At 70.5% G+C, this 56,046-nt stretch carries 48 protein-coding genes and 4 pseudogenes; 30 read left to right on the top strand and 22 right to left on the bottom strand.

All coding sequences use genetic code 11. The annotated features are described in order from the left end of the window. The first annotated feature begins 19 nt into the window (after positions 1-19). Positions 20-1,561, top strand: coding sequence for a cytochrome c (locus VQ02_RS16720; RefSeq protein ID WP_048445328.1), 1,542 nt, complete (start codon positions 20-22; stop codon positions 1,559-1,561). Between the two features lie 462 nt (positions 1,562-2,023). Here the strand turns inward: VQ02_RS16720 and VQ02_RS38250 are convergent, their stop codons facing one another. From VQ02_RS38250 to VQ02_RS16660, 13 genes are all read right to left on the bottom strand, one after another. Then, positions 2,024-2,200, bottom strand: coding sequence for a hypothetical protein (locus tag VQ02_RS38250; RefSeq protein WP_245239759.1), 177 nt, complete (start codon positions 2,198-2,200; stop codon positions 2,024-2,026). A 302-nt stretch (positions 2,201-2,502) separates the two neighbouring features. Next, complete coding sequence (pufC, locus tag VQ02_RS16715; RefSeq protein ID WP_048445327.1) at positions 2,503-3,546, bottom strand: photosynthetic reaction center cytochrome PufC; 1,044 nt, start codon at positions 3,544-3,546, stop codon at positions 2,503-2,505. After that, positions 3,543-4,538: a photosynthetic reaction center subunit M gene (gene pufM, locus VQ02_RS16710; RefSeq protein ID WP_048445326.1), complete on the bottom strand. Its 996-nt coding sequence runs from the start codon at positions 4,536-4,538 to the stop codon at positions 3,543-3,545. Before pufM ends, pufC begins: the two co-directional genes overlap by 4 nt. A gap of 46 nt (positions 4,539-4,584) precedes the next feature. Then, positions 4,585-5,409 carry a photosynthetic reaction center subunit L gene (gene pufL, locus VQ02_RS16705; RefSeq protein WP_048445325.1) on the bottom strand — a complete coding sequence of 275 codons (825 nt, stop codon included), beginning with the start codon at positions 5,407-5,409 and terminating at the stop codon, positions 4,585-4,587. Between the two features lie 116 nt (positions 5,410-5,525). After that, positions 5,526-5,705, bottom strand: coding sequence for a light-harvesting antenna LH1, alpha subunit (pufA, locus tag VQ02_RS16700; protein WP_048445324.1), 180 nt, complete (start codon positions 5,703-5,705; stop codon positions 5,526-5,528). A gap of 16 nt (positions 5,706-5,721) precedes the next feature. Further along, the gene (gene pufB, locus VQ02_RS16695; protein WP_048445323.1) at positions 5,722-5,952 is read right to left on the bottom strand and encodes a light-harvesting antenna LH1, beta subunit; all 231 of its coding nucleotides are present in this window, start codon (positions 5,950-5,952) and stop codon (positions 5,722-5,724) included. A 183-nt stretch (positions 5,953-6,135) separates the two neighbouring features. Further along, complete coding sequence (locus VQ02_RS16690) at positions 6,136-6,351, bottom strand: hypothetical protein (protein WP_048445322.1); 216 nt, start codon at positions 6,349-6,351, stop codon at positions 6,136-6,138. 91 nt (positions 6,352-6,442) lie between these two features. Next, a complete protein-coding gene (gene bchZ, locus VQ02_RS16685) occupies positions 6,443-7,906 on the bottom strand; it encodes a chlorophyllide a reductase subunit Z (protein ID WP_048445321.1) in 1,464 nt (487 codons plus the stop codon). Further along, positions 7,906-9,441 carry a chlorophyllide a reductase subunit Y gene (bchY, locus tag VQ02_RS16680; RefSeq protein WP_048445320.1) on the bottom strand — a complete coding sequence of 512 codons (1,536 nt, stop codon included), beginning with the start codon at positions 9,439-9,441 and terminating at the stop codon, positions 7,906-7,908. Before bchY ends, bchZ begins: the two co-directional genes overlap by 1 nt. A gap of 2 nt (positions 9,442-9,443) precedes the next feature. Next, entirely contained in the window at positions 9,444-10,448 is a 1,005-nt protein-coding gene (locus tag VQ02_RS16675) for a chlorophyllide a reductase iron protein subunit X (protein WP_048445319.1), read from the bottom strand. Then, positions 10,445-11,380: a chlorophyll synthesis pathway protein BchC gene (bchC, locus tag VQ02_RS16670; protein WP_048445318.1), complete on the bottom strand. Its 936-nt coding sequence runs from the start codon at positions 11,378-11,380 to the stop codon at positions 10,445-10,447. The genes VQ02_RS16675 and bchC overlap by 4 nt, the downstream gene beginning before the upstream one ends. 132 nt (positions 11,381-11,512) lie before the next feature. Beyond that, a complete protein-coding gene (locus tag VQ02_RS16665) occupies positions 11,513-12,697 on the bottom strand; it encodes a methyltransferase (RefSeq protein WP_048445317.1) in 1,185 nt (394 codons plus the stop codon). A gap of 236 nt (positions 12,698-12,933) precedes the next feature. Beyond that, positions 12,934-13,806, bottom strand: coding sequence for a polyprenyl synthetase family protein (locus VQ02_RS16660; protein ID WP_048445316.1), 873 nt, complete (start codon positions 13,804-13,806; stop codon positions 12,934-12,936). An 84-nt stretch (positions 13,807-13,890) separates the two neighbouring features. Here VQ02_RS16660 and crtD point away from each other — a divergent pair, with 84 nt between their 5' ends. The 5 genes and pseudogenes from crtD to VQ02_RS35725 all read left to right on the top strand — a co-directional run. Further along, positions 13,891-15,408, top strand: a complete 1,518-nt coding sequence (crtD, locus tag VQ02_RS16655) for a 1-hydroxycarotenoid 3,4-desaturase CrtD (protein ID WP_048445339.1) — start codon at positions 13,891-13,893, stop codon at positions 15,406-15,408. After that, positions 15,405-16,304 (top strand): carotenoid 1,2-hydratase, encoded by a 900-nt coding sequence (locus VQ02_RS16650; RefSeq protein WP_048445338.1) that lies wholly within the window; start codon positions 15,405-15,407, stop codon positions 16,302-16,304. The genes crtD and VQ02_RS16650 overlap by 4 nt, the downstream gene beginning before the upstream one ends. Before the next feature lie 61 nt (positions 16,305-16,365). Continuing rightward, on the top strand, positions 16,366-16,896 hold the full coding sequence (locus VQ02_RS16645; RefSeq protein ID WP_048445315.1) for a phosphate-starvation-inducible PsiE family protein: 531 nt from the start codon (positions 16,366-16,368) through the stop codon (positions 16,894-16,896). Between the two features lie 247 nt (positions 16,897-17,143). Beyond that, the gene (locus tag VQ02_RS16640) at positions 17,144-17,623 is read left to right on the top strand and encodes a hypothetical protein (protein WP_048445314.1); all 480 of its coding nucleotides are present in this window, start codon (positions 17,144-17,146) and stop codon (positions 17,621-17,623) included. Positions 17,624-17,674: 51 nt separating this feature from the next. Beyond that, positions 17,675-18,179: pseudogene (locus tag VQ02_RS35725) on the top strand (LysR family transcriptional regulator); the annotation flags it as partial. 10 nt (positions 18,180-18,189) lie between these two features. On the opposite strand, the gene VQ02_RS16635 reads toward VQ02_RS35725, so the two are convergent. From VQ02_RS16635 to VQ02_RS16625, 3 genes are all read right to left on the bottom strand, one after another. After that, complete coding sequence (locus VQ02_RS16635) at positions 18,190-19,137, bottom strand: sulfonate ABC transporter substrate-binding protein (RefSeq protein WP_048445313.1); 948 nt, start codon at positions 19,135-19,137, stop codon at positions 18,190-18,192. Between the two features lie 318 nt (positions 19,138-19,455). Then, positions 19,456-19,668: a dodecin gene (locus VQ02_RS16630; protein ID WP_048445312.1), complete on the bottom strand. Its 213-nt coding sequence runs from the start codon at positions 19,666-19,668 to the stop codon at positions 19,456-19,458. Positions 19,669-19,714: 46 nt separating this feature from the next. Then, positions 19,715-19,900 (bottom strand): hypothetical protein, encoded by a 186-nt coding sequence (locus VQ02_RS16625; RefSeq protein ID WP_048445311.1) that lies wholly within the window; start codon positions 19,898-19,900, stop codon positions 19,715-19,717. Between the two features lie 428 nt (positions 19,901-20,328). On the opposite strand from VQ02_RS16625, the gene VQ02_RS16620 reads away from it, so the two are divergent. From VQ02_RS16620 to VQ02_RS16595, 6 genes are read left to right on the top strand one after another with little or no spacing between them, the layout of a single operon-like run. After that, positions 20,329-21,432, top strand: coding sequence for an LLM class flavin-dependent oxidoreductase (locus tag VQ02_RS16620; RefSeq protein ID WP_048445337.1), 1,104 nt, complete (start codon positions 20,329-20,331; stop codon positions 21,430-21,432). Continuing rightward, positions 21,425-22,684, top strand: a complete 1,260-nt coding sequence (locus tag VQ02_RS16615) for an acyl-CoA dehydrogenase family protein (protein ID WP_063838488.1) — start codon at positions 21,425-21,427, stop codon at positions 22,682-22,684. Before VQ02_RS16620 ends, VQ02_RS16615 begins: the two co-directional genes overlap by 8 nt. A 16-nt stretch (positions 22,685-22,700) precedes the next feature. Beyond that, entirely contained in the window at positions 22,701-24,332 is a 1,632-nt protein-coding gene (locus VQ02_RS16610; protein WP_048445310.1) for an ABC transporter substrate-binding protein, read from the top strand. A gap of 51 nt (positions 24,333-24,383) precedes the next feature. After that, entirely contained in the window at positions 24,384-25,394 is a 1,011-nt protein-coding gene (locus VQ02_RS16605) for an ABC transporter permease (protein ID WP_048445335.1), read from the top strand. Beyond that, entirely contained in the window at positions 25,391-26,251 is an 861-nt protein-coding gene (locus tag VQ02_RS16600) for an ABC transporter permease (RefSeq protein ID WP_048445309.1), read from the top strand. The genes VQ02_RS16605 and VQ02_RS16600 overlap by 4 nt, the downstream gene beginning before the upstream one ends. Continuing rightward, on the top strand, positions 26,230-27,951 hold the full coding sequence (locus tag VQ02_RS16595) for a dipeptide ABC transporter ATP-binding protein (protein ID WP_048445308.1): 1,722 nt from the start codon (positions 26,230-26,232) through the stop codon (positions 27,949-27,951). Before VQ02_RS16600 ends, VQ02_RS16595 begins: the two co-directional genes overlap by 22 nt. A 34-nt stretch (positions 27,952-27,985) precedes the next feature. Here VQ02_RS16595 and VQ02_RS16590 read toward each other — a convergent pair whose 3' ends face one another. Next, positions 27,986-29,404, bottom strand: a complete 1,419-nt coding sequence (locus tag VQ02_RS16590; RefSeq protein ID WP_048445307.1) for a phosphatase PAP2 family protein — start codon at positions 29,402-29,404, stop codon at positions 27,986-27,988. A 211-nt stretch (positions 29,405-29,615) separates the two neighbouring features. Here VQ02_RS16590 and nikA point away from each other — a divergent pair, with 211 nt between their 5' ends. The 6 genes from nikA to nikR are packed head-to-tail and all read left to right on the top strand — an operon-like array spanning position 29,616 to position 35,049. After that, entirely contained in the window at positions 29,616-31,196 is a 1,581-nt protein-coding gene (gene nikA, locus VQ02_RS16585) for a nickel ABC transporter substrate-binding protein (protein WP_048445306.1), read from the top strand. Next, positions 31,196-32,137: a nickel ABC transporter permease subunit NikB gene (gene nikB / locus VQ02_RS16580; RefSeq protein ID WP_048445305.1), complete on the top strand. Its 942-nt coding sequence runs from the start codon at positions 31,196-31,198 to the stop codon at positions 32,135-32,137. Before nikA ends, nikB begins: the two co-directional genes overlap by 1 nt. Further along, positions 32,134-32,973 (top strand): nickel ABC transporter permease subunit NikC, encoded by an 840-nt coding sequence (nikC, locus tag VQ02_RS16575; protein ID WP_048445304.1) that lies wholly within the window; start codon positions 32,134-32,136, stop codon positions 32,971-32,973. Before nikB ends, nikC begins: the two co-directional genes overlap by 4 nt. Further along, positions 32,970-33,761, top strand: coding sequence for an ATP-binding cassette domain-containing protein (locus tag VQ02_RS16570; RefSeq protein WP_083469267.1), 792 nt, complete (start codon positions 32,970-32,972; stop codon positions 33,759-33,761). Before nikC ends, VQ02_RS16570 begins: the two co-directional genes overlap by 4 nt. Further along, complete coding sequence (locus VQ02_RS16565; RefSeq protein WP_048445303.1) at positions 33,761-34,588, top strand: ATP-binding cassette domain-containing protein; 828 nt, start codon at positions 33,761-33,763, stop codon at positions 34,586-34,588. Before VQ02_RS16570 ends, VQ02_RS16565 begins: the two co-directional genes overlap by 1 nt. Then, positions 34,588-35,049 carry a nickel-responsive transcriptional regulator NikR gene (nikR, locus tag VQ02_RS16560; protein ID WP_048445302.1) on the top strand — a complete coding sequence of 154 codons (462 nt, stop codon included), beginning with the start codon at positions 34,588-34,590 and terminating at the stop codon, positions 35,047-35,049. The genes VQ02_RS16565 and nikR overlap by 1 nt, the downstream gene beginning before the upstream one ends. Positions 35,050-35,404: 355 nt before the next feature. Here nikR and VQ02_RS16555 read toward each other — a convergent pair whose 3' ends face one another. After that, on the bottom strand, positions 35,405-36,130 hold the full coding sequence (locus VQ02_RS16555; protein WP_048445301.1) for a GntR family transcriptional regulator: 726 nt from the start codon (positions 36,128-36,130) through the stop codon (positions 35,405-35,407). 155 nt (positions 36,131-36,285) lie between these two features. On the opposite strand from VQ02_RS16555, the gene VQ02_RS16550 reads away from it, so the two are divergent. From VQ02_RS16550 to VQ02_RS40170, 3 genes are all read left to right on the top strand, one after another. Then, the gene (locus VQ02_RS16550; RefSeq protein ID WP_048445300.1) at positions 36,286-37,584 is read left to right on the top strand and encodes an MFS transporter; all 1,299 of its coding nucleotides are present in this window, start codon (positions 36,286-36,288) and stop codon (positions 37,582-37,584) included. A 42-nt stretch (positions 37,585-37,626) separates the two neighbouring features. Continuing rightward, the gene (locus VQ02_RS16545) at positions 37,627-38,706 is read left to right on the top strand and encodes a tartrate dehydrogenase (protein ID WP_048445299.1); all 1,080 of its coding nucleotides are present in this window, start codon (positions 37,627-37,629) and stop codon (positions 38,704-38,706) included. Positions 38,707-38,861: 155 nt separating this feature from the next. Next, a complete protein-coding gene (locus VQ02_RS40170; protein ID WP_167350762.1) occupies positions 38,862-39,353 on the top strand; it encodes a calcium-binding protein in 492 nt (163 codons plus the stop codon). Here the strand turns inward: VQ02_RS40170 and VQ02_RS16540 are convergent. Then, positions 39,239-39,803, bottom strand: a pseudogene (locus VQ02_RS16540) (IS66 family transposase); the annotation flags it as partial. The gene VQ02_RS40170 and the pseudogene VQ02_RS16540 overlap by 115 nt on opposite strands. Before the next feature lie 54 nt (positions 39,804-39,857). On the opposite strand from VQ02_RS16540, the pseudogene VQ02_RS16535 reads away from it, so the two are divergent. Then, positions 39,858-40,861, top strand: a pseudogene (locus VQ02_RS16535) (IS481 family transposase). 12 nt (positions 40,862-40,873) lie between these two features. On the opposite strand, the gene aspT reads toward VQ02_RS16535, so the two are convergent. Both aspT and VQ02_RS16525 read right to left on the bottom strand, forming a co-directional pair. Continuing rightward, positions 40,874-42,565, bottom strand: coding sequence for an aspartate-alanine antiporter (aspT, locus tag VQ02_RS16530; RefSeq protein ID WP_048445298.1), 1,692 nt, complete (start codon positions 42,563-42,565; stop codon positions 40,874-40,876). A 154-nt stretch (positions 42,566-42,719) separates the two neighbouring features. Next, positions 42,720-45,431 carry a decarboxylase gene (locus VQ02_RS16525; protein ID WP_167350761.1) on the bottom strand — a complete coding sequence of 904 codons (2,712 nt, stop codon included), beginning with the start codon at positions 45,429-45,431 and terminating at the stop codon, positions 42,720-42,722. 598 nt (positions 45,432-46,029) lie between these two features. Here VQ02_RS16525 and VQ02_RS16520 point away from each other — a divergent pair. From VQ02_RS16520 to VQ02_RS16495, 6 genes are all read left to right on the top strand, one after another. Further along, positions 46,030-47,688 carry a SulP family inorganic anion transporter gene (locus VQ02_RS16520; protein ID WP_048445296.1) on the top strand — a complete coding sequence of 553 codons (1,659 nt, stop codon included), beginning with the start codon at positions 46,030-46,032 and terminating at the stop codon, positions 47,686-47,688. Positions 47,689-48,010: 322 nt separating this feature from the next. Next, positions 48,011-48,382 carry a hypothetical protein gene (locus VQ02_RS16515; RefSeq protein ID WP_048445295.1) on the top strand — a complete coding sequence of 124 codons (372 nt, stop codon included), beginning with the start codon at positions 48,011-48,013 and terminating at the stop codon, positions 48,380-48,382. A gap of 402 nt (positions 48,383-48,784) precedes the next feature. Further along, positions 48,785-49,888 carry an AraC family transcriptional regulator gene (locus tag VQ02_RS16510; protein WP_083469266.1) on the top strand — a complete coding sequence of 368 codons (1,104 nt, stop codon included), beginning with the start codon at positions 48,785-48,787 and terminating at the stop codon, positions 49,886-49,888. Positions 49,889-49,940: 52 nt separating this feature from the next. Further along, positions 49,941-50,348 carry a hypothetical protein gene (locus tag VQ02_RS16505; protein ID WP_048445332.1) on the top strand — a complete coding sequence of 136 codons (408 nt, stop codon included), beginning with the start codon at positions 49,941-49,943 and terminating at the stop codon, positions 50,346-50,348. A 235-nt stretch (positions 50,349-50,583) separates the two neighbouring features. Further along, complete coding sequence (locus VQ02_RS16500) at positions 50,584-51,009, top strand: phospholipase A2 family protein (RefSeq protein WP_048445294.1); 426 nt, start codon at positions 50,584-50,586, stop codon at positions 51,007-51,009. 62 nt (positions 51,010-51,071) lie between these two features. Continuing rightward, positions 51,072-51,254, top strand: a complete 183-nt coding sequence (locus tag VQ02_RS16495; RefSeq protein WP_048445293.1) for a hypothetical protein — start codon at positions 51,072-51,074, stop codon at positions 51,252-51,254. A 97-nt stretch (positions 51,255-51,351) separates the two neighbouring features. Here the strand turns inward: VQ02_RS16495 and VQ02_RS16490 are convergent, their stop codons facing one another. Beyond that, a complete protein-coding gene (locus tag VQ02_RS16490) occupies positions 51,352-52,161 on the bottom strand; it encodes a DUF4344 domain-containing metallopeptidase (protein ID WP_053080409.1) in 810 nt (269 codons plus the stop codon). Between the two features lie 853 nt (positions 52,162-53,014). Here VQ02_RS16490 and VQ02_RS16480 point away from each other — a divergent pair. Further along, entirely contained in the window at positions 53,015-54,667 is a 1,653-nt protein-coding gene (locus VQ02_RS16480; RefSeq protein ID WP_048445291.1) for a bifunctional aspartate transaminase/aspartate 4-decarboxylase, read from the top strand. A 97-nt stretch (positions 54,668-54,764) separates the two neighbouring features. After that, a pseudogene (locus tag VQ02_RS16475) lies at positions 54,765-56,046 on the top strand (hypothetical protein); the annotation flags it as partial.

Below are 56,046 nucleotides of genomic sequence, written 5' to 3'. Positions count from 1 at the left end.
CCACAACCGGAGGAACCCCATGCGTCGTCAGCTCACGGCCCTGGTTCTCGGCTCCAGCGCGCTCGCCGGCAGCGCGGCGCTGGCGCAGCAGCCGGCGCCCTCCGACCTTGTCGAGAAGGGCCGCTACCTCGCCACGGCGGGCGACTGCGTCGCCTGCCACACGGCGCCGGGCGGCAAGCCTTTCGCGGGCGGCCTGTACATCAACTTCCCGGGGGGCATCGGCAAGCTCTCGACGCCGAACATCACCCCCGACAGGGAGACCGGCATCGGCACCTGGAGCGACGACGACTTCAAGCGCGCCATGCACGAGGGCATCACGAAGAACGGCAGCTACCTGTACCCCGCCTTCCCGTTCCCCTGGTACACGCGCATCACCGACGAGGACGTGCGGGCGATCAAGGCCTACCTGTTCTCGCTCGAGCCGGTGAACGCGCCGCGCAAGCCCGCCGACATCGCCTTCCCGTTCAGCATCCGCGACGGGCTGCTGGCCTGGCGGCTGGCGTTCTTCACCAACGGCCGCTTCCAGCCCGATCCGAAGGCGAGCGAGCAGGTCAATCGCGGCGCCTACCTGGTCGAGGGCCTCGGCCATTGCGGCGCCTGCCACAACGGCAGCAAGCTCGTCGGCGCCTCGCAGTGGAGCGGCTACCTCGAGGGTGGCACGATCGACGGCTGGTACGCCCCGAACCTGTCGGGCGACGACAAGGAAGGCCTCGGCCTCTGGAGCGAGGATCAGCTCTTCACCTACCTCAAGACCGGCGCCGCTCCGGGGCGCGCCGGCGTCGTCGCCGGGCCGATGCGGCAGGTGATCGAGGAGAGCCTGAGCAAGATGAGCGACGGCGACGTGCGCGCCATCGCGGCCTACCTCAAGACGCTGGCGCCGAAGCCGACCTACACGCCCGACGTGAAGTCCGACTTCAAGTCCGCCTCGACGGCGCCCGGCGCCGACACCTACCTGAACCGCTGCGTTGCCTGCCACCGGCCGGACGGCCAGGGCCAGCCGGGGGCGATCCCGGCGCTCGCCGGCAACGGCGCGGTGCTGGCGAAGGGGCCGGAGACGGTCATCCGGGTGATCCTCGGCGGGCTCGACGCCAAGGGCGAGTACGCCGCCATGCCGGCGGTGGGCGTCGGCATGACCGACGCCGAGATCGCCGACGTGACGAACTACGTCCGCCAGACCTTCGGCAACCAGGCCCCACCGACGGCCGAGCCCGGCCAGGTGGCGACCTTGCGCGCCGAGACGCAGACGATGCTCGCCGGCAACGCCCCCTGCGCGACCGTGGCCGATCCCGCCCTGGCCGAAGCCCTGAGCCGGGCCGATGCCGCCGGCCAGCTCAAGGACGTCAAGGCCGAGCAGATCCTGCCCCGCGTCGCCACCCTGCTGCCCGCGGTACGCCAGGCCGCCCCGCAGGCGGGCTCGGCCGAGTTGGTGAACGGCCTCACCGCCACCTTCTGCCAGGCGGCCGACCGGGCCGCGATCGGGCTCGACTGGCCGACGGCGCTCGGCACCTTCGCGGGCGTGGTCTACGGGCAGCTCAAGAACCCGAGCCGGGTGGAGAAGTAGGCGCGGAGCGTCGATCCGGTTCCGATCCGGACCTGCCCTGGCAGGCTTGCCTCGAACCCTTCCCCGTCGCGGGGGAGGGTTCAAACGCGCGATCCGAAATGTAACGGCCTGTCCGACCTGAACAGCAGAATTTAAACCCTCCTGGTCATTCCGGGGCCGCGCAGCGGAACCTGGAATCCAGAGCCGCAGGATGTTCAGGATAGAGCGGAACGCAAGTCGCCTTGCCCGACACCACCTGAGTTTCTGGATTCCGGGCTCCGCTTTCGCGGCCCCGGAATGACCAGGAGGGTGTCAAGACTGTTGGATACAGTCAGGCACACTCTTTCCGAGACAAGGGCTGATCTGCCGACAGCGCCGGGTCCTCGCGGGCAGGCGGCCAATCCGTCCTGAGTTCCTCCGCCCGCTCCGGGCCAGGAAAGGGCGGAGGCGGTCGAGATCGTCCGATCCCGCCCACCCAATCCCCTAGCGCGGATCCACCCCCTGCTGCGGCCGCGGCGGGCCGCCGTGATGGTCGGTGAAGCTCGAGCGCTCGCCGGTCTCCTTCGCGCGCTGGACCCTCATCCGCTGCCAGATGAGGAACAGGATGACCAGCGCGAAGGTCGTGAAGGCAAGCATGTAGATCAGGCCGGAATCGCCCATGGCTGTTTCCTCCGGAGGCGCCCTCGAGGGTGCGGGTTCCCAGGGGTGCAGGTTGTGGAACGGCGGGCGCTCCGCGGCCGGGCCGCTACCGCACGTGACAGTCCAACTCCCGTGACCCCTTAATCCGCTGATGCGGCAAATTGTCGTGAGAAAAGACGCGACGAACCAGCAATTCAGGCGGGGCGATCCGATATGCATTGCAAGCAATCGATCGTCCCTCTTCGCTCTCTCAGATGCGGAACGGCCCCGGCTCCTTTCGGAGACGGGGCCGCATCGCAGCGGGAGCCGCGGCCAATGCCCCGCTACTGCGCGGCCTTCGGCGTGCCGGCGAGCTCGGGATAATCCTTGAGCATGGCGGCGCCGTTGAGCGGCTTGACGAGGCCCTGGTGGCAGGTGGTGCAGTTCGTCTTCGGCGGGTCGCCCTCCGGCCCGAGCCGGGCTTCCGGCAGCACCGGCGTCAGCGGCGTGATGTAGTTGCCGTTGATGTCGCGCACCATCCGGATGCCGTGCCAGGCGGAGACGCGCTTGGGCGTGCTCTCCTCCCAGGAGGAGAAGGCGCGGCTGTTGTGGCAGTAGGTGCAGTTCACGCCGAGCCCTTCGGACATGTGGATCATCAGGGCGTAGGTCCGCTCCGTGGTCTGGAGGGGCTTCGACGGGGCGGTGGGCAGGGCGGTGGTCGCCGCGACGCGCACGGCGTTCTGGTCGACGTCCTTGTCGCCGAGCAGCTCCTTGAAGGGATCGTAGTTCAGCGAGGTGAGGCCGGCCTCCGGGCTCGGATGGTTCTGGCCGCCGTCCCGGGCCGCGAAGCCCTGGGCGTGGGGCGGGCCGGGATTGTCGTGCCAGACGGCCTGCGGCACCGGGTTGCCGCGGTGGCAGGTGTAGCAGGTCACGCCGGTCTGCCCGACGTGGCTCTTCCAGTCCGCGTTGATGTGGCGGACCATGCGGAGCATCGAGCGGGCCACGGTCTTCGCGTAGACGCTGTCGTCGGCCATGTTCTCGACGTTGTGGCAGTAGGCGCAGCCCTGCTCGGGCGACACCCACTCGGTGATCGAGGCCATCACGCGGTTGAACTGGTCGGTCGTGAGGTCGGTCAGCACCTGCACGTTCTGGTAGGTCTGCGTCGCCGGCTCGCCGCCGGGAGGAGCGGGGTCCTGGGCCGGGGGCGCGGCGTTCGCCTCGATCTGCGCTGCCAGGGTGCGGGGATTCTGCACCTGGACCATGCCGGTGCCGCGAAACCCCGTCTGCTCGGAGCGAACCGGCGGGCGCGTCCAGCCCGCGGTGCCGAACATCGCGCCGGTGAGCAGCACCGCCACCACGACGCCGAGGATCTGCAGGGCGAGCTTCATGGCGTGCCTCCCGGATTGGCCAGGGGTGAGGTGGCGAGGGGATCGACCACCGGCCCGTAGATCAGCGGGTAGTGCGGGGCGACGCCGTGCTTGACCGCCCAGAGATACCAGTTGTCGACGACCGTGCCGGTGAGCAGGATGCCGATGCCGCCGGTCAGCGTGGTCAGGAACGCGAACCACCACAGCCAGCGGTGGACCGACTCCATGGTGGCGTTGAAGCCCATGGTCCAGCGCCAGAACAGGGCGGCGCGCTCGGTCGCGGTGCCACGATCCACGATCTGCTCGATCTCACGCTCGCCACCGTAGCGGCTCACCGCCAGGATGGTGGCGCCGTGCATGGCAAAGAGCAGCGTCGACCCGTACAGGAAGACGATCGAGAGCATGTGGAACGGGTTGTAGAACAGGTTGCCGTAGCGCAGCGAGAACGCCGCCGTCCAGTCGAGGTGCGGAAAGATCCCGAACGGCACCGCCTCGCTCCAGCTCCCCATCAGGATCGGCCGGATGAAGCCGAGTACGAGGTAGAGCCAGATCGCCGAGGCGAAGGCCCAGGGCACGTGGTAGCCCAAGCCCAGCGCGCGGGCGCGGCGGAAGAGCCGGACCCACCAGAGCAGGATCGACACCGTCAGGAAGAAGCCGGCCAGCAGCCACCAGCCGCCCTCGGCCAGCGGCGGCAGGATCTTGAGCCCGTGCTCCGGTCGGGGCGGCTCGAGGGCGAGCCAGGGGAGTTGCCGGATGAACTGGACCGGATCCCAGTTCACCGAGGCCCACATGTTGAGGCCGATGATCTCGAAGGCGATGAACCCGCTCACCAGCGACAGCGTGCCGAGGGTGCCGAGATAGATCGGCCCGACCTGGGCGTTGCCGACGAGGCCGGCGAGGTAGCTGAAGCCTCCCTTGCCGACGCGCTTCTCGATCTCCGGGATCGTGACGCCGGCTTCCGGGTGGAGCGGATGGACCTGCACCTGCGTGTAGATGTTCTGGTAATACCCCATGGCGGCGGCTGCCTTCTGCCGGGTTGCGTCGCGGAATCGGTGGTCCTCAGCGCCAGACCGGCAGGTTCAGCCACCAGCCCCACCATTCGGGCCAGCCGCGGGTCCAGAAGGGGCCGCTGATGACGATGCAGACCGCGCTCCAGAATCCGGCCGAGAGGGCGAGGAACAGGCCGAGGCGGTGGATGCCGAGCGTGCCGATCGAGTAGCCGATCGTGTCCCGGAAGTAGGTGTCCTCGTGCTCGGGCGTCTTCACCACCTCGCCCTTGCCGGGATTAGTCGATGACAGGATCAGCGAGCCGTGCAGCGACAGCGCGAAGGTCGTCGTGAAGAAAAACGTCACGGCGAGCATGTGCGCAGGATTGTAATGGAAGTGGAGGTACTGGTAGCCGACGTTCGACACCCAGTCGAGGTGACTCAGGATCCCATAGGGAAAGCCGTGGCCCCAGGCGCCCATCAGCAGCGGGCGGACCACCACCAGCGTCACGTAGGCGAGGATCGCCACCGCGAAGGCGACCGGCACGTGGTAGCCGATGCCGAGCTTGCGGCAGATCTCGACCTCGCGCAGGGCCCACGAGCCGAAGGCCCCGATGGCGCAGAAGGTGATGATCTGCCACAGGCCGCCCTCGCGCAGCGGCGCCAGGGCCAGCCCGTACTTCAGGTCGGGCGGCGCGATGTTGATCTGCCAGACGTTCCAGGTGGGCCCGAGCGCCGCGCCCCAGACGATCAGGCCGGTGCCGAGCAGGCTGAAGAACAGGGTCGTGACCCCGAAGAAGCCGACGTAGAACGGTCCGACCCAGAAGTCGAACAGGTCGCCGCCGAGCAGCGTGCCGCCGCGGACCCGGTATTTCCGCTCGAAATTCAGCATGGCCATGGCGCGGCCCTCCCCGTCCGCGAAGAATCCGTGGGATCCGCGGACGGGCTCCAGGGAGCCCGTCCGCGGCGTGGGGCGCCCGCGCGGCGGGCGCCCGGATCCGATCGAGCCGGCCGTCAGGTCGGCAGGACGAGGCTGTGGGCGATCTCGGCCTTCTTCACCGCGGGCCCTTCCAGCCAGTTGAACCGGCTGGTGCTGAGCAGGATGAAGTGGATCAGCAGGGCGAGGACGAAGAGGAAGGTGAAGAGCGCCACCAGCGTGCGGCGCGGGTCGAAGAGAAGCCAGACCTTGTGCATGGCGGTCGTTCCTTCCTCACGAGACGAAGGGCAGGAGGCTGCTGGCGGCGACCTTCACGCCGCTCTCCAGCGCGGAGTAGCCGTTCGGCCCCGGCAGCCAGGGCCGCCACAGCCAGACGAGGAAGTGCGCGACGACCGCGATCGCCGTGAAGATGATGAAGCTCGTGACGAAGATGCCGTGGAACTCCTTCGCCTCGTCTTCGGTAAGACCGGATAGTACACTGGGTTTGTCGGTGCCGTTGGCCATTGCCGAACCTCCGGATGCGGATCCGCGCGGGGGGCCCCGCGCGGGTTTGCCCGGCCCTGAGGGACGGGCGGTCTCTCCGCCGTCGGCGACGACGGCGGAAACTCGGCCCGAGACGGTCAGGCCAGAGGGTTCAGCCCGATGGACTCATCCCGAAACGCTCATCCCGGACGATCCTCCATTCGGTCATCCCATGAAGGCGAAGGGGATGGCCGAGAGGGCCATCGCCCGGGCCTCGCCGAACACGGAGCGCCGGGGACCGGGGGGCACGGCGTCGCGGCCCGGGCGGAGGCGTTGCAGGACGGCGGCGACCAGGAAGACCGGGTAGGTCGCCGCCAGGATGGTCCGGAACTGGACCTGCTCCGAACGGGACCGCGAAACCGTGACGAACGGACGGGACATGACGTCGGATCTCCTCCTCCTCGCGGCCTGAACGGCGCGCGGGCCTTCTCGAAGGACCGGCGCGGCAGGGGCCGCGCCGGTCGCGCGGCGGTCAGGCCGCCGCTGCGAGCGCGACGCGGGCGCGCTCGACGCAGAGCTCGGTCACGCGCTCGGACCCGGCCCGGCGGGCCTCGCGCTCGGCGGCGTCGCGCAGGCGCTTGGCGAAGGAGATCCGCACCAGCACCGGGCTCGCCGCCACCGAGGCGTCGAGGCGCAGCCGCGCGTCGTCGTCCCAGGGCAGTTCCCGGTGCGCCCGCGCGGGGGTCGCCTCGACGGCGTCGAGGTCGCGGGCGAGGGGCAGGATGTGGAAGAGCGCGTCGAACAGCGCGTTGCAGACCTCCTGCACCAGGTAGGTCGCGCCCGAGTAGCCCATGAACGGCGTGCCGGTATGCCGCCGCACCACCGCGCCCGGGAACGAGGCCGGCACGAAGACCGCCCTCCCCCCGCTCTCGGCGAGGTACATGCGCTCGTTGTAGGAGCCGAACAGCACCAGCGGCGGCGTCTCGCGGATCGCGCGGGCCACCGCGGCGTTGTCGGGCTTCGTCCCGGCCGTGCGCGCGAAGCTGAACCGGCAGGGCAGGCCCATCTCTTCCTCGAGGAAATGGCGCAGGCCCCTCGCGTAGGTCTCGGTCGCCACCACCCCGAAGCTCGCCGAGGCGAAGAAGTCCTGCGTCACCGAGCGCCAGAGGTCCCAAAGGGGTTTGAGCGTGGTGTGCTTCTCGCGCGCGATGAACGGCTCGGGATCGAGACCGAGGATCTCGCTCAGCGCGCGGAGGAACTTCGTGGTGCTGTGCACGCCGATCGGCGCCTGGAGGTAGGGCCGGTCGAGGGATTCGCAGAGGAGCCGCCCGAACTCGCGGTAGAGGCAGACATTGGCGTCGGCCTCGACGAGGCGCGGGATGTCGGCGAGATGGGTGCCGAGGGGGAAGACGAGGTTCACCTCCGCGCCGATGCCCTCGACGAGGCGCCGGATCTCGGCGAGGTCGGAGGGCATGTTGAAGGTGCCGTAGGCCGGGCCGATCAGGTTCACCCGGGGCTTCACCCCCGGTGCGCGCTCCGGCCGGGACGGGATCACGCCCTTCCTGGCCGCCTTCTTCGCCCCGTACTCGTTCCAGAGCCAGGACAGGGCGCGGTCGGCGGCCTGCCACTGGTCCTCGTCGATGGTACGGGGCAGGAAGCGCTGGAGGTTGGTGCCCTCCGGCGTGACGCCGCCGCCGATCATCTCGGCGATCGAGCCGGTGACGACGACGCTCGGCTGGGCCGGATCGAGGGTCGCATGGGCGCGCCGCATCGCGCCCTCGGTGCCGTGGCGGCCCAACTCCTCCTCGGCGAGGCCCGTGACGACGATCGGCAATTCGTGCGGGGGCAGCGCGTCGGTGTAGTGCAGCACCGAGGTCACCGGCAGGTTCTCGCAGCCGACGGGACCGTCGATGACGACCTGGAGACCCTTCACCGCGGTGAAGACGTAGACGGCGCCCCAGTAGCCGCCGGCGCGGTCGTGATCGAGGACGAGCATCAGGCCGTCTCCCCGATCGGTGTCGCGGCCGGCATCCGCTTCGGCGCCGCGCGCTTCTGCGGCACCTCCTCCCAGATGCCGGCGGCGTGGGCCTCGCCGATTCCGGCGAAGAAGTCGCGCATGGCGGCGAAGCGCGCGGCTTGCGCCATCGCCCCATTGACGACCTGCGCGAGCGAGCCGGCGCCCGCCACGCTCATCAGCGGGCGCGCCGAGATCAGGTTGGTGAAGTAGAGGGCGGGGATCGCCCGCTCCTTGGCCTTCTGCACCACCGGGGTGGTGCCGATCGCGAGGTCGGGCCGGACGTCCTCGACCGCCGCGAGGTCCTGCTCGAGGGAGGCGCGGAACTGCACCCGGCAGCCCCGGGCCTCGAGCCAGTCCCGGTCGACCTCCGAGAACCGGGTCCGCGGGCAGGCGGTGCCGACATAGGGCACCTCGGCCCCGCTCTCGACGAGGAGTCGCGCCACGAGGAGTTCCGAGCCCTCGTAGCCGGTGAGCGTGATGCGGCCGCGGATCGGGTTCGCGGCGAGCGCGCCACGGATCGCCGGCAGGAACCGGTTCTTGGCCGCCTCGACGGCGGGGCGGGCGACGGCGCAGGCCTCGCCCACCGCGTCGAGCCAGGCCGCCGTGCCATCGAAGCCGACGGGTGCCGAGGCGACGGCCGGGCGGCCCGCCGCCTCGAACTCGCGCAAGGACGCGGTGTAGAACGGGTGGATCGCCGCCACCGCCGCACTGTCGAGCGCGGCGTAGAGCTCGCGCCACTCCCGCGTCGGCACGACGGGCCCTGCCGCCAGGCCCAGCGGCTCGAGGAGCGCGCCGATCTGGATCGGGTCGGCGGGGAACATCTCGCCGAGAAGCGAGACGGTCGGGCGCCCGTCACGGCCCTGTCGGGGCGCCGCGACGGGGCCCTGCTCCGCCTCGCTGCGCGCGACCCTCAGCATCGCGCCGGCGAGCACGTCCTTGGCCTCGGCGTGGGTCGGCACGCCGAAGCCCGGCACGTCGATGCCGATGATCCGCACCCCGTCGATCTCGCGCGGCAGGAGCCGCAGCGGCACGCCCGACGCGGTCGGCACGCACAGGTTGATGACCACCACGGCGTCGTGGAGCGCCGGATCGGCGGTGGCGCGCACCGCGTCGCGGATGTCCTCGAACAGCTTGCCGGTGACCAGCGTCTCGGAGTTGAACGGCACGTAGCCGACCGTCCGCCGCGCGCCGTAGAAGTGCGAGGTGAAGGTGAGGCCGTAGACGCAGCAGGCCGAGCCCGACAGGATCGTGGCGGTGCGCCGCATGCGCAGGCCGACCCTGAGCGCGCCGAAGGCCGGGCACATGCTCTGCGGCTGGTCGTGCGGGCCGGCCGGATAGTCGCGCTTCAGGGCGTCGAGGGTCTCGCCCATGCCGGCCGCCGCGGCGGCTCGGGCCATCGTCTCCTTGCCGGAATGGCAGCCGAGCCCGTCCTGGCGGGTCGCCGCGAGGTTCACCGGGGCGTCGACGGGCTCCGTCCGGGCGCGCAACGCCGCGAGGTCGAGGGAGGCGCCCATGGTCAGACCGCCTCGTAGACGACTTCGAGGGAGGGCCGGCGCTCGACCGGGCGGCCGCGCATGTCCGCGTCGCTCGCCGGATCCAGCACCACCCCGCGCCCGACCGCCTCGCCCTTGAACAGGCCGAGGAGCGCATCCTGGCTCAGGGGCTTGGGCTGATGCGGCAGGGCCGTCGCGACGTTGTCGGCGAGGCCGGCGAAGAGCGGGCCCCAGCGCCCGTCCGGGCGCCCGATGATCTCGTAGTTCGCGCTCTTCCTGCGGATGTCGTCGTCGGCCGGGATCGAGGCGAGGACCGGGATGCCGGCGGCCTCCGCGAAGGCCTGCGCCTCGCCGGTGCCGTCGTCCTTGTTGATGACGAGGCCGCCGACCCCGACATTGCCGCCGAGCTTGCGGAAGTACTCCACCGCCGAGCAGACGTTGTTGGCGACGTAGAGCGACTGCAGGTCGTTCGAGCCGACGACGATGACCTTCTGGCACATGTCGCGGGCGATCGGCAGGCCGAAGCCGCCGCAGACCACGTCGCCGAGGAAGTCGAGCAGGACATAGTCGAAGCCCCACTCGTGGAAGCCGAGCTTCTCGAGCAGCTCGAAGCCGTGGATGATGCCGCGCCCGCCGCAGCCGCGCCCGACCTCCGGCCCGCCGAGCTCCATCGCGAACACGCCGTCGCGCTTGAAGCAGACATCGCCGACCGCCACCGCCTCGCCGGCGAGCTTGCGCCTCGTCGAGGTCTCGATGATGGTCGGGCAGGCCCGGCCGCCGAAGAGCAGCGAGGTCGTGTCGCTCTTCGGGTCGCAGCCGATCAGCAGCACCCGCTTGCCCTGCTGGGCCAGCATGTAGGACAGGTTGGCGAGGGTGAAGCTCTTGCCGATGCCGCCCTTGCCGTAGATGGCGATCACCTGCGTCTCGCGGGTCGCCGGGCCCGGCTGCACGGGCGGGACGGGCATCGCGGCCTCCTGGCGCAGCAGCGTGGACTGGCGGAGGGCGGCTCCGTGGGGCGCGGCGTTCATGGGCGTGCTCTCCAGTCGAGGACCATCTTGAGGCAGTCGGGATCGCCGAAGGCCGTGCGGTAGGCGTCCGGCGCGTCCCCGGCCGGGCGTCGGTGGGTGACGAGGCCGTCGAGGGACAGGGTGCCGGCCCCGGCGAGCGCCGCCACCGCGTCGAGGTCGCCGGGCTGCCACTGCGCCGAGACCCGGATGCGCGCCTCGCGCAGGAAGGCGGGCGGGAAGGCGAAGGACAGCGGCGCCTCGTAGAAGCCCGCCAGCACCACCTCGCCGCCGGGCCTCAGCCGGGCGATCAGCGCGTCGAGGAGGCCGGCACCGCCGCTCGCGTCGATGATGCGGGCGTAAGCCGTCTCGTCCTGCGCCGGATCGACGACCGGGTAGCCGCAGGTGCCGCCGCGGCGGGCGGGCTCGCGCTCCCACACCACCGGATCGAGGCCGGAGAGCAGCGCCAGGCGCGCGAGCAGCCGCCCGAGCACGCCGTGCCCGACGACGAGCGTGCGCCCGCCCGGCTCGCCTCCCGCCAGGGCGTGGTGGGCGGTGGCCGCGAGCGCGAGGAGGATGCCGCGCTCGGAGAGCGATGCGGGGATCGGGCGCAGGCGGGCGCCCGCGGCGACGAGGTGCGAGGCCGCGCCGCCGAACAGCCCGCGGACCGGGCCGAAGCAGCGGGCGCCGGGCACGAACACCGTCTCGCCGACGCGCCGGCCCGAATCCGGCCCGGCCTCGACCACCCGCCCGACCGACTCGTAGCCCGGCACCAGCGGGTAGCCCATGCCGGGGAAGTCCGGCATCCGGCCCGACCAGAGCAGGCGCTCGGTGCCGGTGCTGATGCCGCTCCAGGCGACCTCGACGGTCGCGTCGGAGGGACCGGGCGCGTCGAGCACCAATCGTTCGAGACCGAGCCGTTCGGGACGGTCGAGGATCACGGCCTGCGCGTGCATGCGGTACGGCCCCCCGCCGGGTGCGGATGAGTGCCGCTCGAAGCGGCATTCGTCATCTTAGATGGACATATAAATGCGTCAAGTTGACTTTACAGTTGAGCCGGGCAAGCGGTCGGCGTTCCGGGGTGTTGGTCACGCGCGCGTGCCCGGCGCGGGTCCGGGCGCCGCCGTCGCGGAGAGCAGGCGCACCAGCATCGGGCGCCGCGTCGGGTGCTCGCGCACGCTCCCGAAACCCGCCTCGGCGAGCATTCCGGAGAGCTCGGCGGCGGTGCGGGGCCGCCCGCTGCCCATGGCGAGGAGGTAGAGGCCGAAATACGCGTCCCCCACCGGCTCGGCCCCCGGCGTCCCGGCCATCGGCTCGGCGAGGAGCAGCGTGCCGCCGGGGGGAAGGGCCTCGCGGGCGCTCCTCAGCAGGGCGAGGGCGGGCGCGTCGTTGTGGTCGTGCACGACCCGGACCAGCGACACCACGTCGGCCCCGCGCGGCAGGCCCGCGTGAAAGCTGCCGCCGAGCGCCGCCGCGCGCCCCGCCAGCCCCTCGTCCGCGAAGCGCCGGCCGGCCCGGGCCGCCACCGGCGGCAGGTCGAACAGGGTGATGCGCAGGTCCGGGGCGCTGCGCGCCGCCTCGACCGCGAAGGCGCCCTCCCCGCCGCCGACGTCGAGGAGATGGGTGTGGCGGCGCAGCGGATAGGCGTCGAGGATGTCGCGGGCGACGAGGGCCTGCGAGGCGCCCATGAGGGCGCCGTAGGGCGCCACCGCCGCCTCGCCGACGCCGGCCGGATCGTCGGCGCCCGCATAGGCCCAGTAGGCCGAGAGCCGCGTCGGTCCCCCGGTCCCGCGCAGCAGGGCCTCGGGATCGCGCAGGTCGTCGTAGAGCATCGCGTGGTGGGCGACCATCGCGGCGACGGACGGGTTGCCCAGCAGGGCGGCACCGAGGTCGCCGAGGGCGAAGCGTCCGTCGCGCAGGGCGGTGAGGAGCCCGAGCGAGGCGGCGGCCCGCAGCAGGCACAAGGCCCGGTCCGGCGGCAGGTCGAGGCGGCTGGCGATCGCCTCCGGCGCCATCGGCCCGTCGGCGAGCAGACGGAACAGGTCGAGGCGCAACGCGGCGGCGAGCACCTGCGCGTAGACGAAGCCGGCGCAGAGATCGAACAGCGCCCGCGCGTTGCGCCGCGCGATCGGCCGGGTCGGCGGGAAGGCGGCGGCGAGGCGCTGGAAGCGCGGGCTGGCGATGAGGCAGTGGCGCCAGGCGAGGAGGCGGTCGCGCCAGCCCGGGGGCGGGGCGACGGGAGTCGCGGGGAGGACGCGCGGGCCGGGCCTCATGACCCTCCCCCCTCTGCGTGGGAGGGTGGCGAGCGTAAGCGAGCGCAGCGGGACGCAGTCCCGCCGAGGGGGGAAGGCGCTTCGGGAGAGGCCGCGGCAACCGTGAAGGACGCCACATCCTGAACCGTCGCGCTGCCCCTCTCCCGCCCCACTGCGTGGGGCACCCTCCCCCGCAGAGGGGAGAGGGTTCGGCGGCGTGCGGCCCTGCGGGCGGGAGTGCCTCCGGCCATCGCGCCCTACGCCGCCAGCCCCTGCGCCAGCCGCGCCGGCAGGAACAGGCGGGTCTGGGCCAGGATCTCGTCGCGCAAGTCGTCGATGCCGGGGCAAGCGGGGATCACCTCCATCGCCTCGTGGGCGAGGTCGGAGAGGCGGCGCAGGGCCCCGTCCATGCCCAGCAGCGCCGCGGCGTTGGGCCGTCCGAGGGTGACGTCGCGCCCGACCGGCTTGCCGACCTCCTCCTGGCGGCAGGCGACGTCGCGCAGGTCGTCGGCGACCTGGTAGGCCTCGCCGAGATACTCGCCGAGGAGCCGCCAGGCCATCGGCTCGGACCCCGCCGCGGCGGCGCCCGTGACGGTGGCAGCGGCGAAGAGCGCGCCGGTCTTCGCCTGCTGGTAGACCGAGAGCCCGACGGTCGGCTCCGATTCCCAGGCCTGACCGGCCACGATGCCGGCGGGCGAGCCTACCGCGCGTGCCACCAGCCCGACGAGGGCGGCGAGGCGCGAGGGCGTCCGTGCGGCGCCGCGGGCGAGCGTCTCGAAGGCGAGCACGATCAGCGCGTCGCCGGTGAGGAGCGCCACCGGCTCGCCGTAGGCGACGTGGACCGAGGGCTTCTGGCGCCGCATCGCCGCGTCGTCGAAGCAGGGCAGGTCGTCGTGGACGAGCGAGGCGCAGTGCAGGAGCTCGATCGCCGCCGCCGCGGCGTCCGACGCCGCCGGGTCGTCGTCGCCGCAGGCCCGGGCCACCGCGAGGCAGAGCCGCGGCCGAATGCGGTGCCCGCCCGGGAAGACCGCGTAGCGGATCGCCTCCGCGAGGAGCGGGGGCGCCCCCGGCGCCTCCGCGTGGGACACGGCCACGTCCAGGGCCCGCTCGATGCGCCGACCGTCGTCCATGCGTCTCTCCCGTGCGTGTCAAATCGTTTGAACATTTCTTACTGTCAACTATGATTGACACTAATGCGGCGGGAGATCAACGGCATGCCGGACGAGCGGGTGGTGGTGATCGGGGCGGGGATCGGCGGGCTCGTCGCCGCGCTGAAGCTCGCTGCCTCCGGCGTGCCGGTGACGCTGGTCGAGAAGGAGGCCGCCCCGGGCGGCAAGATGCGCCGGGTGGCGGCCGGGCCCCGCCGCGTCGAGGCCGGCCCGACGGTCTTCACCATGCGCTGGGTCTTCGAGGAGGTCTTCTCCGAATGCGGGGCGGATCTCGCCTCCCGCGTGTCCCTGAGGCCCGCCGCACTGCTCGCCCGCCACGCCTGGAGCGCGAGCGAGCGCCTCGACCTCTTCGCCGATCCCGCCCGCTCCGAGGCCGCCATCGCGGCCTTCGCCGGGGCGCGGGAGGCGGAGGGCTTCCGCCGCTTCCGCGCCCGGGCCGGCGAGATCTACCGCACCCTCGAGGGGCCGTTCATCCGCGGCCAGCGACCGACGCCCATGGACCTCGCCCTGCGGGTCGGTCCATGGGGCATGGGCGACCTGTGGCGGATCCAGCCCTTCACCACCCTGTGGACCGCGCTCTGCGAGCATTTTCGCGATCCGCGCCTGCGCCAGCTCTTCGGCCGCTACGCCACCTATTGCGGCTCCTCGCCCTTCGCGGCCCCCGCGACCCTGATGCTCGTCGCCCATGTCGAGATGGAGGGGGTCTGGACCCTGGAGGGCGGCCTCTCCCGCCTCGCCGCCGCCGTCGCCGACCTCGCGGCGGAGCGCGGCGCGGTGCTGCGCTACGGGCAGGCCGCCAGCGAGATCGTCGTCGAGGGCGGGCGCGTCACCGCCGTGGTCCTCGCCGGCGGCGAGCGGCTGCCGGCGACGCGTGTGGTCGCGAATGCCGACGCCGCCGCCTTCGCCGCGGGGCTGTTCGGACCGGGCGCCGCCGACGCGGCCGATCCCGTGCCGGCGGCCGAGCGCTCGCTCTCGGCGGTGACCTTCGCGGTGGCAGGCCGGCCGGACGGCTTCCCGCTCGCGCGGCACAACGTGTTCTTCTCGCCCGACTACGCGCGCGAGTTCTCGGACATCAGTGGCGCCCGCCTGCCGCGGGACCCCACCGTCTACGTCTGCGCACAGGACCGCGGCGACAGCGCGCCGGACCGCGGCGGAGACGTGCAGGACCGGGACGACGGCGCGCCGCCGGATGCCCCCGAAGCCCTGCTCTGCCTCGTCAACGCGCCCGCGCGCGACGCCCCCCTGCCTCCCGAGGAGATCGCCCGATGCCACGACACGATGAGCCGGCGGCTCTCCGCCTGCGGCCTGACGATCTCCGAGACGGCGCGGGTGACGACGGCGCCGCCGGACTTCGCCCGGATGTTCCCGGCGACGGGGGGCGCGCTCTACGGGCGGGCCTCGCACGGCTGGATGGCGTCGTTCCGCCGCCCGGGGGCCCGCACGCGGCTGCCGGGCCTCTACCTGGCGGGGGGGAGCGTCCATCCGGGGCCGGGCGTGCCGATGGCGGCCCAGTCGGGCCGGCTCGCGGCGGCGAGCGTGCTGCGGGACCTCGGTTCGACCTGAGGGTCTGCCCCGGCGGCTACGCCTGGTGGTACGTCGACGGCGTCAGCGACGACGGCCGGCACGGGATCACCGTCATCGCGTTCCTCGGCAGCGTGTTCTCGCCCTACTACGCCTGGAGCGGACGCGCCGACCCGATCGATCACTCGGCCGTCAACGTGGTGCTCTACGGCAAGCCCGCGGCCTGGGCGATGACCGAGCGGCGGCGGCACAGCGTGGCGCGAGACGCCGCCTCCCTGGCGATCGGCCCGAGCTCCCTCGACTGGGACGGCACCGCGCTGACGATCCGGGTCGAGGAGGTGACGAGCCCCCTGCCCTCGCGCCTCTCCGGCACGATCCGGGTGCGGCCGGAGGGGATCACGCCCGGCCCCTTCACCCTCGACGCCGAGGGCCGGCACCGCTGGTGGCCGCTCAGCCCCGCCGCGCGGATCGAGGTGGCGTTCGACCGCCCCTCCCTGCACTGGCAGGGCCACGCCTATCTCGACACCAACGAGGGCGACGTGCCGCTCGAGCACTCGTTCCGGAGCTGGACCTGGTCGCGCTCCACGCTCCGCCACGGCGCCGCGATCCTCTACGACGTCCTGCGCCGCGACGGCAGCCGCCAGGACCTGTCGCTCCGCTTCGACCCGGACGGCACGCCGCGCCCGATCGAGCCGCCCGTTCCCGCGCCGCTGCCGCGCACGCTCTGGCGCCTGCCGCGCACGACGCGCAGCGACGACGGGACGGCCGCGGTGCTGCGCCGCTTCGAGGATGCGCCGTTCTACTCCCGCTCGCTGCTCTCGGCGCGGATCTGCGGCGAGGCGGTGCAGCCTGTCCACGAGGCGCTCTGCCTCGATCGCTTCAGCCATCCGCTGGTGCGCCTGATGCTGCCCTTCCGCATGCCGCGGGCGCTCCGCTGAGGTGCCCGGCGAGGCGCGAGGTTTCCCCACACGCACCAGGCCGCGACGCCGGGAGACAGCCATGGCCGACGACGTCAAGCAGCAGGACGACTCCCGGGAGGAGGGCGGGCGCCTGACGCGGCTCTCCGCCTTCGTCTTCCTGCACACCGAGCACGCGATCTACGCCGCCCTCGGCGTGCTGCTCGCCCTCACGGCGGTGATGGCGCTCGTCGACGCGGCGGGCCTGACCGGCAAGGCGATCCTGTCGCTCGGCGCCGCCTCGCAGCTCCTCGACGTGATCGACCGGCTGCTCTTCCTGCTGATGCTGGTCGAGATCCTGCACACCGTCCGGGTGTCGATGCGCTCGGGCAAGCTGACCTGCGAGCCGTTCCTGATCGTCGGGCTGATCGCCTCGATCCGGCGCGTCCTCGTCCTCACGCTCCAATCCGCGGAAGCGATGCATTCCACCGAGTGGACACCGCAGAAGGAGGCGCTGTTTCGTGCCTCGATGATCGAGCTCGGCGTCCTCGCGGTGCTGATCCTGGTCATGGTGGTGTCGATCTTCCTGCTCCACCGCGCCCGGGACGACGACGAGCCGGCCGGGGTCGAGTAGGTCGCACGGGCCGGCGTGCAACCGGCAGCCGACGCGCGGCATTGACTGGCGGTGTCACGCGCAATGAAGGGAGGCCCGCGATGGGCTTGCTGTTCTTCCTGGTCTTCGTCTGCCCGTGGATCGTGGTGGCGGTCCTCTCGAGCCGCGGCAGCCTGATGAAGCCGAAGCCCTACTGATCGGCGCGCACCACCGGGGCCGCGGCCCCGCACCCGGGACGGAACCTCGCGGACGGCACGGAGCGGGCGCGATGCAGGGATATGGAGCCTCGTTCGGCCTCGGCCTGGTGGCGGGGATGCGGAGCCTGTCGGCTTGCGCCGCCCTGACCTGGGCGGCGTCACGGGGGCGGACGCGCGACGTCCCGATTCCCGCCGGCCCCGGCGCGCGGGCCGTCGCGACGGCGGCGGCCCTGGCCGAGATGGCGGGGGACAAGATGCCGTTCGCCCCCGACCGCCGCATCCCGCCCTCCTTCGCGTTCCGGCTCGCCATCGGCGCGGTCGGCGGCTGGGCCCTCGCCGGACGGCGGGCGTCGCCCGGGTACGGGGCCCTGGCCGGCGCGGCCGGCGCCGTCGCCGGCACGCTGCTCGGTCGCGCCGCGCGGGGCGGCGACTCGGGCACCGCCGCCGGCCGCGCCAGGGGCGTCGCCGAGGACGCAGTCGCCGCCGGCCTCGCCGCGGCCGTGGTCGCCACGGCGGAACGCCATCCCCGAAAGGCTCCGGCCGGTTCCTGAGCCGCCTCGACGCGGGCCTCGACCGGCGCGTGACCATCACCGGGGGCGCCGATGCCGTGCGAGAACCTGAACGACCTTCTCGGCTCCGCCTCCGTCGTGCGGGCGGGAAGCTTCACCCAGGCGGACGCGACGCTCGGGGTCACCCAGTCGGCGTTCAGCCACGCGATGAACGGGCTGGATGAGCGGCTCGGATTTTGGCTCCTGAACCGCACCACCCGCAGCGTCACGCCGACCGAGGCCGGCGAGCGGCTGCTGCGCATCGTGGGCCCGCGTCTCGCGGGCATCGCGGCTGACCTCGCGGTCCTGACGGCATGGCGGGACAAGCAGGCGGGCACCGTCCGGATCACCTCGGGCGGGCACGCGGCCGCCACGATCCTCTGGCCGGCCTCGGGCTCGCCTTCTGCCGGAGGATCTCGTGCTCACCAATGTCGCCGAGGGGTGCCTCGTTCGGATGCTCAACGCGTGTTGCGCGCCCTTCCCGGGCTATCACCTGCACTATCCGAACCGCCGGCGCCTCGCGCCCGCCCTCACGGTGCTGGTCGACGCGCTCCGCTGGACGCCCCGCCCTACGAGCGCGCCTGCCGGATCGCGTCCGCCACCTGGATCGGACGGGGCAGCAGCCCGAGCTGCAGGAACGTGTCGGCGATCCGCTGCTGGCCGGCGACGACCTCCGGCCCGAGCGGGGCGACGCCCCAGCTCTGGCGGCCGAGGGCCCGGGCGAGGATCGGCACCGGCATGCCGATCGCCGGGCTGAGCTCGCGTGCCGCCGCCTCGGTCACCCCGTTGGTCTCGCGGTCGATCACCGCGATCGCCGCGAGCACGGCGTCGATGGCCTGGGGCTGCGATTCCGTGAAGGAGCGCTCGCCGACGTAGAACTGGTGGTTCGCCGCGAGCCCCGTCGCGTCCTGCAGGATGCGGGCGCCGCTCGACAGTTCGACGGCGGCCAGGAACGGGTCCCAGATGACCCAGGCGTCGATCGACCCGCCGTCGAACGCCGCCCGCCCGTCCGCCGGCGCCAGGAAGACCGTCTGGATGTCGGTGTAGGCGAGACCGGCCTCCTCCAGGGCGCGCACGAGCAGGTAATGGACGTTCGAGCCCTTGTTGAGCGCGACCTTCTTGCCCTTCAGATCGGCGACGGAGCGGATCGGGCTGTTCTTGGGAACGACGATCGCCTCGCTCTTCGGCGCGGGCGGCTCGTGGGCGAGGTACACGAGCGGCGCGCCGGCTCCCTGCGCGAAGATCGGCGGCGTCTCGCCGACCACGCCGAAATCGACGGCCCTGGCGTTGAGCGCCTCCAGCAGCTGCGGCCCGCCCGGAAATTCCCGCCACTCGGCCCGGAAACCGAGGGGCTTGAGCGCCGCATCGAGGCTGCCGCGCGCCTTCAGCAGCAGCATGGTGCCGTACTTCTGGTAGCCGACGCGCAGCACGCGGTCGGCCCGCGCCGGGCCGCCGGTCGCGAGCGCCGCGACGGCCGCGGCCGCCCCGGCGGTGAAGGCGCGCTTGGTGAGCGTCATGCTGGAAAGCCTCTCGTCTGAAGGGGTCGAGGACGGGCATGGCGGCCGGGCGATGCGGGAGGCTCCAATCGGTCCCGTGGCGCTATCGATCGCCCGGGCAGCCCCCGACGTGATGCCGATGGCTTCGGATGCCGACGCATCGGGCCATTGATCCAGCCCGATTTTTCGGCCCTGAGCCAAAGTCCTGGCGAAAATTCCGGAATGGAACCGAAGGTCGTTTTCAACGGCCCTCGGTGCAAGGCGACGCCTGGTCGTCGGCCGTCATGCGAGACACCGCGACGCGGCAGCGCGCCGGCATCCGCCCCCGTGCAAAGGGCCCTATCGGTCGTCGAGCCGGAAGCCGATCTTCAGCGTGACCTGAAAATGCGCGATCCGGCCGTTCTCGACGTGGCCGCGGGTTTCGACCACCTGGAACCAGTTGACGTGGCGCAGCGTCTTCGCCGCATCCGCGACGGCGTTGGCGATCGCGTCGTCGGAACTCTTGGTCGACGATCCGACGACCTCCACGACCCGGTACGTATGCTCCGACATGCCTGCCTTCTTCCTGTTTTTTTCAGATCGAGCCGATCAGGCGCATTCAGCCGATCAGGCCGTAGATGTCGAATTGCTTGGCAGCCACCAGTCTCTGCGATGCCTGGCGGTCGCGGCCGTCGGGCACCTCCTCGGGGCTGGCCGCGGCGCGCGGGACGACCGCGCGGCTCCGGCCCGCCGCCTCGGGACGATCGGAAGCCGGATCGGGCTGACGCGGGGGCGGCAGGCTCATGAAGCAATCCCCAATTGCCAAGATCAGGACGGCCCGGACGGGCGTCGATCGAAAGCTCGGCCCCACGATAAGATTGCAAGCCCGATCAGTCTATAGCTTTTATTGCTTTATATCAGCGAGTTCATGGAAAGATCTTGCCGTCGTCTCTGCGTTCCGGGCGTGGCTTTTCCCCGGGACGGACCCGTCGCCCGCCGGGACGACGGATTCTGGGCGCCGCTGAGGCCGGCGGCCCGGGCGGCGCGGTCACGCCGGCGCGAGAACGGCGCGACGACCGGCCGGCCTCGGCTCGTGCCCGCTTCGATCCACCGGCGGCAAGAACTTTGGAAATTCCTTCCTTGCGGCGCCCGCAGAAAGAAAGATCCTGGCTTACGCCCGCGCTTCAACGCAAGTAGCATCAATGAAATTGAAAGATGGAAGGCGGAGCGGACGTGACTACTGAGTTCATTAGCGTGACGTTCACGAACCCATCGAACGAATTGAATCCGGTGCGTAATCCGGCGATCGATCCCGCATTCCTCGCGCGCTACGCCCGCACGCTCGACGATTACGGATTCAACTACACGCTCGTCCCCTACGCCTCGTCCTCCTTCGATCCGTTCACGATCGGCGCGACGATCGCGGCGCACACGAAGGCCATCAAGATCATCGTCGCGCTGCGGCCGAACACCCTCTACCCGACCGTGGCCGCCAAGGCGCTGGCGACCCTCGACCAGCTGAGCGGCGGCCGGGTGGTCGTCCACTTCATCGCCGGCGGCAGCGACGCCGAGCAGGCGAGCGAGGGCGACTTCCTCCCGAAGGAGGAGCGCTACGAGCGGCTGGAGGAGTACATCCGCATCCTGCGCCGCGCCTGGACCTCGGCGGAGCCGTTCGACTTCGACGGCCGATACTACCGGTTCACCCAGTTCCGGAACGCGGTCCGGCCGGTCGTCGGCACCATCCCTGTGTCGGTCGGCGGCTCGTCCGACGCCGCCTACCGGATCGGCGGCGCGCACGCCGACATCTTCGGCCTCTGGGGCGAGCCGCTCGCCGAGACGCGGGAGCAGATCGCGCGCATCCACGCCGAGGCGGCCCGCGCCGGACGGGCGGACCGGCCGCGCATCTGGGTGACCTTCCGGCCGATCGTCGCGGAGACGGACGAGCTTGCCTGGGCCAAGGCCCATCGCACCCTCGACGTGCTCAACGAGAACCGGGCCCGCGGACTCGGCCGGGCGCCCGCGGCGGCGGCGCGCCCGGCCAATGTCGGCTCACAGCGCCTGCTCGACATCGCCGCCCGCGGCGATGTCCACGACCGGGCCTTGTGGTACCCGACCGTCACGGCGACGAATGCCAGCGGCGCCTCAACGGCCCTCGTCGGCTCGCCGCGGACCATCGCCGACTCGATCCTCGACTACGTCGATCTCGGCGCCGAGTTGATCTCGATCCGCGGCTACGACAACCTCAACGACGCGATCGATTACGGCCGCTACGTGCTGCCCCTCGTCCGGGAGGGGCTCGACCGCCGCGCCGTCGCGAAAGACCGCGCCTATGCGTGACGGCCGGACCGGCCTGCAGGTAGCGGGGATCGACCTGTCCGGCGTGGTGGCGCGGCTGGCCGCCCTCGCGCCCGCGGCGGATGCCGCCGCCGCCTTCCCGCATGACGGCATCCGGGCCGTCCACGAGGCCGGCCTGCTCGAGCTGACCGTGGCGGCGCGCTACGGCGGCCGCGAGCTGTCCCTCGGCGATCTCGCCCGGCTCGTCGCCGCCCTCGGGCGCGGCGACCCCTCCGTCGCGCTCATCAGCCTGATGACGCTGTTCAGCCACCGGCAGCAGGCGCAGCACGGCCTGTGGCCCGAGGCGCTGTACGCCCGCGTGCTGGCGGAGGGCCGGGGCCGGCCGGTGCTCCTCAACGCCGCGCGCGGCGAGCCCGAGCTCGGCTCCCCGGCGCGGGGCGGCCTACCGCTGACGCGGGCGCGCCGCACCGCCCGCGGCTGGTCGATCAGCGGGACGAAGCGGTTCGTCACCGGCTGCGAGGGGCTGTCCTACTTCCTCGTCTGGGCGAGCACGGACGAGGCGCCGCAGCGGGTCGGCACCTTCGTGGTGCCGGCCGGCGCGCCCGGCATCCGCATCGTCGAGACCTGGCGGAGCCTCGGCCTGCGGGCGTCCGGCTCCCACGACGTCGCCTTCGACGAGGTCGAGGTCGGCCGCGACGACGTGATCGGCCTGAGCGGCGCCGAGACGGCCGGCCAGGACAACCGCGCCCATGCCGCGGCCACGCTCGTCCTCACGGCCCTCTATCTCGGCGTCGCCGAGGCGGCGCAGGACGCGTTCCTCGCCTTCGCGGAGGATCGCGTTCCCGCCAATCTCGGCTACCCGATCGCCCGGACCGAGCGCTTCGTCACCCTCGCGGGCGAGATCGACCTCCTGGTCGCCGGCGCGCGCCAGCTCATCCTCGCAGCCCTCGATCACGCCCCGGGCGAGCCGGACGCGCTCCTGCGGGCCCGGCTCCTCGCCGGCCGGCAGCTGCGGCAGGCGGTGCAGCTCGCCGTCGGCGCGCTCGGCAATCCGGGCCTGAGCCGCGACACCAGCCTGGAGCGGCACTTCCGCGACATCCAGTCCGTGCTCGTCCACGCGCCGCAGGAGGACACCGTGATCGGGATCCTCGGCCGCGCCGCCTTCGCCACCCGGGCCGAGGCGGCGGGCGAGGCGCGGGCCCCGGCCGCGCCCAGCCTCGACGGCGCCTTCATGGACCGGCGCTCCCCCGCGCGCTCCCCGCTCCAGGGCTTGCCCAGAACTCTCAGCGTCTAACTCTCAGGATCCCTCGATGACCGAGCATCATTTCCCGTCGCGCCGCGGCCTGCTGGCGGCCGCCGCCGTGCTGGCCGGCACGAGCGCCCTGCCGCTGCCGGCCCTGGCGGCGGACGGCCCCCGCAAGGGCGGCGACGTCGTCTTCCTGATCGACTCGCTCGGGCCGACCTGGATCCCGAACAACAGCGCGATCTCGAGCTTCCAGGGCCACATCTGGGGCCACGTGACCGACAAGCTCGCCTATGTCGACGCCGACGGCAAGGTCAGCCCCTGGCTCGCCACGCGCTGGGAGCAGAACGCCGACGCCACCGAGTTCACCCTCCACCTCAAGGAGGGCGTCACCTTCTCCGACGGCACGCCGCTCGACGCCGCTGCCGTCGTGGCCAACCTCGACATCTGGCACGCGGGCCGGATCAAGGAGGGCATCAACCCGATCGGCCTCTTCCCGAAGACCTACGACCGCGCCGAGGCGGTCGACCTTCGAACCGTCAAGGTCCACTTCAAGGCGCCGACGCTCGGCTTCATCCCGACCCTGGGCTACCACGGCTCGATCCTGATCTCGCCGAAGACCCTGGCGAAGCCGGCCAGCCAGCAGGCCGACCTCGCCAGGACCGCCGGCAGCGGGCCGTACCTCGTCGCCGCCTGGAAGGAGGGCGACTTCGTCAAGCTGGTCAAGCGCAAGGACTACAAATGGGGCCCCGAGGCGGTCGGCCATACCGGTCCGGCCTACCTCGATTCGATCACCTACAAGGTGGTGACCGAGCCATCCCTGCGGGTCGCCGCCGTCCAGTCGGGCCAGGCCGACATCGCCTACAACGCCTCCCCGCAGGAGCTGAAACCCCTCAAGGAAGCCGGCTTCACCGTCGCCACGCCGCGCTACCTCGGCTTCGTCAACGGCTGGGCGATCAACACCCGGCTTCCGCCCTACAACGACGTGAAGGTCCGTCAGGCGCTCCAGGCCGGCATCGACCGCCAGGAGATCATCGACACCGTCTACACGCCCGACTGGAAGCTCGCGACCTCGTTCATCCAGAGCAACGTGCCCGGAGCGACCGACCACAGCGCGCTCCTCTCCTACGACCCGGCCAAGGCCGAGAGGCTCCTCGACGAGGCGGGCTGGACCCGCGGCCGCGGCGGCATCCGCACCAAGGACGGCAAGCCGCTGACGCTGACGCTGTACTCCAACCCCTACCTCGCGACGTCGAAGGCGGTCGACGAGCTCGTCGCCCAGCAGCTCGGCAAGCTCGGCTGGAAGGTCGACATCCGCGCCTACGACGTCGTGACCTTCGGCCAGAAGGTCGCGTTCGGCGGCCCGGCGGTGCCGGCCTACGAGGTGACGCGCAGCTTCATCGATGCCGGCACCGTCGCCAGCATCCTCACCAGCGCCAACAACGGCGAGAACTGGTTCGCCCTCGGCGACAGCGACCCGACGCTCAACGACCTGCGCGACAGGATCGCGGGCGCCAAGTCCCACGAGGTCCGCGCCCCGCTCCTCGATGAATTGCAGAGATACGTTCTCGAGCAGGGCTACTACATCCCGCGCACGCAGATCGTCCAGCGCATCTACGTGCAGTCGCCGGGGCTCAAGGGCGAGACCTACAACGGCATCGCGTATGCCAGCTACTACACCGCGATCAAGGGCGAGTAGCCCGCGATGCGTCCGAGCCATCGCATGGCGGCCGGCCAGAGGAATCCCGACATGAGGAATCCCTACCTGATCTACGCCGCGAAGCGCCTGCTCCAGGCCGTCGCGGTCATCCTGCTCGCCTACCTCTTCACCTTCGTCGTCGTCAGCATCCTGCCGGGCGATCCGGTCACCAACGTGCTGCGCGATCCCCAGAACGGGTTCACCGAGGAGCAGATCCAGGCGATCGTCGCGGCGCAGGGCCTGGACCAGCCGATCCCGGTCCAGCTGTGGACGTCCCTGTCGCACTTCCTCACGGGCGATTTCGGGCTGTCGATGCGCTCCAGCCGGCCGGTGGCGACCCTGATCGCCGAGGTCCTGCCCTCGACCCTGATCCTCGCCTCGGCGGGCCTCGCCGTCGCGCTGGTCGTGGCCTTCGCGATCGCCTACGGGACCCAGCTCGTGCCGACGCGCTTCGGCGGGGGCGCGCTGCGCGCCCTCCCCTCGCTGTTCCTGTCGGTGCCCAACTTCGTGATCGGCCTGGTGCTGATCCACGCCTTCGGCTTCCAGCTCGGCCTGTTCCGGGTGATCGAGCCCGACAGCGCCTGGGCGACGGCCTTCGCGGCGATCGCCCTCGGCATCCCGATCTCGGCGCAGATCGCCGAGGTGCTGATCGCCAACCTCGACCACGAGGCCCGGCAGGACTACGCCGCCGTCGCGCGCAGCCGCGGCCTCGGCCAGGCCCGGCTCTTCGCTAGGCACCTGCTCAAGCCGTCCTCGCTCCCGGTCGTCACCGTCATCGCGCTGACGGTCGGCGAGGTGCTGGGCGGCTCGCTGATCACCGAGGCGGTGTTCGGACGCACCGGCATCGGCAGCCTGGTGCAGCGGTCGGCGGCCGCGCAGGACCTGCCCGTCCTGCAGGCGGTGGTCGCGCTGGCCGCCCTGGTCTTCGTGCTCGTCAACCTCGTGGCCGACCTCGTCTATCCGCTGCTGGATCCGCGCCTGACGCTCGTCGGGCCGCCCCGGCGCCGGGCCGACACCGCCGACGACACTGCGGCCGCCGACCTGCGGACGGTGACCGGATGACCGCCGCCTCCCTCTCCCCGCTGGCCTCCCCCATCGCGCGCCTGGCGGCGACCGGCCGGCGCGCGGCCCGGCGGGTGCCGCCCTCCGTCGCCCTGTCGCTGGCGGTCGTCGCGCTGGTGATCGCCTGGGCGCTCGTGCCCGGCCTGTTCACGGCCTACGACCCGGTCGTCGGCGTGCCCGCCCAGAAGCTGCTCGGCCCGAGCGCCGCGCACTGGTTCGGCACCGATCATCTCGGCCGCGACCTCTACGCCCGCGTCGTCCACGGCACCGCCTCCTCGGTGGCGAGCGCGCTCCTCGCCGTGGTCATCGGCGTTCTCGCCGGCGGCCTCGCCGGGCTGCTCGCCGGCTTCCTCGGCGGCTGGGTCGACGTCGTGCTGGCGCGCTTGGTCGACATCCTCCTGGCGATCCCGCGCTTCCTGCTCGCCGTCATCATCGTCACCGCGCTCGGCTTCGACACCACGAACACCGCCATCGCGACCGGCGTCGCGGCGGTCGCGGTCTTCGCCCGGGTGATGCGCGCGGAGGTCATCAAGACCCGGCAGGCGATCTTCGTCGAGGCGGCGTTCCTCCAGGGCGGCTCGCGCTGGCACGTCCTGGTGCGCCATGTGCTGCCGAACGCGTCGCGCTCGGTGCTGCCGCTGGCGGTGCTGCAATTCGGCCTGTCGATCCTGGTGATCGCCGGCCTCGCCTTCCTCGGCTACGGCGACCCGCCGCCGGCCTCCGACTGGGGCCTCCTGATCGCGACCGGCAAGGACTACCTCAAGTGGCCGTGGCTGGTCTACGCGCCCGCCCTCGTCACGGTCGCGGCCGTCCTCTCGCTCAACAGGATCAGCCGATGGCTCCGCAGGACGGACTGACCATGCTCTCCCCTCGTGCCGGGTCCGCGCCCGGGCGGTCCCCGCATCCCCTGCTCAGCGTCGACGGCCTGTCGGTGGCGTACGGGCGGCAGGAGGTCGTCAGGGGCGTCGGGTTCGCGATCGGCCGGGCCGAGAGCCTCGCGCTGATCGGGGAATCCGGCTCGGGCAAGTCGACCATCGCCCGCGCGGTGCTGCGGCTGCTCCCGAGCGGCGGGCACGCCACCGGACGGGTCGCCTTCGACGGCCAGGACGTGCTGGGGCTGCCCGAGCGCCGGTTCCGGCCCTTGCGGGGGCGGGCCATCGGCTTCGTCCCGCAGGATCCCGGCAACGCCCTCAACCCGGTCCGCACGATCGGCGCGCAAGCCGAGGAGGCGGCCGCCCTCCTCGACGAGCCCGACCGGGCGCGCCGCACGCGGCTCATCCTGGATACCTTCGCGGAGGTCGGGCTCGACGATCCCCGGCGGGTCTACGAATCCTACCCGCACCAGCTCTCCGGCGGCATGCTGCAGCGCGTGCTGATCGGCCTCGCGGTCCTGCCGCGGCCGGCGCTGCTGGTCGCGGACGAGCCGACCTCCGCGCTCGACGTCACGGTCCAGAAGCGGATCCTCGACCTGCTCTCCCGGCTCCAGCAGGAGCGCGGCATCGGCCTGCTCCTCATCACCCACGACCTGGCGATCGCCGCCGAGCGGGCGGACGCCCTCGTGGTGCTCAAGGACGGCACGATCCAGGAGGCGGGCCGCACCGCGGCGGTGTTCGCCGCGCCGGCCTCGGGCTACGCAAGGCGGCTGCACGCCGACGTCCCGTCCCTCCATCCAGACCGCTATGCCGGCTTGCGCGATGCGGGCTTGCGTCGAAGCCAGGCCGGCGGCGGGGCCCCGAAGATCGCGGTCAGCGCCGTCAGCAAGACCTTCACGGTCGACGGCCGGAGCCTGAGGGCGGTCGACGACGTCTCCTTCACCGTTCCGGCCGGCACCACGCACGCGCTGGTGGGCGAATCCGGCTCGGGCAAGACGACGACGATCCGGCTGCTCCTCGGGCTCGAGCAGCCCGACAGCGGCGAGATCCGGGTCGCCGGCGAGCCGGTCACCGGCCGCTCGCACGAGGCCCTGCGCGCGGTGCGCCGCCAGCTCCAGCTCGTCTACCAGAATCCGTTCACCTCCCTCGACCCGACCTGGAAGGTGGAGGCGCTGGTGCGCGAGCCCCTCGACCGCTTCGGGATCGGGACCCGCCGTGAGCGCGCGGACCGCGTCCGCGCGGTGCTGGCCGATGTCGGGCTCGGTGAGCACCTGCTCTCGCGCCGGCCGGACGCTCTGTCGGGCGGGCAGCGCCAGCGCGTGGCGATCGCCCGGTCGCTGGTCCTCAAGCCCGATGTGATCGTGCTCGACGAGCCGACCTCCGCGCTCGACGTGAGCGTCCAGGCCGGCATCGTCGAGGTGCTGCTCTCGCTCCAGGCCGAGCTCGGCCTGACCTACGTCTTCGTCTCCCACGACCTGGCCCTGGTGCGCCAGTTCGCCCACACCGTCTCGGTGATGCATCGCGGGCGCATCGTCGAGCACGGGACCGTTCCCGACCTCTTCGGCAGCCCGCAGCACGCCTATACGGCGGCGTTGCTCGACGCGATCCCCTCGGGCGCCGCGGGCAGGGCCGGCGCCCCGCACCGGCGCACCCGGGCTGCGGTGGGCGAGGCGCTCACCGCCTGACCCTGCGCCGGCGCAGTTCCGTCGGGAACCGGCGTCAGCGCGTGGTCTGCCTCTGGGACCGCCTCGCCGCGGCCAGGGCCGCCGCCTTGCCGGAGGCGGCGTAGAGGTTCAGGCGCGAATAGACCCCGAAGGCGGAGCCGTCGTTCAGGAAGCCGCCGCCGGGGCCCTGGGTCTCGGTCAGGATGGCGTTCGCCTCCGCGAGGCTCAGGGACGGGAAGGCCGCCGTCAGGAGGTAGCCGGCCTCGGGCGCGAGCTTGCCCACGTCCTCGACCGTGTTCGCGGTCTCGGCGTGGACCACCGGCAGGCCGTAGGTCTGCGTCGCGTTGTAGAGCGCCTCGTTGGCCGCCGCGTCGCGGAACCGGCCGGTATCCGTCGCCGCGCAGGTCGCCAGCGCGTCGCCGCAGGCGTCCTTCAGGACGAGGGCGAGGTCGGAGCGGGCCGCCTCCAGCGCCGCGCGGTAGTCGGTGATGGCGACCGCGTCGTTGGTGGACCGGCTCATCTCGTCGATCACCGCCGGGTTCCGGCGGATCTGGCCGACATAGGCCGGATCGTTGGCGAGCAGGTGGGCGACCGCGTGCAGCGCCACCGTGCGCCCGCCGAGCACGTCCATCGCGTAGTGCGCGCCGACGACGATGCGGTTGTTGCCGTACTCCGCCGCCCGCGCGATCATCTGCTGGTAGCGCTCCGGGACCAGGAGCGCGAGGATCAGGGCCTCGGTGTAGCCGTAGGTGGTGTGGCCGCTCGGGTAGGACGGGCTATCGGTCAGGTTCTGGCTCGGCCCGTGCAGCCAGTCGAGGCTGTGCGACCTGGCGCCGAAGTAGTCGTCGCCCCGGTAGGCGAAGAGGCGCGGCAGGGTCTGGAACGGCCGGGAATTGCCGAAGGCGTCGGCCCCCCGGCTGCCGGCCGGCCGGTCATAGGCCTTGCCGAACACGTCCGGGACGCCGCCCCGCGCAACGAGGATGGACGCGGCCGCCTCCGACACCGGTGCCTTGCCGTCGGTGGTGCCGTTGGCAAAGAAGTACTTGCCGGAATTCGAATCCGATTTCGTGATGTTGTTGGTGTAGCCGAGCAGGTCGGCCACCGTCTGCGTCACGTTGCTGAACGTCTTGTAATCGGTGTAGCGCGCCTTGGCCTGGTAGATCTCGCCGAGCCGGCTGCCGAGTCCGTCGGCCAGCTCGGTGGCGTTGCCGTCGGTGATGAAGCAGTCGCGCAGGGCGAGCTGGCGCTGCGCGTCGAGGCGCAGCAGGTGCGGCTGTGCCTGCGTGCCGAACTGGATGTCGCCGGTCACCTGCAGGTTGGCGGCGAGCGCCGCCCGTCCCTCAGGGGTCCGGGGCAGCGCGCTGACCGCGGCCAGCCCCTGGAGGGCCACGAGGTTCGTCGCGGTCTGCGCGCCCGCCGGGAGCGGCAGCAGCAGGCAGAGGAATGCGGCACCGTGGATCATCGCCCTGCGCATGATCTCGCTCCGATCTGTGATGGCCGTGCCAGGAGACGACGGCCGCTCCGTCCTGTCCAGCCCGCGGCGGCGCGGGGGTCGGCGGACCGGCCCGCGGAATGAGCCGGGACCGGCTCATCATCGCTGGCGCCGTCCGGGCCGCTCCCGTACAGAGCGTAGGGGCTTTCGCGACATTCATCATACCCGAACACCTCCGTACCAAGGCGTCCCGATGTCCAAGCTGGCGAGCCTCGCCGTTGCCGCGCTGCTGGCCTGCACCGTCACCCCCGTGGCCGGCCGGCAGCTGACCTATTCCTGGCCGACGAATGTCGGCCTGCTGAACCCCCACCTCTACGCGCCCAACCAGATGTTCGCCCAGGCGAGCGTCTACGAGCCGCTGGTCAGGTATCGGGACGACGGCACGATCGAGCCCTGGCTCGCCACTGCCTGGACGATCTCGCGGGACGGGCGGACCTACGACTTCGCGCTTCGCCCCGGCGTCACCTTCAGCGACGGCACGCCTTTCGACGCCGCGGCGGTGAAGGCCAACTTCGACGCGATCCTCGCCAACCGGTCCCGCCACGCCTGGCTCGACCTCACCCGGCAGATCGACCGCACCGAGATCGTCGGCCCCCTCGCCTTCCGCCTCGTGCTCAAGGCCGCCCACGACCCGACGCTCAGGGAGCTGTCGCTGCCGCGGCCGTTCCGCTTCGTCTCGCCCGCCGCCATGGGCGAGGGCGGCACTACGGCCGGCGGGATCCGGGCGCCGGTCGGCACCGGTCCCTGGCGCCTCGTCGAGACGCGGCTCGGCGTCTCCGACACCTTCGCGGCCAACCCGACCTACTGGGGCGCCAAGCCCGCCTTCGAGCGCCTGGTCGTCAAGGTCATCCCGGATCCCAACACCCGCGCCATCGCCCTGCAGACCGGCGAGGTCGATCTCGTCTACGGCGCCGCCGGCCAGATCCCGTCGGAGGCCTTCCTGCGCCTGCGCGACCAGACCCCGGCCTTCTCCGCCGCGGTCTCGCGGCCGCTCGCCACACGGGTGCTCGCGCTCAACTCCGCGCGCTTTCCGACCGACGACCGCGCGGTGCGGCTGGCGATCAACCGGGCCGTCGACAAGGACACGCTGGTGCGCACCGTGCTCGACGGCATCGAACCCCGCGCCGACTTCCTGTTCGCGCCCACGATCCCCGACGCCGATGCCGGCCTGACGCCCCACGGCTTCGACCGGGCGGCGGCCGAGCGCCTCCTCGACGAGGCCGGCTGGGTGCGGGGCCGCGACGGGGTGCGGGCGAAGGCGGGACGCCCGCTCGGCCTCGAGCTCGACTTCGTCGGCACCAACGCCCAGCAGAAGGCGATCGCCGAGGTGATCCAGGCCGACCTCGCCCGGGTGGGCATCACCGTGCGCCTCGTCGGCGAGGAGGAGAGCGCGATCCTGTCCCGCCAGAAGGACGGCCGGTTCGGCCTGATCTTCGGCGAGACCTGGGGCCCGCCCTACGACCCTGCCTCCTTCGTCAGCGCCATGCGCGCGCCTTCGCACGCCGACTACCAGGCGCAAGCCGGCCTTCCCGACAAGCCCGCCATCGATGCCGCCATCACGGCAGCTCTGGCCGCCACCGACCCGGACGAGCGGCGGCGCCTCTGCGCGAAGGTTCTCACCGCCCTGCACGAGGCGGCGGTCTACCTGCCGATCTCCCACGCGGTGGCGATCGAGGTCCACCGCCCGACCATCACCGGGGTGGGCTTCGGCGCGACGCTGAACGAGATCCCGTTCGCCGCGATGCGCCCGGCTGCCGGCGGGGCGGGCCGCTGATGCTGCGCTTCGTCGCCGCCCGCCTCGCGCTGATCCCGGCCATGCTGCTCGGCGTCTCGCTCCTCGTCTTCGTGGTGCTGCGGCTCGGGCCCGGCGACCCGGCGCTCGACTACCTGCGCCTGTCGCAGGTGCCGCCGACCGATGCGGCGCTGGCGGACGCCCGTGCCATGCTCGGCCTCGACCGCCCCTTCGCGATCCAGTACCTCGACTGGCTGTGGCGGGCCATGCAGGGGGATTTCGGCCTCTCCTACGCCACCCGCCGGCCGGTGCTGCCCGAGCTCCTCAGCTACCTGCCCGCCACCCTCGAACTCGCCGGCACGGCGCTCGTCGTCAGCGTCCTGGTGAGCCTGCCGCTCGGCGCCTGGGCGGCCGGGCATCGCGGCGGCTGGCAGGACCGGCTGGTGCGCGGGATCGCGGTGCTCGGCGTCTCGCTGCCGAACTTCTGGGTCGCCTTCCTGCTCGTCGTCGCCTTCTCGGTGTCCCTGGGCTGGCTGCCGCCGCTCGGCCGCGGCACGGCCCTTCACCTCGTCATGCCGGCGCTCGCGATCTGCCTGATGTCGCTCTCCGTCAACGCGCGCCTCCTGCGGGCGAGCATGCTGGAGGCGGGGAGCGGGCGCCACGTGCTCTACGCCCGGCTGCGCGGCCTCTCCGAGCGCGCCGTCACGCGCCGGCACGTCTTCCGCAACGCCCTCGTGCCCGTCGTCACCGCGACGGGCATGCATGTCGGCGAGCTGCTCGGCGGCGCGCTGGTCGTCGAGACGATCTTCGCCTGGCCCGGCGTCGGCCGCTACGCGGTCTCGGCGATTTACGACCGCGACTACCCGGTGATCCAGTGCTTCACCCTGGTGATGACGGTGGTGTTCGTCCTGTGCAACCTCGCGGTCGACGTGGCCTATGCCTGGCTCGATCCCCGCATCCGCCTCGGACAGGACGCCGCATGATTCCCGCCGGCTTTCCCGCCCGCTCCGGGTCCGTCGCCGTCGCGGGGGCGCTCGCCGCGGGCCTCGTGCTGCTCGCGCTCGTCGGACCGCTCGCCACGCCGCACGACCCGCTCGCGGTCGACCTGACGCGCCGCTTCGAGGCGCCGGGCTTCGCCCACCTTCTCGGCACCGACCATCTCGGCCGGGACATCCTCTCGCGCCTGATCGCCGGGGCGCGCACCACGCTGGGCTCGGTCCTGGCGGTGCTCGCCCTCGTGCTGGGCCTCGGCCTCGCGGTCGGGGGGCTCTCCGGCATGCTCGGCGGCCGGATCGACGCGGTGCTGATGCGCCTGTGCGACGTGTTCCTGACCGTACCGACCTTCGTGCTGGCGCTGTTCATGATCGGGGCGCTGGGCACCGGCCTCGTCAACGTGGTCGCGGCCATCGTGCTGTCGCACTGGGCCTGGTACGCGCGCATCGTGCGCGGCCTCGTCCTGGAGCTGAAGACCCGCGACTACGTGCTAGCGGCGCGGATCGCCGGCGCGCCGCCGCTCGCGATCTTCGCCGAGCACGTGCTGCCGGGCGTCGTGCCGCCGCTCGCCGCGCTCGCCACCCTCGATATCGGCCACATGGCCCTGCACGTGGCCGGGCTGTCGTTCCTCGGCCTCGGGGTGCAGCCGCCGACCCCGGAATGGGGCGTGATGATCAACGACGCCCGCGCCTTCTTCTGGACCCGGCCGCTCCTCGTCGTCTGGCCGGGGCTGGCGATCGCGCTGGCGGTGCTGGCCTTCAACCGCCTCGGCGACGCCCTGCGCGACCGCCTCGACCCGACGCTGGTCGCGGGGCGCGGCCTGTGAGCGCGCGGACGCTCCGGGCCGAGGGCCTGACCGTCGAGACCTGGCGCGAGACCCGTCGGGCGCGCGAGCCGGTGCCGCTGGTCCGCGATGCGACCCTGGAGCTGCGCGAGGGCGAGGTCCTGGCCCTCGTCGGCGCGAGCGGGTCGGGCAAGTCCCTAGCCTGCGCGGCCCTTCTCGACGTCCTGCCGCCGGGCACGCGGCGCCGGGCCGGGTGCATCCTCCTCGACGGCGCGGAGACGGAGCCCGCCTCGCTCCGCGGCCGGGCCGTCGCCTGCGTGCTCCAGGCCCCGCGCACCGCCTTCAACCCGCTGCGCACGATCGGCGACCATGCCGGCGAGACCCTCTCCGTGACCGGGCTTCGCGGCGCGGCCGGGCGCGCCGCGATGGAGCAGGCCCTGGCCGAGGTCGGGCTCGGCGACGATCCGCGCGTGCCGGACCTCTACCCGTTCCAGATGTCCGGCGGCATGCTGCAGCGGGCGATGATCGCGCTGGCGCTCCTGTCGCGGGCGCCCTTCCTCGTCGCCGACGAGCCGACCACCGACCTCGACCTCGTCGCCCAAGCGCGCGTCCTCGACCTCCTCGCGGGGCTGGTGCGCGAGCGGGGCCTCGGCCTCCTGATCGTGACCCACGACCTCGGCGTCGTCGCCCGCCTCGCCGACCAGGTGGCGGTGATGGAGGAGGGGCGGATCGTCGAGACGAACACCGCGGCGGCGCTCTTCGCGCACCCGAGCCACCTGGCGACGCGGGCCCTCCTCGCCGCCCACCGCGCGCTGCACGAGGTGCCCTGATGACGGCGCTCCTGGCCGCGAGCGGCCTCGGCAAGTCCTATCCCGGCAAGACCTATCCCGACACGTCCCATCCCGGCGCGGGCCGGCGGGGGGAACGCCCCGTCCTCTCCGGGATCAACCTCAGCCTCGGCGAGGGCGAGTGCGTCGCCCTGCTCGGCCGCAGCGGCTCGGGCAAGAGCACGCTCGCCCGCCTGCTCCTGGGGCTCGAGGAGGCGGACGCCGGAACCGTGCGGTTTCGCGGCGCCGCCCTCCCGGGGCTCGACCGCGCCGGGCGGCGAGCCTTCCACGCCGCGGTGCAGATGGTGCTGCAGGATCCGCTCTCCGCCGTGAACCCGCGCCACAGCGTCGGGCGGATCCTCGCCGAGCCGCTGCGCCACCTGACCGACTTGCCCAGCCCGGCGCGGGACGCGCGGGCCGGCGAGCTTCTCGCCATGGTCGGCCTCGATCCCGCCTCGGCCGGCCGGCTGCCCGGCCAGCTCTCCGGGGGCCAGGTGCAGCGGGTCGGCCTCGCCCGCGCGCTCGCCACCCGGCCCGCCCTCGTGGTCCTCGACGAGGCCGTCTCGAACCTCGACGCGCCGCGCCAGGTCGAGATCCTCGACCGGCTCGCGCATCTGCGCCGCGCGCACGGAACCGCCTTCCTGCTCATCACCCACGACGTGCGCCTGGCGCGCCGCTTCGCGGACCGGGTCGTGGTGCTGAGCGAGGGGCGGATCGTCGATGCGTCGCCGTGCCGGCCCGGCCTCGCGCTGTCCCACCCGGCGGCGCGCGAGCTCGTCGACGCCGTTCTGCCGGCCTCTCCGAGGATGGCGCGAGAGGAGGCGCGCTGATGCAGCGGATCACCGTCACGCTCGATCCGGACCTCGTGGCGGAGGTCGACCGCACCGTCGAGCAGCGCGGCTATGCCGGCCGCTCGGAAGCGATGCGCGACCTTCTGCGGCGCGGCCTCGCCGAGACGCGCCGCCAGCTCGATCCCGACCTATCCTGCGTCGCGACCTTCACCTTCGTGGCCGAGGCCGGCGTGCGCGAGCTGGGCCAGCGCCTGGCCGAGGTGCAGCAGCGGCGGCACGACCTCGTGATCGCGCAGGTCCAGGTTCCCCTCGACCACGACGCCAGCCTGCACACGCTCCTCGTCCGCGGCCGGGTGCGCGACATCCTCGCCTTCGCCGACGCGGTCGCGACCCAGCGCGGCATCCGCCACGACAGCCTCTCGATCATTCCGGCCCGGATCGAGGTCGGGGACCATCGCCACGGGCCGGACCCGAACCCCCACGAGCACATCCGGACGTGACCCATGGCTGTCGGCGCAGCCATGTGCATCCGCCCGCTCGGCGTGCGACCGGTCCAAGCAATCGCCCCGCTGCCTCAGACCGTAGAGTATCGCGACTCCGTCGGCGGTCTCGAGAAGGGACAGGTGCGCCGCCGAGCGCTCTTCCTCCGGCACTTCTCGCCGCGCGCGCCGAATCTGACCTGGGCCTCGTCACGATCGACCGCACCAGTGGCGGCCGGACCCCGGAGGATGCCAGCTTCCAGCTGTTCGGTTGAAACCGGACGGCCCGGCTCCGAGGGACCCGTGTGGGATCCAGCGTAGACTCGATGCGGGCCGCCTGTGAACGGGCGGACTATCCCGCGACGTTGACGCGGTCCTACAAGTGCTTGAGGCCGTAGCTCGCGAGAAGCGGCAGCAGCTCGTCGCGGGCGCGAAGACGATGGCGCCGGGCGGCATCCAGCGCGGCGCCGGGATCTCCGGCGCGGATGGCTTTCGCGATCTGCCGATGCTCGGCGATCGAGGCATCGAGGCCGCGGCGCAGGTTGAGCGTCAGCATGCGGGCCCGGTGCGACTGGTCATTGACCGTCTGCACGATCCGGCTCATCCGGCGGTTGCGGGCGTGCTCGATCAGCGCGGCGTGAAAGGCTCCGTCCGCCTCGCCCCAGGCCGGAAGATCGGCGCGGGCCTGCGCCTCCTCCATCGTCGTCGTGCGGGTGTCGAGGTCATCTGCCGCGGCGAGGCGCTCGGCCTCCGGCAGGGCCGCGATCAGCTCGGCCGCGCGTCCCTCGATGCCGATGATCACGTCGTAGATCTCGCGCACATCGTCCGGGGCGAGCGCCAGGATCAGGATGCCCTTGCGCGGCAGGACGCGCACGAGGCCGTCCTCCTGCAGACGGATCGCCGCCTCGTGGACCGGGGTCCGGCTCATCCCAAGCCGCAGGGCGATCTCCTGCTCGGAGGCCTGGTAGCCCGGCGCGAAAGTCGCGTCGCGGATGTTCGCGCGCATCGCCGCATAGGCGTCGTCGACGAGCGAGGTGCGCTTCTCGGCCTCCCCGGCGGGCAACCCCTCATCCCCTGATCCCCTGGGCCGAGCCCGCACCATCCTGAGCCTCCTTTGACGGACCCACGCATATCATCTTCCATGCCAGGTGCGGAACATGGGTTGACAGAACGACCCCGGACCGACAAGCGTATTCCAGCTTGCATGGAAGATAGCGCTCAAAAATGAATGGAGCGTGCCCGCAGCGGGAGGGAACGATGGACGCGTCGCTCGAGAAGGCGACCATGCGCCGTGTTTCATGGCGTCTGGTCCCCTTCATCTGCCTTCTCTACTTCATTGCCTTCATCGACCGCGTGAACATCGGATTCGCCGCGCTGACGATGAACAAGGACCTGGGATTCTCCGCGTCCGTGTTCGGCTTCGGGGCCGGCATCTTCTTCTTCGGATACTTCCTGTTCGAGGTGCCCTCGAACATCATCCTCGAGAAGGTCGGCGCCCGTCTGTGGATCGCCCGGGTGATGATCACCTGGGGGATCATCTCGGGCGCCTTCGCCTTCGTGAAGGGCGAGACCAGCTTCTACGCCCTGCGCTTCCTGCTCGGCGCGGCGGAGGCCGGCTTCTTTCCCGGCATCATCCTGTACCTGAGCTACTGGTTCCCGGCTCGCTACCGCGCCGGCGTCGTCTCGCTGTTCATGGCGGCGGCCCCCGTCTCGGTGGTGCTGGGCTCACCGTTGTCGAGCGCGCTCCTCGCGATGGATGGTATCCTCGGCCTGCACGGCTGGCAGTGGATGTTCCTGATCGAGGCGGCTCCGGCGGTCGTGCTCGGTGTCGTCGTGCTGTTCTACATGACCGACCGGCCCGAGAAGGCGAAGTGGCTCCCGGACGAGCAGCGCGCCTGGCTCGTCGCGGAGATGAACGCGGAGCGGGCCGCCAAGCAGGTTGCCGCCAAGCACGGCATCATGGCGGGCCTCGCCGACATCCGCGTCCTGGCGCTCGCCCTAATCTACTTCGGCACCTCGGCCGGCCTCTACACGCTCGGCATCTGGGCGCCGCAGATCATCAAGAGCTTCGGCCTCTCCACGATGGCGGTCGGCTTCCTCAACGGCGTGCCGCCGACCCTGGCGGTGATCGCGATGATCCTGTGGGCGCGTCACTCGGACAGGACCGGCGAGCGCACCTGGCACGTCGTGATCGCCTGCCTCGTCGCCTCGACCGGCCTCGTGCTCGCCGGCGGGGCCGCCTCGGTCGCCGCGGTGATCGCGGCGCTCAGCCTGGTCAATATCGGCATCAGCGCGGCCAAGCCCCCGCTCTGGGCGATGCCGACGATGTTCCTGTCCGGCTCGGCCGCGGCGGTCGGTATTGCCACGATCAACTCGGTCGGCAATCTCGGCGGCTTCGTCGGGCCCTGGGCGATCGGCTGGATCAAGGACCGGACCGGCAGCTTCACCGGCGGGCTGATCTTCGTCGCCGGGCTGCTGGTCCTGTCCGCGGTCCTGACCCTCATCGTCGCCCGCGCGGGGCGGCGCGCCGGCACGGCGGGCGCCGCCGCGCACTGACACCCTCGTCCCCCGATCCCTCATCCCACGCGGAGACCCATCATGACCAAGACCTACAGAATCGCCGCGATCCCGGCCGACGGCATCGGCATCGAGGTCATCGCCGCCGGCATCGAGGTGCTGAATGCGCTGGCCGAGAAGACCGGCACGTTCACGTTCCAGTTCGATCACTTCGACTGGGGCTCGGACTACTACAGGAAGCACGGCGTGATGATGCCGGCGGACGGTCGCGAGCAGATCAGGAACCACGACGCGATCTACTTCGGCGCGGTCGGCGCGCCGGACGTGCCCGATCACATCTCCCTGTGGGGCCTGCGGCTCGCGATCTGCCAGCCCTTCGACCAGTACGCCAACGTCCGCCCGACCCGGATCCTGCCCGGCATCACCAGCCCGCTGCGCCACGTCTCGGGCCCGGAACTCGACTGGGTGATCGTGCGCGAGAATTCGGAGGGCGAGTATGCGGGCGTCGGCGGCCGCGTCCACCAGGGCCACCCGGAGGAGGTCGCGACCGACGTCTCGATGATGACGCGCACCGGCGTCGCCCGCATCATCCGCTACGCGTTCAAGCTGGCGCAGAGCCGGCCGCGCAAGCTCCTGACCGTGGTGACGAAGTCGAACGCCCAGCGCCACGCCATGGTGATGTGGGACGAGATCGCCGCCGAGGTGGCGCAGGACTTCCCGGACGTGACCTGGGACAAGATGCTCGTCGATGCGATGACCATGCGCATGGTGATCAAGCCCGAGACCCTCGACACCATCGTGGCGACGAACCTGCACGCCGACATCCTGTCGGACCTCGCCGCGGCGCTCGCCGGCTCGCTCGGCATCGCGCCGACCGCCAACATCAACCCGGAGCGCAAGTTTCCCTCGATGTTCGAGCCGATCCACGGCTCGGCCTTCGACATCACCGGCAAGGGCATCGCCAACCCGATCGCGACGTTCTGGACCGCCTGCCAGATGCTGGAGCACCTCGGCGAGACGCCGGCCGCCGACCGGCTGATGCGCGCGGTGGAGCGGGTGACCGCCGACCCGAGCCTGCACACCCCCGACCTCGGCGGCACAGCGACGACCCGCCAGGTCACCGACGCCGTCATCGCCGCCATCCAGGGCGACAACGAGTAAGCGCAGCGCCGCGACCCCGAGCCCCGAGATCTCCTGCGGCGACGGCTCGCGGCCGCCGAGGCGAGGGCCGATCCCGCAATCGGCCTCGCCCGGGACCTGCCCGAGCCGCCCCGCAACCGCCCGCTCGTCGTCCGGGGGGCGAGGCCGCGGCGTCGATGGCACGCGCCGACGAGGCGGCGTGGCCGGATGAGATCTGCGGCGTCGTGGTCACGCGCCCCGGGCGCTGCCGCCGCGGCCTGCCGGCTCGGGGTGGTCGAACTCCATCCGGTGCCGGACGCGGCGGGCGACGCCGCGTCCGGCACATCCTCGACCTCGTCCTCTGCCGAATCTCCGGCGAGCAAGACAATGACTTCATCAGTGCCGGCGCTGGCACGGTCCGGGGCGGGTCCGGCAACGATTACCTGACGGGCGACGCCGGCAACGAACAAGTTTTCGGCCGGGACGACCGTTTCTTCGGGAGTGACGGCTACGACTACCTGTCGGGTGGCACGAGCAACGATACCCGTAATTACCCACGCCCGCGGCAGCGGTCTCAAGCCCTGATGGCCTTGAGGATAATGGCGAAGGTGTTCGCGCCCGAGAGGCGAGCGGTGTCGACGACCGTGCGCAGGTCCGCCTCACCCGCGACCGCCCACATGGCCCGGTAGCGGTTCGTCACTTTCCGCTGCACCACCGCCGGGCGCAGGGCGCGCTCGCAGGCATTGTTGGTGACCGCCACGCGGCCAGGATGGTCGAGGAAGACCAGGAGCTGATCGCGGGCTCACCCGATCTTGGCTTGCAGAGCGCAGGTCAGATCGCACCGGCTCGGGGCGGACAGGATGTCGGTTACCTGCCGTTCCAAGGCCCGCCGCTTGGCCGAAAGCGTCGAGGCGGCCAAGTCGCTGACGCGCTCGGCCAGGCTGAACACCGACCCGAGCCACAGCTGCAGGCGCAGCGGCACGGGATCCTCGCTGACCTCGACCGCGTAGGCGACGTCGCGCGCCAGATGCGCCAGGCAGGTCTGGTGCTGCACACCGTGGCCCTGCTGGGCGGTATAGCGGTCCGACAGCCACACCGCGGGGCCGGTGCCCGTCCATCATCGCGTGCACGACGCTAGGATGTTTGGTCCCGCTGTTTGGTGGTACGGCTGATGCCGCCTGGAGGGACGCGTCATGGGACAGGTTCTCCACGGCAGCGCCACAACGACTGAGACGGTCCGTCGGGCAATCCAAGCTCGTCAAGAGAGCGTAAGGGCCGCCGCCAGGCGCTACGGCATCAGCCCACGACGGTGCAGAAGTGGCGCTCCCGCCAGACCAGCACGGATGCGCGGATGGGACCGAAGGAGCCTCGCTCTAGCGTGCTCAGTCTGGAGGACGAGGCGGTCATCGTCGCTTTCCGACGGCATACCCTGTTGCCGCTGGACGACTGCCTCTACGCGCTGCAACCGAGCCTGCCGCATCTGACCCGCTCGTCGCTGCATCGCTGCCTGCAGCGTCACGGCATCAGCCGTCTGCCGGATGTTGATGGCGACAAGCCAAAGCGCTCACGCTTCAAGGCCTACCTAATCGGCGACTTCCACATCGACACCGCACAGGTCAGCACGGAACAGGGCAAGCTGCACCTGTTCGTGGCCATCGACCGCACGAGTAAGTTCGCCTTCGTTCAACTGCATGAGAAAGCGACATAACGGATCGCGGCAGCCTTTGTAGACGAGCTAGTCGCCGCCGTGCCGTACACGATCCACACGGTGCTGACTGACAACGGCATCCGGTTCGCCGACAACCATCCGGTGGACGAGGAAGAGGCGAAGGCGGCTGCCTATTGGGCAGAGCGCGACGAGCCGCGCATCTACCGCTGGCCCGCGTTCGATTGGGCGTGCGAGCAGACCAAGAGCGAGCATCACCTGACCAGGCCGCGCTGCCCGTGGACAAACGGTCAAGTCGAGAGGATGAACCGCACCATCAAGGACGCCACGGTCAAGCGCTACCATTACGCCAGCCACGACGAGCTCCGGCTGCACCTGCACCTGTTCGTAGACGCTTACAACTACGGACGCCGGCTCAAGACCCTGCGCGGCCTCACGCCCTACGAGTTCATCTGCCAGACCTGGACGAAAGAACCCGAACGCCTCAGGCTCGATCCGTCACACCACATGCCGGAACCGAACATCATCTAGTTGCAATATGTCCTAGGTCAGCAGCATCACCAAGACCATTCCCCAGATCGTCAAGAACGTGTTGCTGACCGCATAGGTGACCGTATAGCCGAGGCCGGGAATCTGGCTCTTGGCCCGGTCAGTGACCATCCCGAGCGAGGCCGTCGTGGTGCGCGCGCCCGACACCGCGCCGAGCACGATGGCGTCGTCGAAGCGGAACAGGTACTTTCCGGCATACATGGCGAGGATCAGCGGCAGCGTGGTCGCGAAGATGCCCCACAGGAAGATGCCGAAGCCGAGCTGCTGCAACCCGGCAACGAATTTCGGGCCGGAGGAGATGCCGACGATCGCGATGAACACGTTCAGGCCGACCGAGTTCATGAACCACACGGTCGAGGACGGGATCCGCCCGAACGTCGGGTGGACCGACCGCAGCCAGCCGAAGAAGAGGCCCGAGATCAAGGCGCCTCCGGATGTCGAGAGAGTCAGCGGCACGCCGCCGATGGTGTAGACGATCGCACCCAGCAGAGCGCCGATCGCGATGGCGCCGCCGATGAACATCACGTCGGCCACGTCGGTCGCCCGGTCGGGGTAGCCGATCGCCTTCGTGGCCGCGCTCACGTCCTGATTGCGGCCGACGAGCGTGAGAATGTCACCGCGATTGACCTTCGTGCTCGGCAGGATGGGGATGTCGATCGCGGTGGCTCCCCGCGTGATCTTCCGCAGGAAGACGCCCCGCGCCCACGGGCTCTGCGCAAGGTCCGCGAGCGACTTCCCATCGGCGTCCTTGCTCGTCACGTAGACGTCGAGGCCCTCGATCGGCACCGCCAGCAACTCCCTGTCGTCGACCTCCTCGGCCGCGGTGCCGATCAGGCCGACGAGGACCTCGCGTCGTCCGGCCACCGCAACCACGTCTCCCGACTGGATGACGGTATCGGCGGTGACGTCCATGACGTCCGTGCCGCGGCGAAGGCGTTCGATGTAGATCCGCTGCTCCGGCAGCATCCGCTCCGCGTCCGCGGCCGTCTTGCCGACGATGATGCCGTCCTGCCGCACGCGGTAGGCCCGCAGGTCGAACTGATGCCAGGCGGTTCCGGGGCCGCCCGCGACCTTCGTGCCGCCACGCTTCTCCTCGTATCGCTTGCAGGCCGCCTCGAGGTCGATGCCCAGGAGGGCCGGGCCGAGGAGAGCGATGATCACGGCGGACCCCAACGTGCCGAAGATGTAGGTGATGGCGTAGGCGACCGGCATCGCATCGAGGAAAGCCTTGGCCTGCTCGCCGGGAATCGGCAGCCTGTTGATCGCGTCGGTCGCGAGCCCCATGGACGCCGAGATCGTCTGCGACCCGGCATAGAGCCCGGCCGCGGAGCCGACATCGTAGCCTCCGAACCTCGCTGCGAGGTAACCGCCTGCCAGGCAGAACACGCAGACGACGACGGCGAAGAGGGCCTGCGGAAGGCCGTCCTTCGCGACGCCCCGGACGAATTGCGGTCCGACCGCGTAGCCGATCGCGAACAGGAACATCAGGAAGAAGAACGGCTTGAGCGGACCGCTCACGCTGATGCCGATCTGGCCAATGATCACGGCAGCGATGAGCGTCGCCGTGACGGCACCGATGCCCAGGCCCTTGTAGGTGAAGGATCCGAAGTAGTAGCCAAACGCCAGCGAGATGAAGATGGCGATCTCGGGATATTGCCGGAGCGTGTCTGCGAACCACTCGAACATGAGATCACCCTCCTGTCAGCTTCACTCTGTCCAGCTAGTCGCGCCTCGTCCGAGCATCATGCCGCCGTCCAGAGCACCCGCTGCCGGGCGGCTGCCAATCCGACGCATGATGCAAGCACATGAGGCTCGGCGGAGTTCGTCCGGGCGGCTCTGCTCAGGCCGCTCGCGAGGTCTTGTTCGCTGCTGCGGGCGATTTCGCCTTGCGCTTCGCCGCGATCGCATCCGGCTTGAGCAGCTTGAGCCCTCGCGTCTTCTCGTATCCGTGGATCTCCTTCACGTCGAGCTTGCGCATGAAGTCGACCGTCTCCTGCGTCAGCACCTGGCCCGGCACCATGATCGGGAAGCCGGGCGGATAGGGAATGACGAAGTTGGCCGACACCATCTCCGGTCCCTCGCGCAGCCGCCGGTCGCAGTCCGGACCGAACAGCGGCACGTACTCGCACAGCGACGGGTCGTAGGCGCTGAAGAAGGCCGAGCGGATATCGCCCTCGGGCGTGCTGTCGCCGGAGCCTTCGCGGAAGCTCTGGTGGAAGCGGCTGAAGTTCGGCAGGTCCGGCACGTCGGTCATCAGCGATTTCACCCGCGCGCCGAAGGCGGCGCGCTCGGCGTCTCCGCCGGTGGTCAGGCGGTTCTCGATGTCACGGGCGATCTCCACGAGAACGCGGATCAGGTGAGCGACGTCGCTGCGCGTATTGTTGATGTTCGATTGCAGCAGCACGCTGTTTCGCGACGTCTTGTTGAGCTGGATGCCGTATCGGCTCGCCAGCAGGCCCTTGAATTGCGTGCCGTCGAAGCCCGCCGTGCCGCAAACGAGCGTCATGCGCGTGGGATCGAGGTAGAATTCATCCTCGCGCATCGCGCGCACGACGTCGCCCCAGGTCGCGTCCGGATCGAGATAGTCCTTGAAGCCGGACTGGCGGTACTCGGCCGGGATCATGCGCTCGGCACCGAGGACGTTGAAGTAGCGCGACACCAGCGGGTGCGTGTTGACCGCCTGCCGGATCCTGAGCGCGATCTCGATCGCGTTCATGACCAGCCCGTAGCCCTCGAGCTCCATCTGGCGCCGGGCGACGTCGAGGCTCGCGATGAGCTGCTGGTTGGGGCTGGTGGAGGCGTGCGTGAACACCGCCTCCCGGAACTGCGCCTCCACGGTGTGGAAGTCGACGTCCTTGACCAGGAGCATGGAGCCCTGCCGGATCGCCGACATCGACTTGTGCGTCGAGTTCGTCTGGTAGACGCGAAGCCGCACCTGGCGTGGATCGGGGATCAGACGCGTTGCCAGCAGCGCCTTGTCCGAAGGCTGGCTTCCCAGGTCACGCTGCTGCGCCTCGTAGGCGTCGAGCGAGGCCGGATCCCGCAACCATGCGGCGATCTCGGCCGCCGCTCCCATCGCCGTGCGAGGACGAAGGAAGGGTGAGAACCGGGCGAAACCGGACCAGGCCTCGTCCCACAGGAAGATCAGATCCGGCTTGATCGCGAGGCATTCCTCCATCACGCGGCGCACGTTGTACATGTGCCCGTCGAAGGTGCAGTTGGTCAGGTCGAGCAGCTTCAGACGCTCCAAGCGGCCGTCGGCGCGCAGGGCAAGCATCGCCCGCTTGATCGTGGTCAGCGGAACCGCTCCGTACATCGAGTATTCCGTCATCGGGAATGCCTCGACGTAGATGGGCTGCACGCCGGACAGCACCATGCCGTAATGGTGCGACTTGTGGCAGTTGCGGTCGACGATGGCGATATCGTCGGGCCCGAGCAGGGCCTGGACGGCCATCTTGTTCGACGTCGAGGTGCCGTTGGTCACGAAGAACACGTGGTCCGCACCGAAGGCGCGCGCCGCCATGTCCTGCGCCCGCTTGATGGTGCCGGTCGGCTCGAGAAGGCTGTCCAGGCCGCCCGTCGTCGCGCTGCTCTCGGCGAGGAACAGGTTGATGCCGTAGAACGCGCCCATGTCGCGGATCCAGTCGGATTTGAACACCGACTTGCCGCGCGCGATCGGCAGCGCATGGAAGGTGCCGATGGGCCGTCGCGCGTACCGCTTCAGGTTGTCGAAGAACGGTGTCTCGTACCGGTCCTGCACGCCCTCCAGGATCGACAGGTGGATCTCGAGCGGCTCCTCGACGGCATAGAAGACCCGGCGCACGCAATCCGCGGCGGGTGCGCTTGCCAGTTCCTCCACCCGGCGCTCCGAGAGGATGAAGATGTCGAGTTCCGGCCGGATCCGCTTCAGGGCGGCGGCGAGCCGCAGGGCGGAGGTGCTGCGGTCATCCTCCACGCCCAGCGTGCGCAGCATCTCCCGCAGCACGGGCGCATCGTAGCGCGACCGGAACGTGAAGCCCTCCGGCACGACCACCGAGATGATGGACGGATTGATCACGGCGGCGCAGAACGCATCCTCGAACGAGCCGACGAAGACCGGCTCGTACACGAAGGCATCCTCGGGCCGGCGAAGCCGACGCAACTCCTCGGCGAGCGCCGGCCACCGCGAGGCCGGCTGAGCCGTGACGAACAGGACCTCGAAGTAGGGGCGGTGCTGGTCGGCATCGCCGAGGCCGGGCGGCAACACGTCGCCGACTTCGTCCAGCGCCAATTCGGCCCGCGGATCCCACTCCGCGGCCCGCTCGCGGTAGGACCGCGTGAGCAGGGCATTGGAAATCCGGAGCGCCATGCGGGCCGCGCCGCCCGCATCGTCGTGCGCGATCAGGTCGCGGAGTGCCGCCAGGAGCTTCGGTCCCGGATAGGCGTGGAACCCCTCGACGGCCTCCATGGCCTGGACGGCGGTTTCAAGGTCGACCCGCTGCTTGGTCCCGGCCCGCCACGCGTCCGCGGCGACGGCGATATCGCGCCATTGATCGAGCCGAGCAGAGTGCATGAGCAAGAACTGATCGATGTGTTGCGCAGGTGATGTCGCACACTCGTCGACCGGTTGCGGGCGGAGCCTCCTCGAGGACCGGTCGCTCGTCCGCAGATTGGACGGCATGTGCGGTCGGTCTGCCTTCGACATCGGGGTAACCCTCCGTTGGTCCCGCCAGCGCAGGCTCTGATCTTGCGAAGGATCTCTCGTTGAGCGATGTAAGTTAAAACCGCTCTCGCCCCGAAGTGCTTGACCCAACAGGACACCGGACGGCTGCTTCAGCTCGAAAGCCCGCGCAATGAAATCATTGGATTCGCGCTCCTTTTCCGAACCTGCGAGGATCCAAGCCCCAGCAAATAGAGGCTGCTCCGATGCGAAATTCTTTGAAATCTCCAGAGAGCTGGATCGTCGCCAAGGGCGGCACTTCCCGACGGTCCTCTCGCGCCTGCCCCTGAGACGTTGCCAGTCAACAACCCTTGCTCTTGATCGTCGAGAGGCCGCACGGGTTCAGGTGCTCTCGATCGGTCAAGCGCGGCGCTTCTCTTGATCGGGTACATTCCTCGGGACGGAATGCCATCCCGGGAGTGCATCGCTCTCACTCCGCGGAGACGTTCAGATGGCAGGATCCGAACGATCGATGTCGGCGTTGGCGACGGGGTTCCGCTCCGACGCGGTGGCAGGGGCCACGGCCGCGGCGGTCGTCCTGCCCAAGGCCATGGCCTACGCGACGGTGGCCGGACTGCCGGTGGCGGTCGGCCTCTACACCGCCTTCGTGCCCGCCCTCATCTACGGCGCGCTGGGCTCGTCCCGGGTTCTCAGCGTGAGCTCGACGACCACGCTGGCGATCCTGACCGGCGCCGAACTCAGCATCGCGGTCCCTGATGGCGATCCAGCGAGAACCGCCGCAGCCTGCGCGACCCTCACGGTTCTCGTCGGTGCGCTGCTCGTCGCGGCGCGGCTCCTCAACCTCGGCATCGTCGCCAACTTCATCTCGGTGCCGGTGCTCACAGGTTTCAAGGCCGGCATCGGTCTCGTGATCCTGCTCGACCAGGCTCCCAAGCTCCTCGGGCTCCACATCGTCAAGCAGTCGTTCTTCGCCGACGCCGTGAGCCTCGTTCGACACCTCTCCGAGACATCGGTGCCGACCCTGACCGTCGCGGGGATCACGCTGGCCGCACTTGTCGGCATGGAGCACCTCAAGCCTCACTCGCCGGCGCCCCTGGTGACGGTCGCGGGCGCGATCGCGGCGTCCTGGCTCTTCGACTTCGGTGCCCGGGGCATCCCGATCGTCGGCCCGATCCCGCAGGGACCTCCCGGACTGTCCCTGCCCGATCCGGCACTCGTCCAGGTGCTTCTTCCAGGAGCGGTCGGCATTGCCCTGATGAGCTTCGCGGAGAGCATCGCTGCGGCGCGCGCGTTCGTGGCCGCATCCGATCCGCCCATCGATGCCAATCGCGAGCTCGTCGCGACCGGGGCGGCGAATCTGGGCGGAGCGCTCCTCGGCTCGATGCCGGCCGGCGGCGGGACGTCGCAGACGGGCGTCGTCCGGGCCGCCGGGGGCCGGACGCAGACGGCCTCGCTCGTCGCTGCGGCGGCGGCGCTCGCCACGATGCTGGTGCTGGCGCCGGTCCTGAGCCTCCTCCCGCATGCGACCCTGGCGGCCGTCGTCGTCGTGTACTCCGTCGGTCTCATTCAGCCGGGGGAGTTCACGGCCATCCTCAAGGTACGCCAGATGGAATTCCGCTGGGCCATCATGGCGGCCATCGGGGTGCTCGTCTTCGGCACGCTCCAGGGCATCGTCATCGCGGTCGCCCTCTCGCTGGTCGGCCTTGCCCTTCAGACCGCACGCCCGACGGTCGCCGTGATCGGACGCAAGCGCGGCATGGACGTCCTGCGCCCCTTGTCACCCGCGCATCCCGACGATGAGACGCTTGACGGACTTCTGATCATCCGTCCAGTAGGGCGACTCTATTTTGCGAACGCACAGAATGTCGGCGACAAGATCAGGTTGCTCATCGCGGAGCACGAACCTCGCGTGGTCACCCTCGATTTCAGCCGCGTTCCGGACATCGAGTATTCGGCCTTGAAGATGCTTCAGGAGGGCGTGAGGCGGACCAACGTGACGGTCTGGCTCGCGGGCTTGAATCCCGGCGTGCTCGACATGGTGAGACGCGCCGGCCTCGATGAAGAGCTCGGCCCGGATCGCCTGCTGTTCAATGCGCGCATGGCGATTCGGCGATACAAGGACATGCAGGAAAACCCCGCACCCGATTAGAGCAGGCCCTGCCGGACGAGCGGCGCACGTGGCAGGCTCACCCTCTGCGCGAAGCGACACCGACCCCGCTGCGCCTTCCTTCGGCCCAGGACTCGCGGCCCAGGACGCGCGGCCCAGGACTCGCTTTCGCGACGCCGTCCGTCCGACCAAGCGGCCATCCCGAGCGGTGCGAGTTTCACTCGCACGCAGCCCTCATTCCGCGGCGTCCGCACGAACCTACCGAAATTTAAATGACACTCGGAACCCATGACGGCTGCGGGCGACTTAGCGTGCCATGCACGGTCCGAGCGTCCGCTCCGACGCAGCATCCAGGCATGGCAGCATGACCGACCCTTCCACGATCGGCGATCTCTACAAGCGCAAGCGCATCACCGACGAGCAGATTGATGAGGCCGTGACGAGCTACCTGAACGACCCGACGCCCGGCCTGCGCCCGCTTGCTCAGGGGGTCGCGGTCGATGTCGGCGCGATCATGCAGGCCACCCCTCACGCCCGCGAGGTGCTGGCCATGCGGGACGCGACCGAAGCTCAGATGCACATGGCTGTGAGGACGGCGATCCTGCTCGCCGCGCCCATCCGGACCGTGGATGCGGTAGCCGTGCAGGACGGACCGGCCTCCGCGACCGGGAGACGCCATCGGTCTCGCCGCGTCCGGCGAGCGGGCCCGGATGAGACCATTGTCCACGAGAAGTAAGCCTCGCCCCCCGGTGAGGAGACGGGCACGCCAGCTGCTGCGGCCGGATCCGGCCCGGACCCGTCCATCGCCACATCACCTTGCGACCACGGGAGCCAGCCCCGACCACGTGGCAATCGGGCAATGCGTCAGATCCCTGATCTCGCTGATTGTCTTGATGAATCGGCATCCCCTTCGTCGCATCGAGGTCTCGGTTCGACCGTCGTCACGAAAGCCGCGGTCCGTGGCTCGCCGACGCAGGGCGCCCAGAGGGCAAGCTTGGCATGACAAAAAAAATCGATAACAATCTTGTGGAGCAACACCTTTATCGGACTACTGTTATGTCCCTGGCCCGCGTATTGATGGGGTGCTATTTTCTGGTATGCTTGGCCTGATGGTCGGATGAACAATGGAGGCAGAAACATGCCCTCCGATGTGTCGTCGAGCTGCCATGGAGGTGGCCATAAAAAGCCTCGCAGTAAAATTTTACCACAAATCACACGATCTTTCTCGATCCGGTCTATTCCATATAATTTTGTTAATGTCTATTCTATTCAGACCGTCTGTGATATTCTGGTGGAAATGGGAATAGATCCGGATGAAATACTCGAAAGGGCCGGCACCGACATGCAGATGTTGGACGCGGCCGAGACCGTTTCATTCGCGATGTTGGGCCGCCTGACCGCACTGGCCGCCGATCAGGCGCGGTGCGCCCATTTCGGTCTCCTCGTCGGTCAGCGCACCACCCTCGCCTCGCTTGGTCTGCTCGGAACGCTGATGCGCCACTCCGAGACGGTCGGCGACGCCTTGCAGGCTCTCGCGACCCATCACGATCTCCTGAACCGCGGTGCCATGATCGAGCTGGCGGTCGACGGTGCCGTCGCGACGGTGAGCTACGCTCCTTACGAGCCCGAGACCGAGGGCGTCGCGCTCCACTGCGAGCGAGCCGTCGCGGCCCTGACCAACGCCCTGCGCTCGCTGTGCGGCGCGACCTGGGACCCCGACGAGGTGCTGCTGCCGCGTCTCGCTCCGCCCGATTCGGCACCCTATACGGGCTTCTTCCGGGCCCCGGTTCGCTTCGCACAAGAGTTCGCGGCCCTTGTCTTCCCGGCCCGGCTCCTGAGACGATCCATCGAGGGCGCCAACCCGCTCATCCGCGCGAGCGTGGAGCGCCGAATCCGGCAATTCGAGTCCATCGTCCCGTCCGACGTCTCGGACGAGGTCCGGCGGAGCGTGCGCTCGAGGATCGTTCAGAAGCGCATCGAGAAGGATCAGGTCGCGCAGGCGTTGGCGATTCACCAGCGCACGTTGGGCCGCCGGCTGAAGGCCGAAGGGACGACGTTCCGCTGCATCGCGAACCAGACCCGGCTCGGCATCGCCAAGCAACTGCTTGCCGACACCAAGATGGGTTTGGCGCAGATCTCGTCCGTGCTGGAATTCTCGGAACCGGCCGCCTTCACGCACGCCTTCCGGCGCTGGACCGGGATGACGCCGAGCGCGTGGCGCAAGGAACAATGGGCGAAGTAGCGGCCACGCAGGGTGCGATGGCCGGTGATGCGAGCTGTTGGAGAAGGCCGCCATGAGCCTCGCAGGTTTCGTTCGTGCCGCCGGGCTCGCTCTCGGCCTCGCGGCGTCGGCAGCCGAGGCCGGACTCTCGGACTATCAGGGCGCATGGCTGCTGAGCGGGCGCGGCTGTGCGGAGGTGTATTCGTCGTCCGGCAAAGGCACGGCGTTCAAGACACCGCTCGACATCTTCGCCCCGGCTTTCGTGATCTCCGGCAAGCAGCTGAGAACTCCGATGGCATCGTGCCGGATCCGGTCGATCCGGCCGGTGGGCGACCGCCAGCGCCTCGTTCTCGACTGTGCGAACGGGGTCGCGGCCAACGACGTCACGGTTCTCCTAGCGACCGCGCCGAACGGGGCCTTGAGACGCTACTACAGCGATCAGGATCCGACCGGGGTCGATTATCAGCGCTGCGCGAAGTGATCGCCCCGCGCGGGCCGGTGAGGGGCCTGCGCCCGCCATCATGCGGCACGGTCTGACTGCGGAGCGCTGTCCTGCACGATCAAGCCTCCGGCGGCCGTTCGGGTGATGAAGGATCATGGCGGGGCAGTCGAGGTGGCATGGCTGACGGCGCTCGGTTCGACGCGCGGCCGCCACCAGGCGGCCCGCTCAGCATCCTCCGGCATCACCATCGCCGGAGACATAAGGAGTCCTCGTCATGCGCATTACGATCGCTGCGCTGGCTGTCGCCGCCGCGGGACTGGCCTCGCCATCCGCCCAGGCCCAGTCGGTTGGGTACGCTCCAGCGCCGAGCCTCCTCGTGCACAGCAACTATTGCGGCCTGGGAAACCGGGCGCCGCTCCCGCCGGTCGATGCGCTCGATGCGGCCTGCGCACGCCACGACGCCTGCACGCCCGTCGGCGGTCTGCCGTCGCGCCGCTGCAACCTGCGTCTGTTCCGGGAGGCGGACCTGATCTCGCGCGATCCGCACCAGCCCGACAGCGTGAAGACCGCGGCGGGCTTCATCGCCTTCAGCGCCTCGACGATGCCCTTCGATCCCGCGCCGCAGCCCATGGCGGTCAGCATTCCGGTATGGGCCGATCCCCACGTCTACCGGCCCGTGCGGGCCGCATACGCCTATTAGGGCGGGATCCGGCACTGGAAACGCAGGTCGCGGGGATGCCGCAGAAGGGAGAAGCACACCCCATGAAGATCCTCCTCCTCGCCATAGGGCTGCTCGCAAGCCTGACCGTCTTCATCCCGACCGACGCGGAGGCCGTCGTCTGCGCTCGAGGCGTCTACAGGGCCGGCTGCGTCGGGCCACGCGGAGCGGTGGGCGTCCGCCGCGGCGTCTACGGGGCACGCGCCGTTCGCGTGCGGCGATACTGAGGCGGACCGTCTCAGGCGGGTCGGGGAACGGACGGAGCGGGCGGAGCCCGACGGGACGGCATCGTCGGCATCGATCTTTCGACATCAGGTCGGTTGGCTAACGTGACCGCCAGGCACGCCGGAGATTGACGCCGCGGTGGGGGCGCACGCGAAGGTGCGGGACGATGAGCCTTTCGAAGGCATGCGAGACTTGCTCGGTCTCCTCGCCGCACCGCTCGGCCCGCTCCTGCGGCAGATACCCCTTGGCGACGATGTCGCCATAGCGGTGCGGGTTCCACCCATAGGCCAGGCAGACGAGGTTGTAGAACCGCTGCCACGACAGGCCGTGCACATCGGCGAACCTGCCCTTCTCCATCGGCTCCTGTCGGCCGAGCGTCGCGAAGAAGTATCCGCTCCCGTTCACGACGGCCCGCGCCCGGGCTGGCGCGAGTTGCAGCAGGATGAGAGAGGCAAGCTGATCAGCTGCGTCCTCCTCGCGCCCGAAGATCGGAACGCGCAGCAGGTGGAACAGCGCGTGACTGGTCTCATGCAGCAGGATCTGCGCGACCGGCCCGCGGATCGCCTGATCTCGCGTGACTCCGGCGGGAGACCTCGTGCGCGGTGCAAGGTTCACGATGGCCGCAACCATCTCGTAGCACATCGTGACCGAGTAGCTTTCGGGGTCGTACCATGCATTCGGCTCGCCGCCGCACCCCTTCATCCGGAATGTGAGGCGATGAGGAAGGCGAACGAGGCGGATCACCTCGCCCAACCGCTCCAGAACGCGCTGCCGCTGCAGCATCCGGTAGATCTCGCGATGGGCCGGGTCGCTTGGCGGCACGTAGCTCACGGCGATGCGCGCACGCGCAGACCTCGCGGACGAGGCATACGTCGGGACGCACGTCATCAGGACGGTTGCCGTCAGCATGAGTGCGCGGAGTGCCTCGCCATGGATGCGCGGTATCGAGCCACGCTCGTGCCCGTGGCTCGCCTGGCGCGAGCCTCGCCGCCACACCTGGCCCACCGTGACCTCCAGAGGGAGCGCGCCCCGCGCAGCGTCCACGATGCGCCCGATCGAGCCAGCCTGATCGGCTCGTGGGCGCGCCGAGCCCAGGCCACGCGATGCCACGTTGCAATGCACGCTGAATATATCCAGTACTGCACATATCATCGCGCTGTGCAAGATTTACCGCAATGACCTCCCGCTAATCCTCACGAATTCGCAGCGATCCGTGTCCCGTTCGATCAAGCGCGTCACTGGCCACACCTTAGACATTCTGGGAACGCTGCCTTCGCTGTGCCGCAGGACCGTGAGGCGATCTGGCGTGCGTTGAAATACGGCTGCCGACGTTCAGCATTCGTCTTCCAGGGACGTATCCTCGATCGAGCGGCCATGCAGGGAGAGACGCCATGGCCTACGGGCTCGTCAGAACGCGTCACGCCGATCCTGAGCCGGTGACCTTCCCGTTGCTCACGATCGGGTCGAGACGGCTCTCAGGACCATGCCTCCGACCTGAGCAGACCGAGACATCCTTCGGCGAGACACCGGTCGCATCGATCCCGATCAACTCCGCCGTCACCCGCATCCTCGGCATGATCGGGTCGGCGATCATCGTGGTGCAGACCGGGACCGCCACGATGCTGGTGTCGTCGGGAGGACCGAGAACCCGGCTCTCGGCGACGAGACACCCTCTGCCGTCGCCAGCACCGTGCCCATCCTCGGCTTCACGGTGATCGTGCTCCGGGTGTCAGGAAGAATTCGGCCATTCGGGAGGACACTCATGACTGAGGTGCTGAACCTGAAGAATTTCGAGTCGCTCAGCCCGTTCGAAATCAAGGACGAATTGATCAAGCTCGCCAAGGAAACCTCCAGGCGGACGCAGTCGGCGTTCCTCAACGCGGGGCGCGGCAACCCGAACTGGGTCGCGACGACGCCGCGCGAGGCGTTCTTCCTGCTTGGCCAATTCGCCATGCGCGAGAGCCAGCGCGTGATGAGCCACCCCGCGGGGCTCGGTGGCATGCCGCAGGCGGCCGGGATCGCCGGCCGGCTCGACGCGTGGCTGGAGCGGCAGGCCGATCAGCCCGGCGCCGCCTTCCTGGCCGCCATGGTGCCTTACGCCGTGAGGACGTTCGGATTCGATCAGGACGCCTTCGTGCATGAACTCGTCGACTCGATCGTCGGCGACAACTACCCCGTGCCCGACCGCATGCTCGTCCACAACGAACGGATCGTGCACGAATACCTGATGTGGGCGATGTGCGGGGGGCGCAAGCCGGAGGGCCGGTTCGACCTCTACGCGGTCGAGGGCGGCACGGCGGCGATGTGCTACCTGTTCAAGTCGCTGAAGGCCAACCGGCTGCTGCGACCGGGCGACACCATCGCGCTCGGCACGCCGATCTTCACGCCCTATCTCGAGATGACGCACCTCGAAGATTACGCCCTCGACGTCGTCCACATCAAGGCGCCGCAGGAGAACAAATTCCAGTACACCGACGAGGAGATCGATAAGCTGCTCGACCCCAAGGTCAAGGCCTTCTTCGTGGTCAATCCCGGCAATCCGACAGGGATGGCCATGAGCCCGGAGACGATCGCCAAGATCACCAAGCTGGTGAAGAGCAAGCGCCCCGACCTCATGATCCTCACCGACGACGTCTACGGCACCTTCGTGCACGATTTCCGGTCGCTGATGGCCGAGTTGCCGCACAACACCATCGGTGTCTACTCCTTCTCGAAGTATTTCGGCTGCACCGGCTGGCGTCTCGGGACGATCGCGATTCACGAGGACAACATCTTCGACCGGATGATCGCGGCGCTGCCGGCCGACGTGATGGCGGACCTCGACAAACGGTACGGACCGCTGACGCTGGAGCCGCGCAAGCTCAAGTTCATCGACCGCATCGTGGCCGACAGCCGCGACATCGCGCTCAACCACACCGCCGGCCTGTCCCTGCCGCAGCAGGTGATGATGAGCCTGTTCTCGCTCGCCGAGCTGATGGACGACAAGAAGGCCTACCAGGACGCCTGCATGGAGATCGTCAACCGCCGCGTCTGGTCGATGATCGAGGGCCTCGGGCTGCAGCTCACGCCGAATCCGAACTTCGATGCCTATTACGGCCTGATCGACTTCGAGTTCTGGGCGCGCAAGAACATCGGCGAGGAGGCGGTTGAATACCTGAAGCGCAACGTTCACCCGCTCGATCTCGCGTTCCGGCTCGCCGAGGTGCACGGGATCGTGCTGCTCAATGGCGGGGGGTTCGAGGCGCCGAACTGGTCCCTGCGGGTCTCCCTCGCCAACCTCCCCGATGAGGTCTACGCCGATATCGGCCGGGGCGTGCGGGCCGTGGCTCGCGGTTACCGGGACGCCCACGAGGCGGCGAGGCGGGCCGCCGGGGCGGAGGCGACGCAGCAGGTCGAGCCGGTACCGGCCGAGTGAGACCGGCTCCATCGAGGCGACGCGAATGGGCACCATCGACGACCCGGTCGCCGCGACGGGGCTCCGCCCGGTCCCTTGCGCGGGATTCCTCCCGCGCATGCTCCTGGCGGGACTGCTGGTCCTGGCGGCGCAATCCACGGCGGCACGGACGCTCTACGTCACTCCTGAGGGGGGCGGTCCGGGATACGGCGCGGACGGGCGCTTGGTCGCCCGCTTTACCGTCGCGTTCTCGACGGATGCCGTGCGAGGATTGCAGCCGGGCGATGTCGTGCAACTCCTCGCCGACAGCCCGGCACCGGACGCGGTGACCCGCTATTTCCGGCGTGTCGTGCTCTCCGGACCGGACAAGCGGGATGCGCCGCCGATCCTCGTCCGGGGGCTCGGCCCGCGCACACGGATGGTCGGGCGGACGATCGACGAGATCCGTGGCTGCCCGATGCCCGAGGACGACATCGAGCAGCCCTGCGGCGACCTCACGACGGCGCTCGCCGTCCCGCCGTCGCCGGATCTCCTCCGTGCGCTGACCGTGGCGGCCGCGGAATCGATAGGGGAGCGGGTAGGAGAGCGGGATCGCAGCCGCCGCACACGGCTCGCCGTTCCGATCGGGCGGGCGGGACGGCTCGCCGACGCGGCCTGCCTCGACATCGACCGCGTGGATGGCCTCACGATCGAGGATCTCACTTTCGAGGGATGCTGGCTCGCGGCCGTGCGGGCGATCGGCAGCCGGCGCGTCACACTGCGCCGCTCCCTGGTCGTCGGAAGCAGCTACGGCCTCGCGGCGCGCGGCAGCCAAGACCGTCCCGCCGACACGCTCACGGTCGAGGACGTCACTTGGGTGCAGGACGCGAGCGGCTACGACCAGACCGCCCTCACCCGGGAGGGGCCGTTCCGCTGCCACGACGGCCGGGTCAGCGCGCTCGGCTGCGCGGGCCTGATCTGGCGCAGCATCCCGTGGGGCGCGACCCATCACGGCGCCTACGATCACTTCAACGGCGCGCTGCTCGGCGGCGCCGACGTGCGGGGACCGATCATCTTCCGCCGCAACACGGTGCTGTCAGCCTATAACGGCCTCCGGCTGAAGGCGGCCTCCTGCGAGGATCTCAAGGCATCGGCCCTGTCCACGGCGAACTGCCCGTTCAATCAGGACGTCTGGATCTACGACAACCTGTTCGCCTTCGTGCGCGACAATCCGGTCGAGTTGGAGACCTGGGCGACCGACGTGCGCATCGCCCGCAACCGGATCGTGAATTCCCACGCGTGGTTCTCCTTCGACGACATGGGAGGCGGGCCGGTCTACGTCTACGGCAACCGCGGCTGGTTCGACGACCTGCCGGCAATCGACCGCCCGGGGCACCCCTCCCCCCTGCCGCCCTGCGCGC

This window comes from Methylobacterium variabile, from assembly GCF_001043975.1.
GTDB classification, from domain to species: Bacteria; Pseudomonadota; Alphaproteobacteria; order Rhizobiales; family Beijerinckiaceae; genus Methylobacterium; species Methylobacterium variabile.
The sequence above is the reverse complement of the archived record's forward strand: the minus strand, read 5'-3'. Positions and strand labels throughout refer to the sequence as shown.

Bases quoted from the DNA above. Each gene is read 5' to 3' on its own strand.
- VQ02_RS16495 (WP_048445293.1), top strand. From the start codon at position 51,072: ATGAAGATCCTCCTCCTCGCCATAGGGCTGCTCGCAAGCCTGACCGTC.
- VQ02_RS16645 (WP_048445315.1), top strand. From the start codon at position 16,366: ATGGCCGACGACGTCAAGCAGCAGGACGACTCCCGGGAGGAGGGCGGG.
- bchC (WP_048445318.1), bottom strand. From the start codon at position 11,380: ATGCACGCGCAGGCCGTGATCCTCGACCGTCCCGAACGGCTCGGTCTC.
- VQ02_RS16510 (WP_083469266.1), top strand. From the start codon at position 48,785: ATGCCCTCCGATGTGTCGTCGAGCTGCCATGGAGGTGGCCATAAAAAG.
- VQ02_RS16565 (WP_048445303.1), top strand. From the start codon at position 33,761: ATGACGGCGCTCCTGGCCGCGAGCGGCCTCGGCAAGTCCTATCCCGGC.
- VQ02_RS16690 (WP_048445322.1), bottom strand. From the start codon at position 6,351: ATGTCCCGTCCGTTCGTCACGGTTTCGCGGTCCCGTTCGGAGCAGGTC.
- VQ02_RS16500 (WP_048445294.1), top strand. From the start codon at position 50,584: ATGCGCATTACGATCGCTGCGCTGGCTGTCGCCGCCGCGGGACTGGCC.
- aspT (WP_048445298.1), bottom strand. From the start codon at position 42,565: ATGTTCGAGTGGTTCGCAGACACGCTCCGGCAATATCCCGAGATCGCC.
- VQ02_RS16605 (WP_048445335.1), top strand. From the start codon at position 24,384: ATGAGGAATCCCTACCTGATCTACGCCGCGAAGCGCCTGCTCCAGGCC.
- VQ02_RS16720 (WP_048445328.1), top strand. From the start codon at position 20: ATGCGTCGTCAGCTCACGGCCCTGGTTCTCGGCTCCAGCGCGCTCGCC.
- nikB (WP_048445305.1), top strand. From the start codon at position 31,196: ATGCTGCGCTTCGTCGCCGCCCGCCTCGCGCTGATCCCGGCCATGCTG.
- VQ02_RS16625 (WP_048445311.1), bottom strand. From the start codon at position 19,900: ATGAGCCTGCCGCCCCCGCGTCAGCCCGATCCGGCTTCCGATCGTCCC.
- VQ02_RS16675 (WP_048445319.1), bottom strand. From the start codon at position 10,448: ATGAACGCCGCGCCCCACGGAGCCGCCCTCCGCCAGTCCACGCTGCTG.
- pufM (WP_048445326.1), bottom strand. From the start codon at position 4,538: ATGGGGTATTACCAGAACATCTACACGCAGGTGCAGGTCCATCCGCTC.
- VQ02_RS16480 (WP_048445291.1), top strand. From the start codon at position 53,015: ATGACTGAGGTGCTGAACCTGAAGAATTTCGAGTCGCTCAGCCCGTTC.
- VQ02_RS16555 (WP_048445301.1), bottom strand. From the start codon at position 36,130: ATGGTGCGGGCTCGGCCCAGGGGATCAGGGGATGAGGGGTTGCCCGCC.
- VQ02_RS16615 (WP_063838488.1), top strand. From the start codon at position 21,425: ATGCGTGACGGCCGGACCGGCCTGCAGGTAGCGGGGATCGACCTGTCC.
- VQ02_RS16590 (WP_048445307.1), bottom strand. From the start codon at position 29,404: ATGCGCAGGGCGATGATCCACGGTGCCGCATTCCTCTGCCTGCTGCTG.
- VQ02_RS16505 (WP_048445332.1), top strand. From the start codon at position 49,941: ATGAGCCTCGCAGGTTTCGTTCGTGCCGCCGGGCTCGCTCTCGGCCTC.
- nikA (WP_048445306.1), top strand. From the start codon at position 29,616: ATGTCCAAGCTGGCGAGCCTCGCCGTTGCCGCGCTGCTGGCCTGCACC.
- bchZ (WP_048445321.1), bottom strand. From the start codon at position 7,906: ATGCTCGTCCTCGATCACGACCGCGCCGGCGGCTACTGGGGCGCCGTC.
- pufB (WP_048445323.1), bottom strand. From the start codon at position 5,952: ATGGCCAACGGCACCGACAAACCCAGTGTACTATCCGGTCTTACCGAA.
- pufL (WP_048445325.1), bottom strand. From the start codon at position 5,409: ATGGCCATGCTGAATTTCGAGCGGAAATACCGGGTCCGCGGCGGCACG.
- VQ02_RS16630 (WP_048445312.1), bottom strand. From the start codon at position 19,668: ATGTCGGAGCATACGTACCGGGTCGTGGAGGTCGTCGGATCGTCGACC.
- pufA (WP_048445324.1), bottom strand. From the start codon at position 5,705: ATGCACAAGGTCTGGCTTCTCTTCGACCCGCGCCGCACGCTGGTGGCG.
- VQ02_RS16635 (WP_048445313.1), bottom strand. From the start codon at position 19,137: ATGACGCTCACCAAGCGCGCCTTCACCGCCGGGGCGGCCGCGGCCGTC.
- VQ02_RS16665 (WP_048445317.1), bottom strand. From the start codon at position 12,697: ATGAGGCCCGGCCCGCGCGTCCTCCCCGCGACTCCCGTCGCCCCGCCC.
- VQ02_RS16490 (WP_053080409.1), bottom strand. From the start codon at position 52,161: ATGCTGACGGCAACCGTCCTGATGACGTGCGTCCCGACGTATGCCTCG.
- VQ02_RS38250 (WP_245239759.1), bottom strand. From the start codon at position 2,200: ATGGGCGATTCCGGCCTGATCTACATGCTTGCCTTCACGACCTTCGCG.
- VQ02_RS16640 (WP_048445314.1), top strand. From the start codon at position 17,144: ATGCAGGGATATGGAGCCTCGTTCGGCCTCGGCCTGGTGGCGGGGATG.
- bchY (WP_048445320.1), bottom strand. From the start codon at position 9,441: ATGGGCGCCTCCCTCGACCTCGCGGCGTTGCGCGCCCGGACGGAGCCC.
- VQ02_RS16595 (WP_048445308.1), top strand. From the start codon at position 26,230: ATGGCTCCGCAGGACGGACTGACCATGCTCTCCCCTCGTGCCGGGTCC.
- VQ02_RS16525 (WP_167350761.1), bottom strand. From the start codon at position 45,431: ATGCACTCTGCTCGGCTCGATCAATGGCGCGATATCGCCGTCGCCGCG.
- VQ02_RS16600 (WP_048445309.1), top strand. From the start codon at position 25,391: ATGACCGCCGCCTCCCTCTCCCCGCTGGCCTCCCCCATCGCGCGCCTG.
- VQ02_RS16550 (WP_048445300.1), top strand. From the start codon at position 36,286: ATGGACGCGTCGCTCGAGAAGGCGACCATGCGCCGTGTTTCATGGCGT.
- nikR (WP_048445302.1), top strand. From the start codon at position 34,588: ATGCAGCGGATCACCGTCACGCTCGATCCGGACCTCGTGGCGGAGGTC.
- VQ02_RS40170 (WP_167350762.1), top strand. From the start codon at position 38,862: ATGGCACGCGCCGACGAGGCGGCGTGGCCGGATGAGATCTGCGGCGTC.
- VQ02_RS16520 (WP_048445296.1), top strand. From the start codon at position 46,030: ATGGCAGGATCCGAACGATCGATGTCGGCGTTGGCGACGGGGTTCCGC.
- crtD (WP_048445339.1), top strand. From the start codon at position 13,891: ATGCCGGACGAGCGGGTGGTGGTGATCGGGGCGGGGATCGGCGGGCTC.
- VQ02_RS16545 (WP_048445299.1), top strand. From the start codon at position 37,627: ATGACCAAGACCTACAGAATCGCCGCGATCCCGGCCGACGGCATCGGC.
- nikC (WP_048445304.1), top strand. From the start codon at position 32,134: ATGATTCCCGCCGGCTTTCCCGCCCGCTCCGGGTCCGTCGCCGTCGCG.
- VQ02_RS16515 (WP_048445295.1), top strand. From the start codon at position 48,011: ATGACCGACCCTTCCACGATCGGCGATCTCTACAAGCGCAAGCGCATC.
- VQ02_RS16660 (WP_048445316.1), bottom strand. From the start codon at position 13,806: ATGGACGACGGTCGGCGCATCGAGCGGGCCCTGGACGTGGCCGTGTCC.
- pufC (WP_048445327.1), bottom strand. From the start codon at position 3,546: ATGAAGCTCGCCCTGCAGATCCTCGGCGTCGTGGTGGCGGTGCTGCTC.
- VQ02_RS16610 (WP_048445310.1), top strand. From the start codon at position 22,701: ATGACCGAGCATCATTTCCCGTCGCGCCGCGGCCTGCTGGCGGCCGCC.